This window comes from Nonomuraea longispora (assembly GCF_004348345.1).
GTDB lineage: Bacteria > Actinomycetota > Actinomycetes > Streptosporangiales > Streptosporangiaceae > Nonomuraea > Nonomuraea longispora.
Window position 1 is genome coordinate 1 of sequence record NZ_SMJZ01000012.1, and the last position, 57,212, is coordinate 57,212.

The window sequence follows — 57,212 nt, forward strand, 5'->3', positions numbered from 1 at the left end:
CCCAGGGACCCTCCGGCCGTCCAGGACGCCAGGCCGATCCGGCCGCCCGGCTTGCAGACCCGCAGCAGCTCGGCCGCGGTGCGCTTCTGGTCGGGCGCGAACATGGCGCCGAAGGCCGAGAGGACGACGTCGAAGTCCGCGTCCGGCAGCGGGATGTCCTCGATGTCCGCCTCCATGAGCCGCGCGGACACCCGCTCGGCCGCCATGCGGCGTTGAGCGTCCTCCAGCATCGTGGCGGAGAAGTCCAGCCCGGTGACCTGGGCGAAGCGTCGCGCGCAGGCGATGGTCGCGTTGCCGCTGCCGCAGGCGGCGTCGAGCACGCGCTCGCCGGGCCGCACGTCGAGGCGCTCGGCCAGGAGTTCGCTGGCGATGGTGGTGGTTCCGGCGACCGAGGTGTAGTCCCCGGCCGACCACGCGGAACGCTGGTAGTGCTTGAGTGACGAGGAACGGGCGGTCGTAGGGGAGATGGGCACGTCAATCCTCCAATGGCGCGAAGCGGCGCAGCCAGCCGCTCAACGGAGCCGCACGCTCCCACGCCCCCGTGATCAGGCCGGCGGCACCGGGGTTGCCCAGCCAGAGCGACGCCGGCCAGCGCCAGGTGGCCGCGAGGCCGGTGCGACGAAGCAGGGCGATGTGGGGATGGCTCTGCGGATGGCCGCGGGGAGCCTTCTTCAACGTCTCCCCCGAGACGGTGAAGCCCTCGGCCTCCAGGGCCGAGATGATCGTCAACAGCCGCGCGCCCGCGGGACCGGCCGCCGCCGCGCGAAAGCGGCTCAGCCAGACGCCGCGGGCGCGGACGACACCCACGGAGGCGATCAGCTCCCGGGCCGACACCGACAGGTAGTGGTGCGTTCCGTTTCCGGCGAACTGCACGCCGAGGTGGGTGTGGTACGGGTGCCGGCCGTCCGCGAACCGCGCGTCCTTGCGGAGCCGGAAGATATGCGCCTTCCCGTACTTGTGCTCGAGTTCGGCGGCGAGGGTCCTGGTGGGTTCCAGGACCGCTCGCCGGTACAGGTCGCGACGGGCGTCCAGGTAACCGGGAGAATTGTCTTGTTCCAGGCCGGTGAAGAAAGTGGCGAGTTCCGGGCTCCAGCCGGCGAACGCGGTCACCTGGATCCCCCTTTCTCGCTGGTTCAGATTTCCGCCGGGGCGGTGCGCAGGCTCAGTGGACGCATATCCGTCCACAGCTCCTGGACGCGGGAGAGACAAACCTCTTTCGTGCCCTCGGCGCCAACGGGATGCCAGCCGCCCGGAATATCTTGGTCGGCGGGCCAGATAGAGTACTGCTCCTCGTGGTTTCGCACGACCACAAATGACCTCTCCGGCATGCGGGACTCCTTAGTGAGTGGGCGCGGTAAATGCATGATGCCATTCTGCGGTGCTGTATGCCATTGACGCCGTACTGCCAGCGGTACAGCCGTCAGGGAAGCCGCACGTCAGGGCGGTAGATATCCAGCCACAGCATGACGTCGAGTACGCGTTCCATGCCGAGCCTGGCCAGCTTGTCCACCGCCGATGCCTCCTGCCGGGTGGTCGCCTGCAGCCGGCGCCGGTCGGCCAGGGCGAACACCGGATGGTCGGGCCGCCCGAGCAGTTCCCGGGTCTGCTCCTGCAGCGCTTTGACGTAGGAGGTGGCCTGGGCGGAGGGGTAGGCGCTCTTCACCCGGTCCGCCACGACCGCCGGGAGCCTGTCGCGGACCGCGCTGCGCAGCAGGCTCTTCTCCCTGCCGTCGTGGTTCTTCATGGACCACGGGGCGTTGTAGACGTACTCCACCAGCCTGTGGTCGCAGAACGGCACCCGCACCTCCAGCCCCACCGCCATGCTCAGCCGGTCCTTGCGCTCCAGCAGGAAGCGCACGAAGCGGGTCAGGTGCAGGTGGCTCATGACGCGCATGCGATATTCCAGGTCGCTCTCGCCGTCCAGCCGGTCCACCCCGCGTACGGCGTCGGCGTAGCAGGCACGCCGGTACTCGTCCAGGTCGAGGGCGGCGCGGACCTCCGGTTTCAGCCACACGGCGTCCCGGTCGAGCGGGCCCGCGTTGACGGCGATCCAGGGGAACTCGTCCGCCCACCGGATCCGGTCGTCGTGGAACTGGCGGTAGCCGCCGAAGACCTCGTCGGCCGACTCCCCCGACAGGGCGACCGTGGAGCGCTCGCTGATCGCCTTGAACAGCAGGTACAGGGAGAAGTCCATCTCACCGAACCCCACAGGCAGGTCGCGGGCCTCGAGCGCCCTGCGGCGCACCTCGGGGTCGGCCAGCGCGGCGTGATCCAGCATGATGTCGCGGTGGTCGGCTCCGACGTGGTCGGCCACGGCGCGGACGAACGGCGCGTCGGGTGTGCCGCGCAGGTCGTCGGGCAGGAAGCCGTCTGACTGCCCGACGAAGTCCACGGAGAAGGTGGGCACGGCCTCGGCGCCGAGGTGCCCAGCGGCCAGGACGGTCAGCGCGCTGGAGTCCAGGCCGCCGGACAGCAGCACGCAGCGGGGGACGTCGGCGACCATCTGCCGGCGCACGGTGTCGCCGAGCAGGTCGCCCACGCGGGTGATCGTGGTCTCCAGGTCGTCGGTGTGCGCCCGGGTCTCGAGCCGCCAGTAGACCCGCTCACGCCGGCCCCGGGCGTCCACGGTGACGACGGTCGCCGGCTCGACCTGCCGCATGCCGTGCCAGACCGCCTGCCGGGGCGTCATGACGAAGGCGAGCCACTCGCGCAGCCCCTCGGCGTCGACCACGCGCTCCGCCGCCGGGTGCGCCAGGATCGCCTTCGGCTCCGACCCGAACAGCAGGCCGTCCCGCGTGGGGAGGATGTACAGCGGTTTGACGCCGAGCCGGTCGCGGATCAGCACCAGCCTCTCCTCGCGGGTGTCCCAGATGGCCAGGGCGAACATGCCGTTCAGCCGCTCGGCCACCCGATCGCCCCAGCGCAGGTAGCCGCGCAGGACGACCTCGGTGTCGCTGGAGGTCCGAAACCGCTCGCCGAGCTTCTCCAGCTCGCCGCGCAGCTCGGTGAAGTTGTAGACCTCGCCGCTGAAGACCAGGCACACCTCGCCTCCCGGTACGGAGGCGGTCATCGGCTGGGCGCCTCCCTCCAGGTCGATGACGGCGAGGCGGCGGTGCCCCAGGGCGGCGTGCGGGGCCGTCCACATGCCTTCCGCGTCGGGTCCGCGGCAGGCCATGGTCCGCGTCATCGCCTCAAGCGTCGGCCTCTCATGGCTCAGGTCACGCTCGAAGGAGACCCATCCGGTGATTCCACACATGCCGTTACCTCCCCAGTTCCTGCGGCCACACCGCAGGCAGCACCTTGTCGACCAGCAGCCGGGCCGCCTCGCCGATGTCGGGGCCCAACGGCGAGCCGAGGTAGAAGTCGTCGAAGCCGAGGGACTGGATGAGCTGCGCCAATGCTCCCAGCCGCTCGGCGCACGCCTCGGGCGTTCCCGACACGATGAGCCCGTCCAGCAGGTCGTTGGACACGTACTGCGCGGCTTCCGGCAGGGGTTTGCCGCCGCGCAGCGCCGTGCGCACCATGGCCGCCGACTCCATGTCGAACCCGGCCCGCTCCAGGTCGGGCCAGAGGACCGGGTTGCCGGCGACGATCGCCGCCTGCCTGCGGGCGAACTCCCTGGCCGCGGCGCCGTCGTTCGACACGCAGCAGTTCAAGCCGTACAGCAGGCGGAACGGCCGGACTTCCCGGGTTCGCCGCGCCAGCGCCACCACGTCTCGCACGGTCTCGTGATCGCCGGCTTCCAGGGCCGCGTACGACACCGCCGGATAGGTGCTGGTGCAGATCAGCCCGTCCGCGAGGTCTTCGGCCAGCGCCCTGCTTTTGGGCCCGCCGATGGCCATCAGGATCGGGATCTCCCTGGTCAGGGTGAACGTCAGCTGTGCGATGGCGTCGTCGCGCCAGCCCAGCCGTTCGCTCAGCAACGGGTAGTCGCGCAACAGCACGATCTCGCCCGCCCACAGCCGCCTGATGAGCCCGATGCACTCGCGCAGCAGGGCGAGCACGGAACGTTTGGTGAACATGCTCGACACGAGTGAGCCACCGGTCCCGATGCCCATCTGCACCGTATGGCCGGGCGCCACCAGCTCGGCGATGGTGGCCATCGCGGCGGCGATGTCGATGGGGTTGCGCGACAGTGGGATGGTCACGCCGCTGGCCACGCCCACGTGCCGGCCGGCGGCGATCGCCGACATCAGCACGTGGGAGTTGCGCGCCAGCATCTGGTCGGGCACCCAGATGGTGCTGAACCCGCTGCTCAGCACCGAGCTGGCGGTCAGGATCTCGTCGGCGGAAACCCACGGAGCGATCTGGACCCCCGAAGGGCGGATCCCGGAAAGAGTTGTCATGATCGTCCTCTCGGTCAGGTGAGCCCGCGCCTCGGTTCCGAGGTGCGGGAGAGGGTGGCCACGGTCACCACGCCGGCCAGCACCAGGCCGACCGCCACGTAGACCGGCAGTTGCGCCGGACCGCCGCTCAAGGCGTTGACCACCGCGGGGACCAGGCCCGCCAGGGCGAATCCTCCGTTGATCGACAGGGCCGTCCCCGAGGCGCGGATCGAGGTGGGGAACCGCTCGTTCAGGAAGATGGGCAGCGGCCCGAACGCGGCGATGGTCAGCCCGGAGAGCAGCAGCGCCGGCAGCGCCACCATGACGGGGGACGCCACCTCGGCCAGCCACATGTACAGGCAGGGCAGCGCGACCATGTTGACCGCGGAGGCGCACAGCAGCACGCGACGCCTGCCGTAGCGCTCGCTGAGATGGCCGCTGAGCGGCGCGAAGACGAAGGCACCGAGGTTGACCCAGACCAGGATCACACTCACCGTCGCCACGCTCAGCCCGTTGACCACCTGCAGGAAGCTGGGCAGCAGGCCCAGGGTGAGCAGGAAGAAGGTGGCGACGCCGAAGACCACGGCGATGTTGGCCGCGAGCACCTTCCGGTGCGGTCCCCGGGTGAGCAGCGGAGCCAGCGGGCTCGCCACGCGGTCCGGCTTGGCGCTCCAGAGCGGGGATTCCTCCACGTACTTCATCACGAGCACGCTGACCAGCACAGGCAGGCCGCCGGCCAGGAACATCACCCGCCAGCCCCACTCGTTGAAGGCTTCGCCGGGGAAGATCCTGGTCGTGGCGAACAGGGCCAGCGCGGCGAGCAGGCTGCCCAGCGCGGTTCCGCCCCCGCCGACCACCCCGGAGACCAGCCCGCGCCAGCGAGCCGGCACCGACTCGGTCGCCAGGGTGAGAGTGGATGCGAAGACGCCGCCGACGAACAGGCCCTGGACCAGGCGCAGGAGCAGCAGCAGCAGCGGGGCGGCGACGCCGATGGCCTGCGCGCCGGGCAGCATTCCCATGAGGGCGGTCACGCAGCCCACCCCGAGCAACGCCACGACCATGGCCCGTTTGCGGCCGTGCCGGTCGCCGATGACGCCCATCAGCGCGGCGCCGATGGGCCGCATGATCAGCGTCGCGGCCAGCGCGACATAGCTGCCTGCCAGCGCCAACGCGGTGTTCTCGAGGGGAAAGAACACCGCCGCGATGGCGGGTGCGACGAACACGATCACATAAAGGTCGTACAGGTCAAGGGCAAATCCGATGACGGATGAAACTGTGGCTCTGAATCCATGCGGTGACCTCGTGGTCGCTTCGGCAAGGACAGCGCTCTCTGCTTTCACCGGCAATCTCCTTTCACGTCCGGGACGCTAACCATCGTGCGTGCCGGGTCGGTGGGTTGACAAATATCGGAAGTCGGCCGACCTTAGTCGGAAGTGAGCGCAGGATTTGCGCCTAATCACATGCCCGCTGTTTATCTCGCGCTATTGGCATGCTCAAAAGGAAGTGGTCCCTGATGACGGTCAGCGCCGACATCCGATCCCAGAAGGTGCGGGTCGACATGTTCGGGAAGGATTTCCTGAACAACCCCTATCCCGACTACGTCCGGCTCAGGGAGGAGGAGCCTGTTCATTGGGACAACCGGCTGAACGGATGGGTGATCACCCGGCACAGCGATGTGTACGCCGCCCACCTGGACCCCGAGACGTTCTCCTCCCACCGCCTGGGCGCGATGGTCTCCAACAAGGTCGGCCCCACCTCCTCGGACGAGATGAAGAGGTTCATGGACCTCGCGCCGGAGTGGATGCTCTTCCGCGATCCGCCCGACCACACCCGCATCCGCAGGCTGTTGAACCGCGAGTTCCGCGCGCGGGACATGCGCGCGCTGCGCCCCGCGATCGAGGAGATCGCCACGGAGGTCATCCGGCGGGCGGCCGGCAAGGGTGAGTTCGACCTCGTCAAGGACTTCGCGTATCAGCTTCCCGGACGGGTGCTGGCGACGATGTACGGACTGCCGTCCGCCGAGGGCACCCGCCTGACCGACTGGTGGTACGAGATCCGGCACATGCAGCGGGTCTTCCTCGGAGCCGACCCCACCCAGGTGGCGCCGTCCGGCAGCCCGACCGCCGAGGCGTTCAGCCAGATGACGCCCTACCTGGCCGAGCTCATCGGGGACAGGCGAAGCCGGCCCAAGGACGACCTGGTCACCAGGGTGATCGCCATCGCCGAGCGGGGCGAGGAGGAGGCGCTGGGGCTCAGCGAGCAGGAGATGTTCGCGCACCTGCTGCTGTTGCCGCTGGCGTCCTTCGGCACCACGATGGACCTGATCGGCAACGGGGTCCTCGGCCTGCTCGGCCAGCGTGACCAGTGGGACCTGCTGAAGGACGAGCCCGAGCTGATCCCCTCCGCGGTGGAGGAGGTGCTGCGTTACGACGCCTCCGTGCAGCTCACGCACCGCCTGGTGACCCGTGACATCGAGGTGGCCGGACAGCCGATCGCCGGCGGAGAGCTGGTCTACCTCGTCCGCGGCGCGGCCAACCGCGACCCCGAGCGGTGGCCGGCCCCCGACCGGATCGACGTGCGGCGCCACGACTCGGGACACGTCGGGTTCGGGGTCGGCATCCACCGCTGCCTCGGCGCCGGGCTGGCGCAGGTGATCACGGCCGCGGCGCTCAAGGTGCTGACCCAGTGCGTGCCCGGCCTGTCACCCGTGCCCGACCGGCCGCATCGGTGGAAGGCGGACACCCCGCAGTTCCGTGGCCTGGCCGAATTTCCCGTACGGGGGGAGCGGTAGCCATGGGGCGGTCCGCGCAGGTCTTTCAGTCACAGTGGATCGACGGGGATTGGCGGCGATCCGACGCGACCGACGGCATCGACGTGATCGACCCGAGCGACGAGAGCCTGCTGGCCATCGTTCCCGCGGGCACGCTGGTGGACGCGCGCCGGGCCGCCCAGGGAGCACGGGCGGCCCAGCCCCGATGGGCGGCGACCCAGCTGAAGGAGCGGATCGCGTTCGTCGAGCGGCTCGCCCGCAGGCTCTCCGAGCGGGCGGACGAGCTGGCCGAGGTCATCATCTCGGAGGTCGGCGCGCCCGCGACGGTGGCGCGGCAGGCGCAGGTCGGTCTCGCCGTCACGATGACGGCCTCCTTCGCGGATCTGGCGGCCGGATTCGCCTTCGAGCGGCGGGCGGGAAACTCGCTCGTGCTGCGCGAGCCCGCGGGAGTGGTCGCGGCCATCACCCCGTGGAACGTGCCGCTGCTGCTCACGTTGCAGAAGGTGGTCCCCGCGCTGCTGGCCGGCTGCACCGTCGTCCACAAGCCCAGCGAGCTGACGCCCCTGCACGCCTATCTGCTCGCCGAGATCACCGCCGAGTGCGGTCTGCCGCCGGGCGTCTTCAACGTCGTGGTGGGCACCGGCGAGGGCGCCGGGGCCGACCTCGTGCGCAGTCCGGACGTGGACATGGTCTCGCTGACCGGCTCGGTCCGGGCGGGCCGTCACGTCGCCACGATGGCGGCCAACCGGGTCAAGCGCGTCCATCTGGAGCTGGGCGGCAAGAACGCCAGCGTCTTGCTGGACGACGCCGACCTGCGGCAGGGAGTGGCCGCCACCGTGGACCAGATGTGCTTCAACTCGGGGCAGGCGTGCCTGCAGTGGAGCAGGCTGCTGGTGCCCGCCGACCGGCATGACGAGGCGGCGGAACTGGCGGCCGGTCTGGTCGGCCGGTACCGCGTGGGTGAGCCGCGCGACCCGCGCACCGACCTCGGTCCGCTCATCACCGACCAGGCGCGCGAGCGCGTGCGCGAATACATCAGGGCCGGAGTGGCAGAGGGCGCCCGGCTGCTCGCCGGAGGCGAGGATCCGCCGGAGGGGTACGGGCGCGGGTACTACGTCCGTCCCACCGTGTTCTCCCATGTGCGGGACACCATGACCATCGCCAAGGAGGAGATCTTCGGCCCGGTGCTGTCGGTCATGCCGTACCGGGACGAGGAAGAGGCCGTCCGGATCGCCAACAACACCCCGTACGGCCTGCACGGCGCCGTGTGGTCCGCCGACACCGGCAGGGCGCAGGACTTCGCCAGGCGGATGCGGGTCGGCCAGGTGGACATCAACGGCGGGCCGTTCAACGTCCTGGCGCCCTTCGGCGGAGTCAAGCAGTCGGGCATCGGCCGTGAATGCGGCGTGGAGGGGCTGGAGGAGTTCTGCGAGACCAAGTCGCTCCAGCTCCCGGTGGAAGTGGCGGAGCCGGTCGGGCCACGGCTGCGCGCACACGCATAGACCGATCCAGAAGGAGTTACCACATGTCCCACGACAACCGCGTGCGCAACATTGTCATTCTCGGCGGCGGCACGGCCGGCTGGATGACCGCATCCTACCTGAGTAAGGCATTGCAGCGGACGGTGAAGATCACTGTCCTGGAGGCGCCGACCATCCCGCGCATCGGCGTGGGCGAGGCCACCGTGCCCAATCTGCAGCGTGCCTTCTTCGACTACCTGGGGATCCCTGAAGACGAGTGGATGCGGGAGTGCAACGCCAGCTTCAAGGTGGCGGTCAAGTTCATCAACTGGCGCACCCCGGGGCCCAGCTCGCCGACACCCCAGCCACTGGGCGGGCGTACCGACCAGTTCTTCCACCCCTTCGGCCTGCTTCCGTCCGCCGACCAGATCCCGTTGTCGCACTACTGGGTGGCCAAGACGCTGAAGGGCGAGACCGACGAGCCGTTCGACTACGCGTGCTTCAAAGAGACGGCGATCATGGACGCCAACCGGGCGCCGCGAGCGCTCGACGGCACCCCGGCGACCTATTACGCCTGGCATTTCGACGCCCAGAAGGTCGCGAACTTCCTGCGCACGTTCGCGGTGGAGAAGCAGGGCGCCGAGCACGTCGAGGATCAGATGACCGAGGTGCTGCGGGATGAGCGCGGGTTCATCACCGCGCTGCGCACCGCCGGCGGGCGGCTGCTGGAGGGCGACCTGTTCATCGACTGCTCCGGCTTCCGCGGCCTGCTGATCAACCAGGCGATGGAAGAGCCGTTCATCGACATGAACGACCACCTGCTGTGCGACAGCGCGGTGGCCACCGCGGTCCCGCACGACGACGCCGAACACGGCGTGGAGCCCTACACCTCCGCCATCGCGATGTCGTCGGGGTGGACGTGGCGGATCCCGATGCTCGGCCGCTTCGGCACCGGGTACGTGTACTCCAGCCAGTTCGCCACGAAGGATGAGGCGGCCGAGGAGCTCTGCCGGCTGTGGGGCCTGGACCCGGAGAACGCCCCGCTGAACCACATCCGCTTCCGGGTGGGCCGCAACCGGCGCGCCTGGGTGCGTAACTGCGTGAGCATCGGGCTGGCCTCGTGCTTCCTGGAGCCGCTGGAGTCCACCGGGATCTACTTCGTCTACGCGGCCATCCACCAGCTGGCCAAGCACTTCCCCGACCGTACGTTCGACCCTGTGCTGATCGACAGCTTCAATCGCGAGATCGAGGAGATGTTCGACGACACCAGGGACTTCATCCAGGCGCACTTCTCCCTGTCGCCGCGCACGGACACGCCGTTCTGGCGGGCGAACAAGGAACTGGAGCTGGCAGACGGGATCAAGCAGAAGATCGCCATGTACAAGGCGGGTCTTCCGATCAACCTGCCGATCACCGACGAGCGTGGCTACTACGGCAACTTCGAGGCCGAGTTCCGTAACTTCTGGACCAACGGCAGCTACTACTGCGTCTTCTCCGGCATGGGCCTGCGGCCCGACAAGCCGCTGCCTTCGCTGACGTACAAGCCCGAGGCCATCGAGGCCGCCGAGACGCTCTTCGCCAACGTCAAGCGCCACCAGAAGGAGCTCGCAACCTCGCTGCCCAGCAACTACGAGTTCCTGCGGCACCTGCACGGGGACAGCTGATGACCGCCGACGAGCTGCGGGTTCTCGACGAACCGATCGCGTCGGCGGGCGAACATCGGGCGCTGATGAGCCGGTTCCCCACCGGGGTCGCCGTGGTCACGGCGGCGGACACCGTCGGCCGTCCGCACGGCATGACGTGCTCGTCGGTGGCCAGCGTCACCCTGTGCCCGCCGACGATCCTGGTGTGCCTGCGGGTGGGGAGCGCCACGCTGCGTGCCGTACACGAAGGCGGCGCTTTCGCGGTGAACCTGCTGGACGCGGAGGCCCGTGCCACGGCGGAGCTGTTCTCCGGGCCGGTGCCCGACCGGTTCGCCCGGGTGCGCTGGATCAGGTCGCACGCCGGGCTGCCGTGGTTGGTGGATGACGCGCTGGCGATGGCCGAGTGCCGGCTGAGCAGGGTGATCCCGGACGGTGACCACGAAGTGCTCTTCGGGCGGCTGCTGCGCGTGACCGAGAAGCCGGGGACCCCTCTCCTGTACGGCATGCGGTCCTACTCGGTGTGGCGGCCGTCATCCCTGGCCGGCTCCGCGGGGATGGAGGACATGAGCGCATGACGACCAATACCGATGTTTCCGAGATGTTCGCTGCGCTCGACCGGTGGGCGGCCACCCGTCCGTCCGAAACCGCGGTGCACGCGCCTGACGGGACTCTCACCTTCGCGCAGCTCGCCGACCGTACGCGGACGATCGCGGGAACGCTGGCCGCGCACGGTGCCGGACCCGGCACCCAGGTGGGACTGTGCCTCGGCCGCAGCCACCTGTCGGTCGCCGCGCTGCTGGCCGTCTGGTGGACGGGGGCGACAGCCGTACCGCTGGACGAGCGGCACCCCGCCGACCGGCTCAGCTTCGTGCTGCGCGACTCCGACACCCACCTGATCCTCGGTGACGGCGTGCCCGCGGGGGCCGTCCCGCAGCGGTGCCGGGTGCTGCCGTCCGGCGCGTTGTGCGAGCCGAACCCGGCGCCGCGCCGGGCCGACCCGCACCCCTCCAGCGTGGCGTACGTCATCTACACCTCGGGCACGACCGGCTGGCCGAAGGGAGTCGAGGTGCCCTACCGGGGGCTGGGGGCCTTCGTCGCCGCGCTGGGCGAGTTGGACCTGCCCACGGGCGGCACGGGCGTCAACGCGGTGTCCCCGGCCTTCGACGGCTGGCTGTGGTGCGCGCTGCTGTACCTCCGGTACGGCCAGGGCATGACGATCATCGACACCGACCTGGCCGAGAACGTCGCCGCCGCGGCGCCCGACGTGGTGTGCATGACGCCTTCGCTGCTGCTGGCCTGCGCGGAGGAGGTCGGAGGGGCCGACGTGCTGGTGGCGGCGGGGGAGCCGCTCCCCGCCGCACTGGCTGCCCGGTTCACCGGCAGGATGCTCAACGTCTACGGGCCGACGGAGGCGACCATCGCGGCCACCTGCGCCGACACGGCGAGGGGCGACGACGTCACGACCATCGGGCGGCCCCTTCCCGGCTACACCGTCCACATCCTGGACGCTGATCTGCGGCCCGTTCCCCCCGGCACCCCGGGGGAGCTGTTCATCGGCGGGCCCGGCGTGGCGGCGGGCTACCGCCGCCGTCCGGGGCTGACCGCCGAGCGGTTCCTCCCCGACCCGTTCGCCGCCGACGGCAGCCGGCTGTACCGCACGGGCGACCTCGCGCTGGAACGCCCTGACGGCCTGCTGGAGTACCGCGGGCGCTGCGACGAGCAGGTGAAGATCCGCGGCTTCCGCGTGGAGCTGTCCGAGGTGGAGCGGGTCGCGGTGCAGACCGACGGCGTGCGCGGCGCCGCCGCCTACCTGCTGGCCGGCCGGGACGCGCTCGGGCTCGCCGTGGTGGTGGAGTCGGAGGAGTGCCTGGAGGCGGTGCGTACGGCATGCGCCGGGCGGCTGCCGGCGGCTGTGGTCCCGGCCCAGGTGACGGCGGTCCCGGCGCTGCCCACCACCCCCACGGGCAAGGTGGATCGCGCGGCACTCGCCATGATGACGGCCGCCACGGCGACCGGCGGACGGTCACCGAGCACGCGTAGCGAGCGTGTGGTCTGCGACGCCTGGAACGATCTGCTGCCGCAGCCGGTGCACGACGTCGACGCCGACTTCTTCGAGCTGGGCGGCCACTCGCTGCTGGCTGCGCGCGCCGTGGCGGCTCTGCGCAGGTCGACGGGGGTACGGCTCACGGTCAGGCAACTGCTGGCCAACCCCACGGTGGCGGGTCTCGCCGCCGAGCTGGACCGGCTGGGCTGGGTTCCCGCGGAGGAGGTGTCGTGAGCGGATCCTGGCTCCTGCCGTTCGATGCGGGGCCGCCGCGGCCGGTGACCCTGCTGTGCCTGGCCCCCGCGGGGGCCGGCTGCGGGCAGTACCGTCCGTGGCAGGCCATGGCGGGGCCGGAGGTCTCCGTCGTCGGGGTCCAGCTTCCCGGCCGGGAGACCCGCTGGGCGGAGCCCCCCGCGACCAGCGTGCACGAGGTCGTCACCGGGGTGCTCGACGAGCTGACCGCGCTGCTCAAGCCGGACGACCCGCTGATCGTCTTCGGCCAGAGCTTCGGCGGCCTGCTGGGCTACGAGATCGTCCGCAGGCTGGGGGAGGAGCACGGGCGCCGGCCCCGCGCGCTCGTCGTGGCCGGCTGCCGCCCACCCCACATGTGGGTCGGCGCCGGCCGGGGCCTGGCCGACGACGACGCCGAGCTGGCCCGGCTGCTCGACGTGCGCGCCCTGGACGAGAACGACATCGACGAGGACAGCCGCGAGCTGCTGCTCGACGTCCTGCGGCAGGACGCGCGGCTGTCGCTCACCTACACCCATCACGCGGCGGCCACCCCGGCCACGCTCGAGGCGTGGGGCGGCCAGGCCGACGAGACCGTCACGTCCGGTCATCTCGACGGCTGGCGCGCCTACGCGGGAGGCGGGTTCCGCAAACGGATGTTTCCCGGCGGACACTACTTCTGCCTTGAGCGGGCGGGCGACGTGGTCGCCGCGCTGAGGCGGCACTGGAGCTGACCATGCAGGTGAATCTCAAAGACCCCGAGCTGTTCGGCCGGGGCAGGTTCTGGCCGGTGCTGGCGTGGCTGAGGCAGCACGACCCGGTGCACTGGCACGAGGAGGACGACGGCCCCGGGTTCTGGGCGGTGACCCGCTACCACGACATCGTGGGGGTGTACACCGACCAGAAGTCCTTCAGCTCCCGTTACGGGATGCGCCTGGACAGCGACCCCGGAGCGGTGTCGGCCGTCGCCCAGCGCATGCTGATCGTCTCCGATCCGCCCGATCACACCCATCTGAAGAGCGTGCTGGCCAAGGAGTTCGGCCACGCCGAGGTGCCGCGGCTGCAGGCGCTGGTCGAGCAGGTCGTGCGTGCCGTCGTGCGGGACGCGGTGTCCCGGGGCGAGGTCGAGTTCCTCGACATGGCCAAGCAGATCCCCAACAACGTGGTGTGCGCGTTGATGGGGATCCCGCGCAGCGAATGGGAGTGGGTGGGCGCGGTGACCACCGAGGCGTTCGAGGGAGACGACGAGGCGACGCGCGCGGGAGCCCACAGCGAGATCTTCCTCTTCTTCACCGAACTGCTCGCCGAGCGGAGGCGGAACCCGGGTGCCGACTTCGTCAGCCGCATCGCCGCCGAGCGCCGGACCACCGGCCAGGGCGAGGAGCGGCCGCTCACCGATGAGGAGATCGTGTTCAACTGCAACGGTGTGCTGGCCGGGGCGAACGAGACCACCCGGTACTCGGCCGCCGGCGGCGTACTGGCGCTCATCGAGCGGCCCGACCAGTGGGAGCTGTTGCGTACGGCGGGACCGTCGGGCGTGCCGAGCGCCGTGGAGGAGGTCCTGCGGTGGACGGTGCCCGGTGTGCACGCGCTGCGCACCGCCGTCCGGCCCACCAAGATAGGCAACGTGCGCATCGCGGTCGGGGATCGGGTGACCCTCTGGAACGTCTCGGCCAACAGGGACGAATCAGTGTTCGAGCAGGCCGACCGGTTCCGCGTCGACCGCTCACCCAACCGGCACATCACCTTCGGCGCCGGCCGGCACCTGTGCCTGGGCGCCCGGCTGGCCCGCCTGGAGCTGAAGATCTTCTTCGAGGAGCTGATCGGCCAGGTGAGGCGGATGGAGCTGGCCGGCGAGCCGGTCTACAACGCCTCCAACTTCACCTGGGGCCTGCGGAGCCTGCCGGTACGGCTGGCTCCGTGAGAACACAAGCGCCCGGCGGACGCCGGGCGCTTGTGTTTCCCCTCAACCGGATGGTTCATCTCGACTGATACAGGTCCGCTACGGTAAAGGCGAGATCGAGGCACTGCCGCCTGTTCAGCCGGGGATCACAGGTGGTCTCATAACGCCGGTGCAGATCGCCTTCCGCCAGGTCGTGCTCCCCGCCGACGCATTCGGTCACGTCCTCGCCGGTGAACTCGATGTGCAGACCCCCCGGATGCGTGCCCAGCGCGCGATGAACGGCGAAGAAGCCGTCGATCTCGTCGATGAGGTCGTCGAAGCACCGGGTCCTCAACCCGCTGGGGGAGACGAACGTGTTGTGCATGGGGTCGCACACCCACACGACCGGGGAGCCGTGTGCCGACACCGCCTCCACGATCGGGGGAAGGACGCGCCGGATCGCGTCCGCCCCCATCCTGGTGACGAACATCAGCCGTCCGGGCTCGCGCGCCGGGTTGAGCAGGCGGCTGAGCGTCACCGCGTCGGCGGGCGTGGTCTGCGGCCCCAGCTTGACGCCGATCGGGTTGCGGATGTGCCGCGCCCACTCGACGTGCGCGCCGTCGAGTTGCCGGGTGCGGTCCCCGATCCACAGCAGATGCGCGGACAGGTCGTAGGTTCCGCCGCTGGCGGGGTCCACTCGCGACAGCGCCGCCTCGTAGTCCAACAGCAGCGCCTCGTGGCTGGACCAGAAGTCCACCGTGTGCACCTGCTCGGGATCCACCCCGCAGGCGTGCATGAATGCCAACGCGCGGTCGATCTCGGTGGCGATCCTCTCGAACCGCCTGCCCGCCGGGCTGGTGGCCACGAAATCCATGTTCCAGGCGTGGACCTGCCGCAGGGACGCGTCGCCTCCTCTGGTGAAGGCTCGGCACAGGTTCAAGGTGATCGCGCCGGCGTGGTAGGCCCGCAGGAGCCGGCGGCAGTCCGGCATGCGGGCGTCCGGGCTGAGTTCGAGGCCGTTGACCGCATCGCCGCGATAGGCGGGCAGGGTGACGTCTCCCCTGGTCTCGGTGGGCTGGGAGTGCGGTTCGGCGAACTGACCGGCCAACCTGCCGATCTTGATGACCGGCACCTGCGCCGCGTACGTGAGGACCACCGCCACCTGCAGCAGGCATGTCAGCTTGGTGGTGGTGGTGCTCTCGGTCGCCCCGGCGAACGTCTCCGCGCAGTCTCCGCCCTGCAGCACCACCGCCTCACCCCGCTGCACGGCAGCGAGGCGGTCCTTCAGCTGGTCGCACTCACCCGGAGTCACCAGCGGAGGCAGCGACCGCAGTTCGGCGATCACCGAGTCGAAGGCCACCGGGTCCGGCCAGCCGGGCTGCTGGGCAATGGGAAGGCCCCGCCATGTCTCCGAAGAGCTCATGGCGGGGCGGATGTCGACGGTCATGACATGGAACGCCCGCCGCCGGCCACCAGGAGCGCTTCGCCGGCCTCGGCGGACGCGACGTTGCCGGGTGCGGCGGGCGTCAGGACGATCATCTCGTCGCCGGCGGGAAGGGCGAGGTTCCTCGTGCGCCGCTCGGGCAGCAGCAACAGATCGGCAACCTGGTCCAGGACCATGGTCATCCATTCGTGCAGGGTGCGCTGGGCCTCTCCGGCCGCCTGCTGCCAGCGCTCCTCCCTGGAGTGGTCGATGTGCAGCGTGACCGGGGTCTCCTGCGGGCGCACGCGGGCGCCGACACACTTGTTGCGCAGCTGGTGCCGCAGTTGGTTGCGCGACCACCGGTTCTGCTCCACCCGGTCCAGCCACTCGTCCTGCTCGTCGGGAGCCAGCGACGCCAGCTCCGCGTGGTGCTGGAAGCTGACCCTGTCACGGCGGCGGTTCATCGGGAAGCGACGCGCGACCCACGCGTAGTTCCGCAGCGTCTGGTAGTTGAGCGACGTGCCGGCGATGGCCCGCTGGTAGCGATCGGGGAACGACTTCTCACCGTAGTTGAGCCAGTCGCCGAGCCACCACGTCGACGAGTCGGTGATGAGCGCGATCTGCTTGCCCAGTCGCTCCCAGGAGGCGTACGGCATCGCCTGGGGCAACACCAGCCCGACACGCTTGGTGAGGACCGTGCTCGGCAGGCCGAGCCGGCTCGGGGCGGCCGGGGATCTGCGGGTCGGCATCGCGGCGGTCGTGCCGTTGTGCTCGTTGTGGTGCATGGCGTCCCTCACGCTGTGTTCCCGTGCATGACCTCGCCGGCCACCGGCTCCCAGGGGCCGTAGGCGACGGTTATGGAGCGGGCGACCACCTTGGCGTTGGCTGTGCCCATGGCCGCCATCTCGCGGTGCGCGCACTCGGCCGCTTCCCTGTCCATGCCGAAGTCCTCAACCATGGTCTGCTGCTGGTCGGTGAACATCACGGCGTATTCGAGGTAGCTGCCGATCACTTGATGGGTGGGGTCCAGAGTTTGCGTCATGGTTTCCTCACTTCGTATTGACAAAGGTTTCCGCAGCGTCGGGGCACTGACACTCTCGTCCACCGGCAACCCGGGCCGTACGAGGGCCGGCGGCCCTCGCCGATGACCGCCCTACCAGGGCATCAGCCTGCCGCTCGGGGCGCGCAGGTCCATCTCGGGACGCGCTCGACGCACGCGTGCCCGTGGCCGCCTACGCCGATGGACTCTGGTCATCGCATTTCCTTCCATTTCCGGTTATTTCTCGATCAGAATAGAGTCGCGGCAGCGAGGGATCGACGGAATGGATCACTTGTGCGGCGTGAAGTATTCACGGCGCACTAATGAGCAGCTAACTAGGAATATCGCTCGAAGCGGCCCACGATCTGGCTGTTCAGGTTTCTTCCCCGTTCCCAAGGAGAGGTCATGACCGCTTCGGTACTCCCGCGCCCCGACGTCCGGGCAGGACGCCGCTCCACCACGCTCGCCACGTGGACCAGGACGGACCTGGAGCCGCCCGCAGCCTGGGCGGCCGACCTCGTCATCGATGACCTGGCCGACCCGGCGCGGCCCGCCTGGCCCACCTACTGCTGAGTGAGGCGGCCATGGTGGTCAAGGCAGACCGACTGTTCCTCGGTTTCAAGCGACACCTCCGGGTGGACCCGGGGCCGGGCGGGGCGGTGTACGTGACCTCCGCGCGCGGCACGACCGCCCTGGAAGGAACGCTGGTCCACCGGCTGGCGCCGCTGCTCGACGGCACCCGCACCGTGGCCGAGATCCGCCGGGCGATGGCGCCGTGGGCGTCGGAAGGCAGACTCGGCCACATGCTGGGGCGCCTCGCGCAGGCGAACCTCGTCGGCTTCCAGACGACCTCCAGGACCGCGGCCGACGCCTACTGGGACCTCGCCGGCATCGACGGGGCAGGGGCCGGCGCCACGTCCACGTCGGTCGCGGTCATCGGGCTCGCGGGCGCCCAGGCCGCGGCCGATGCCTGCCGGGCCGCCGGGCTGACCGTCACGCAGGACCAACGACGCGCCGACGCGTTGCTGGTGCTGTGCGCCGACTACCTCGACCCGCGGCTGGCGGAGATCAACGCACAACGGCTGGCCGACGGAAGGCCCTGGCTGCTGGCCACCGCCTGCGGACCCGACGTCTGGGTAGGCCCGGCCTTCGAGCCGGAGAATGGTCCGTGCTGGGAGTGCCTGGCGGCGCGGCTGCGCCGACGCCGCACGGGCACGCCGGGCCCGCCCGAGGCGTCGCTGGCCCCGACCCGCGCCCTCGGCATGCACCTGGCGGTCCTGGAGCTGACGAAATGGCTGGCCGGCGCGGCAAGCGGGCTCCGCGAGCAGGTGTGGACGCTGGACACGGTGAATCTGGCGCTGTCCTGCCATCCGGTCACGAGCCGCCCGCAGTGTCCCGCGTGCGGAGACCGCGACACGACGCGCGTGAGCGTGACCCCCTCGCCCACGGCGGCGACGGGCAGCACGCCGGGCAACAGCCATCGCGCGATGCCGCTGGAAGACGTGTGGGAGCGGTACCGTCACCTGGCCGACCCGGTGACCGGCATCACCGACCCCATCCGGCCCGACCCTCGCAGCCCCCGGTTCGTCCACTGCTACCTGTCGGGCAGGAACCTCGCGCTCGACGGCGAGGAAGGAGCGGGAGTGCGGCAGTGGAGCGGCGGCAAAGGCCGCACCGACCTGGAGGCGCGGGTCAGCGCCCTCGGCGAGGCCGTGGAGCGGTACTGCGGCACCCGGCTCGGCGACGAGCAGGTCGTCCGCGGCAGCTTCCACGAACTGCGCGGAGACGCCGTCCACCCGGACACCTGCCAGCTGTTCCACCCGCGTCAATATGCCGACCGGGTGCGCTGGAACGCGGGCGCCATGCCGTTCCAGCAGATCCCGGAACCCTTCGACGACCGGGCGGTCATCGACTGGACCCCGGTGCGCTCGCTGACGACGGATGCCCAGCGCCTGCTGCCCACCGACCTGCTCTACTTCAACGGCGGCGCCGGCGTGCCCTCCCTCAGGGCCACCTCCAACGGCAACGCCGCGGGCGCGAGCCTCGCGGACGCGACCGTGCAGGGCTTCCTCGAACTGGTGGAACGCGACGCGGTGGCGCTGTGGTGGTACAACATGACCCGGCAACCGGTGATCGACCAGGCGTCGTTCGGGGACCCGTTCATCGCCGAGGTCTTCGACGGCTACGCGGGTCTCAACCGCGCCCTGTGGCTGCTCGATCTCACCTCCGACCTCGGAGTGCCCGTCGTGGCGGCGATCTCGCGCCGCACCGACAAGCCGGCCCAGGACATCATGCTCGGCTTCGGCGCCCACTTCGACGTCCGCATCGCCGTACGGCGGGCGCTCACGGAACTCGGGCAGCTGCTGTCCGCGGTGGTCGACGCCAAGGCCGACGGCACCGGGTACGCACCGGCCGACGAGCACCTCATGGCGTGGTGGCGCAACGCCACCACGGCGGACCAGCCGTACCTGCTCCCGGACCGGGACCGGGCGCCACGACGCCTCACCGACTACCGCGAGGCCGTGCACGGTGACCTGGAAGCCGATCTCGACACCATGCACGCCATCGCCGAGCGGCACGACCTGGACGTTCTCCTGCTCGACCAGACCAGGCCCGACGTCGGCATGCCGGTCGTCAAGGTGACCGTGCCCGGCCTGCGGCACTTCTGGGCCCGCTTCGCCCCGGGCCGGCTGTACGACGTCCCCGTCCGGCTGGGGCGGCTGCGCCGCCCCACCGCCTACCGGGATCTCAACCCCACCCCGCTCTTCCTCTAGTCGCAGGAGTAACCGATCATGGCTGCCGGATTCGGGGACAAGAGACGCGACCTGCACGCGTTGTGGTCCTTTCGCGAGGACGTCCACCTCGAAGCCGCCCCCCACGGCAAGACCCTGGTGCTGCACAGCCGCTGGGACGAGATCGAGGTGCCCCATCCGGGGCCGGCGGTGTTCGACGCGCTCCGGCGGATGAGCCTGGGACCGATTCACCTGGACAACGTCATCAGCGACGAGGCGGACCTGGCCACGCTCCATCGCCTGCTGGACCGCCTCGACCCCCTGGTGGTGCGCTCGTTGGGCGTGGATCGGGAGCAGCCGATGGTGTCGGTGGTGCCGCTCGTCCAGCGGTCGCGCCTGCGGGTGATCCCCGTGGCCGCCGACGTTCCGGTTCGCCTGTCCAGGTTCGCGGTCATCAACACCAACGGCAGGGACTATCGGCTCGAATCACCCCTGGCACTGCATCGGGTGCTCCTGCACACCGCCGAAGCCATGAGCCTGGTCGGTCACCTGAGGCGGCCGACCAGGCCGGACGCGGTCCGTGACGCTCCACCGTACTTCTCCACCCTCGTCGCGTACCTGGCGGCGGCGGGGATGGTCGTGGGGGCGGAACGCGACGAGCCGTTTCGTCCGGTGGAGTTCGCCGAGGACACCGACGACGCGCTGATCTCATGGTCGCCGGTCAACCTGCTCTTCCACAGCCGTTCCACGCTGGGCAGGCACGACCTGGCCTTTGGGGCGACGCATCCGGTGGGGGACAGGCGTGGCATCGAACCCGTGGTCGTGCCGCCCGGAGACACCGGCCTCATCAGGCTGTACCGGCCCACCTGGGAGGCGCTGGTGGCGGTCGATCCGCCGCTCAGTGCGGCGGTGGAGGCGGCGAACGGGGCGCGCCCGGCCGCGGGACCGCTCACCGCACGGGAACTCGGCGAGCTGCTGTACCGCGCGGCCAGGGTGCGCTCGGTGAGCGGCCCACCGGGCTCGCCCGAGGAGACCAGCGATCGCCCGTACCTCAGCGTCGGCTCGCGCTACGAGCTGGAACTGTATGTCGTCGTGGGTGACTGCAACGGAATCTCGCAAGGTGTATACCGCTACGACCCGCTGAGCCACGGGCTGCGAGCTCTGCCGAGCGAAACACGCGCCGTCGTTGCCGCGCTGGAGAACGCGCGGCTGGTCGCCCAGATGCCTGACCTGCCGCCCGCTCTCGTCGTCATCACCGCGCGGTTCCGCCGTCTGTCCTGGAAGTACAACGGGCTCAGTTACGCCATGATCCTGAAAAATGTCGGCATGCTCACCCAGACCCTGTGCCTGGTGGCTGCCGGACTGAGCCTGGGCGTATACCCGCTGGAATGCGTGGACATCGAACGGTGGGCCGACGCCCTGGGCGCGGACTGGCGGATCGAATCCAGCGTGGGCGCTCTCGTCCTCGGCAGGAAGCCGCATCCGGGGGACGACGCGGCCGTGACCGGCTGGCACGAAGTGAATGACGCGCACTGGGCCGATCTGGCGCACCGGTTGATGCCGGATGACGAGACGACCTGAACGGCATTCGACGGCCACCACCGCTCACCGCGCGTCCACGGTGCGCGGTGACCCGGGCGACCTTCGACCCGGTTGAGCGGCCCAATCCGCAGGTCCGGGCCAATGGTGCGACTTTCCTACGGTTGCGTGTTTCGCGAATAATTTTTCGCATGTTCCGGGTGGCGTCGTCGACTGCCCGGAAACGTTCCTCTGTCGTGCAACCATCAATGAGTGACATAGTTTCAGTGAATTTCGGTAGGTATTTGTGCTCGAAATAGGTAAGGATTAGTGCTGCGCTGTCACTCTGCTGAAGCCGACGGTGACCTGCCGGAGGGCCCTCAACGCCACGGATGTGCCACGGATGTGCCACGGACGGCGTCCAAGAAATCGCAGTCGTTCGAACGATTTCGCTGGAATCATCTCACTGTGTATTAAGGCGACCGGTGAGGTGTGGCAAGATGTTCCCGGTGTACCGTCCACGGTTGGCGTGGGGATCGGAGGTGGAACCCGATCACGACGAATGCCGAGCTGCTCACCATGGGGTTCCCGTCGCCGAATGTGCCAGAGCCGGTCATGGCCCAGGTCGGAGCAGCCAGATCGCACGCGGCCATCGTCGTCGGCTCTCAGCACCCGGCCGACCCTTCGTGCCGGCAACTCATTCGCCTGACGAGGGCGGGTCTCGAGGCTCATAGCAGTCTGTCGCCGCCCGCCCGCGGCGCCGTTGACCCGATCAACGTGCCTTCCGCCGCCGCCGACGGGGTCCGGCGGGAGCTCCGGATCGGCGATGTCCCGTGCATCGGCACCGGAACGCGGCCTTGTGCCACGGAGAGGCCGCGACGTCACCTTGGCCGATCTGACGATCAGCAAGCTGGCAGGAAGGCGGTCTAGCCGCGAAGGGGGGCATGGTAGTGGGCCCGCACTTACATGGTCAGGAGCGTGATCGGCTCGCGTCCGCGGAACCGCGGACGCGGCGCGTGGCGTGGGCCGTCACCGCCACCGTCGCAGTTGGCTATGCCACCAATTCGCTGATCACCGTCGTGGCCGGCGGCCTGCGCGGCGCGGGCCTGCTCGCCTTCCTGTGCTGTCTGGGCGTTGTCGTATCTCTGCAGCTCGCGCACTACAGCCAGGGCGCGCTCAGCTGGCCGGGCCGGGTCCGCTTCGTCACGCTTCTGGTGCAAGGGCTCGCCACGTTCGCTCCCGCCGCCTGGGTGGGGCCGCAGTTCGGCGCCGCCGCGGGTTTCCTGGCCGGTTCGATGCTGCTGGTGATCCGAGGCGGCGCGCGGTGGGTGCTCTACCTCGCGGTGGGCGCCGCGGTGCTGGTCGCGGCGCTGTTGCAGGGACAGCCGTGGGAGCCGCTCAACCTGGTCTACGCCGTGCACTTCACGCTGCTGACCGGCCTGATGCTGTACGCCGTCGGGTCGCTGTCGACGATAGCCGCCGAGCTGCGCGACTCCCGCAGCGATCTTGTACGCATGGCGGTCGTGCAGGAACGATTGCGGGTCGCCCGTGACCTGCACGACCTGGTGGGACACGACCTTTCCGCGATCACTCTCCGGTACGAGCTGGCGTACCGCCTGCTGCCCGCCGCTCCCGCGCGGGCCTCCGAGGAGATGCGTCACGTCCTGGATGTGGTACGGCAGGCCACGGTCGGCGCCCAATTCGTTACCGGTGGATACGGCCGGATGTCGCTCGCCGAGGAGAAGACAGACGCCGCCGCCACCCTGTCCGCCGCCCAGATCGAAGCCGGGATCCGCATCCCCGACGTCACGCTCGCAGGACGCCTGGACGAGGTGATGGCGGTCGTACTGCGCGAAGGGATCACCAATGTGCTGCGGCACAGCAAGGCGCAGCAGTGCCAGATCGAGCTGGTCGTCGAGGGCGACACGGTCAGGTTCCAGGTGGCCAACGACGGAGCGGACGCGGTTCCGGACGACCTCACCGCCCGCGGCGACGGATTGGGCAACCTGACCGCACGCCTGGCGGAGGTCGGCGGACGCTTGACAACCAGGAGCGAGGGCGACTGGTTCTACCTGACGGCCGAGGCCCCGGCACGCCACCAGGCCGGGTCGTCCGATCGTCATTCGACGGACGGCTTTTCGCCGACCGGCTGGACGCGCGAGGCCGGGGTGGCACAACGATGGGGGCCGAAGATGGCGTCCGGCATCGTTGTGGTGGTGCTGGCCGGCTACGCCGTCACCATGCTGCTCAACATCGTCTGGATGTACTCCGGGGCGGCAGGGGCGCTGGGCGCCGCGGCCTGCGTGGCGATCATGCTCGTCATGCAGCTGCTGCTCACCTTCGGGCTGCTGCGCAAGCCTTGGATGCGCTGGGCCGCACTGCTGGTGGAAGCCGCCGCCGCCTTCCTGCCGCTGGCCTGGCTGCACGCCCCCTGGGGCGGCATGGGCGGGTTCGTGGCGGCGGCCGTGCTGCTCGTGGTGACCGGCATGGTGCGGTGGGTCCTGTATGCCGCCTTGGGGGGTGCCGTGCTGACGCTGGCGGTGCTGACCGGGACGAGCGTCAGCATGGGCGCCTGGCTCACCATCTCGACGCTGCTCACAGGCCTCGTCGTGTACGGCGTGAGCTGGCTGGTGACCATGGTGGCGGAGACGCACGCCGCGCGCAGCGAACTGGCGCACGCCGCCGTCGAGCGGGAACGGCTGCGTATGGCACGCCAGCTGAACGACGTGCTCGTGGACGGCCTGTCGCAGGTGGCGCTCAAAGGCGTGCTGGCGTGCCGCCTGCTGGGCACGACTCCCTCCCGAGCGCACACGGAGCTGGAGAGAATCCTGGAGCTGCTCAGGCGCATGCTGTCCGACGTGCGCCATGTGGCCAGCGACTACCGGAACATCTCCTTCATCGGCGAGGTCGATTCCGCGCGGGCGATCCTGGCCGCGGCCGGGATCGAGGTCACGGTCGATCTCCGCCTCGGAACCCTGGACAAGAAGACCGACGCCGTGTTGGCGACCGTGCTGCGCGAGGCGGTCACCAACATCCTGCGGCACAGCACCGCCCGCCGGTGTGTCATCGAGGGAGAGGACGGCCGGTTGACCATCAGGAACGACGGGGTGGAGCTTCCTCCGGGTCCGCGTCCGGTGCACAGCCAGCATGGTGTGGGCGATCTGGCGCGGCGCCTGGACGGCGTCGGCGGGCGGCTGGAGGCCCTTGTCGAGGACGGGTGGTTCAAGGTGACCGCTCTCTTGTGAGAGCGGCTGACACGATTGCGATAGTCACTGCAGCTCGGACATGCTGGAAGGTGACGTGCAGGGGGCGGAATGCTGGAGCTGAAGGTCCTGATCGCCGAAGACGTGCACATGGTGCGAGGAGCGCTGGCCGCCCTGCTCGCCCTGGAACCCGACATCTCCGTGGTGGCGGAGGTGGACAGCGGTGACATGATCGTGCCCACGGCGCTCAGGACAGGTCCCGACGTGGCCGTCATCGACATCGACCTGCCGAGAATGGACGGCCTGACCGCCGCGCAGATCCTGCACGAGAAGCTGCCGGCCTGCCGTACGCTCATCCTCACCGGGATGGGCCGGCCGGGCACCCTTCGGCGGGCGCTCGCGGTGTCGGTGTCCGGGTTCCTGCTCAAGGACGCGCCGGCCGACCAGCTCGCCGCCGCCGTCCGGGGAGTCGCGGCCGGGCGCCGCATCGTCGATCCCCAGCTCGCGTTGTCCGCCTGGGACATCGGAGAGAACCCACTGTCCGGACGCGAGATCGAGGTTCTGCACCTGGCGTCCAAGGGGGCGGAGGCCGAGGAGATAGCGGCCACGCTCCACCTGTCGGTGGGAACGGTGCGCAACCACCTGACGAAGATCGTCACGAAGCTGAACGCCCGTAACCGCGTCGACGCCATCAGGATCGCCACCGACGCCGGCTGGATCCACTGACGACACCTGAGCCGCCCTGTGGGTCGTCACAATGAACGGCCCCTCAGCGTTGGTGCGCGGGCCTAAGACACGCGTTGAGCGCTCTGGCAGCCTCGATCTCAGCGGTTGAACGACATTCACCGGCGTCGACGGTGAGCCGTCAGCCAGAGGGAGTTGATCGTGGGCTTCGGCGAGCAGCGTGCGGGCGGTGGCGGTTGGCCTCGCCCTGTAGTTCCCCGGATCGGGGCTCGGCTCAGTTACGGCCTGCACCGTGTCCTCGCCGCCAACCTCCTGTACCGGAGGCTCGCGGCCTGGCTCGAACGCAGGCGGCCGGCCTACCGGTGGTTCACGCGGGTGGAGCGGGTGGCGAAGGAACAGCTGTACGGATGCCGCATGTGCGGCCAGTGCGCGCTGCCCGACACCGGCTACACCTGCCCGATGACCTGCCCGAAGCAGCTGCGCAACGGCCCCTGCGGCGGCGTGGCGGCCGACGGCCGCTGTGAGGTGCATCCCGATCTGGTCTGCGTCTGGGTGACCGCGATCGAGCGGGGGCAGGCCGCGGGGCACGGTGCCGACCTCGATCTGCTGCAGCGCCCGGTCGATCACCGCGAATGGGACCGCAGCTCGTGGGTGAACTACTGGCAGGGGCGTGACGACGGGCTGGGGGTGGCGTACAGCGAGGACGATCCCCGCCCGCTGCTGCGACGCGAGCTGGGGTTGAGTCCGCGATGAGCGGGCTGCGTGCCGCGTTCGAAGCCGGCAGGTTCGCCGTCACCGCCGAGATCGGCCCGCCGGGAGGGGCCGACGCGGAGGCGGTCACGCGTAAGGCGGATCTGCTGCGGGGCTGGGTCGACGCCGCGAACGTCACCGACAACCAGGGGGCGAACGTCCGGATGTCGAGCCTGGCCGGCAGCGTGCTCGTCCAGCGCGCCGGCGTCGAGCCGGTGATGCAGCTGACCTGCCGCGACCGTAACCGCATGGCCCTGCAGTCGGACCTGCTCGCGGCGGGCGCCCTCGGCATCCCGAACGTGCTGCTGCTGACCGGCGACCACCCCCGGTTCGGCGACCATCCCGAGGCCAAGCCGGTCTTCGATCTCGACGGGGTGCAGCTCGTCTGGACCGCGCGCACCCTGCGGGACGACGGCGTGCTCATCTCCGGCAAGGCCGTTTCCGCCCGCCCGGCCTGGTTGGTCGGCACGGTGGAGAACCCGTTCGCGCCGCCGCCGAGGTTCCGGGCCCGCCGGCTGGCCAAGAAGGTGAGCGCGGGCGCGGAGTTCGTCCAGACGCAGTACGTGTTCGACTTCGAGGTGTTCGAGCGCTGGATGGCGGACCTGTGGGATCTCGGCGTGACCGACCACTGCAAGGTCATCGCCGGCGTCGGCCCCATCCGCTCGCTGCGTGCCCTCGAGTACATGCGCACCGCCGTGCCCGGCGTGCACGTTCCCGACGAGGTCGACCGGAGATTGCGCGGGGTCCCCGCCGACCGGGTCGCCGAGGAGGGCATCCGGATGTGCGTGGAGGCCGTGCAGCGGCTCGCCACGATCCCCGGCGTCGCGGGTGTCCACCTCATGGCGCTCGGCTTCGAGCACGGCGTGCCCGACATCCTGCGGCGGGCCGGCATCCCCCGGCCGCCGGCCGCGCTTCCCGATCACAACCGCCATCCCATGGAGGGCATCGGTCATGCTCGTTGACTTCCGGCCCCACGCCAAACTCAGCGGTACGAGTCCCCTGGACCTCATGACCTCGCTGGCGCCTGTCGTCGAGGCGTTGCGAGAGGTCTCCACGGACCTCGGCAAGGTCCGGCTCGTGTGCGACTGGGTCCAGTACAAGTCGAACTTCCGCGAGGTGGTCGACGTCAGGCCGATCCTGCTGTGCCCGCAACTGAGCGCGGGACCCGGTCCCGCCATCGTGCCCCTGGGTGTCCGGGACGACGCCATCGAGATCGCGGTCGACGTACGACGCAGTGCCGGCATGTCCCTTGAGGAGGTCACCGCCGCCCTGCGGCGGCAGCGGGAGAGAGTCCGGGTTCCGCTGGAGGACTGGGGACCGGGCAGCGGCAGTTGCGTCTGGGAGTTCAACGCCCGCTACTGGAAGGATCTGGGCCTCTGGGAGAAGTCCACCGGCCGAGGATACGAGCAGGCGCTGCCGGGCGGGGAGAGCGACGCGCACAACCACGACGCCGCGCGGGACGTGATCCGTGACCTCTTCGAGGTCTGGGACGCGCTGGCCGACGGCGACGCCCTGCCCGAGGAACTCTACGTCGTCGAGCTCGGGGTGGGCAACGGCGGTCAGGCGAAGGTCTTCCTGGACGAGTTCCGCGCCCTCGACGCCGAGCACGGGCGTGACTACTACCGGCGCCTGCACTACATGATGTGCGACTACTCCCAGCATGTGCTCGACCTGGCCCGCGAGGCGGTGGGCGAGCACCGGGCGCGGATCAGCTCGTTCGTGCTGGACGCCACGGCGCCGTGCACCTCGCTCGGCTTCCTGAAGTACAAGGTCTTCCTCGTCTACGTCTCCAACGTCTATGACAACCTGCCGACCGACGAGGTCGTCCAGCTGGGCGGGCGGACCTACTGCGTGCAGGTCCGCGCCTACCTCGACGACGCCGGCGTGGCCGGGCTCGCCGAGTCGGCGGGGGTCACGGTGGACGAGCTGCCGGTCCTGGTGCGCAAGCTGCTGCGGCTCGGGCCGGGGCTGCTGGCCGAGGCTGATCCGGCCCGGTTCGCCGACGTGGACGCCGCCGTCGCCTTCTGGCGGGCGGTGTGGGACCTGGTCAGGCTGGAGGAGAGGTACGTCCCTTTGGCCGGGCTCGACCTCTACGCCCTCGCGCCGGAGATGAGCGGGGAGTTGCTGCGGCCGCTGCTCGAATCCGGCGCCGACATCCGCATGCACGTCAACAATGGGGCGGTGGCGAGCTTCGCCGACAGCCTGAGACTGCTGCATCCGTTCGGCAGGCTCGTCTGCCATGACCTGTTCGTCACCGACGTGCAGGCGTACCGGACCGACTTCCGGGGCCCCGGCAAGTACGAGGGGTCCGTCGTCAACTGGGTGAACGGGCCGCTGCTGGCGCACGTGGGCCGGCGCAACGGCTTCGACGTGCACTACGCGCCCTTCGCGCACCGGGTGGGCGGCAACATCGTCACGATGACGGCGCAGGTGAGGGACTGATGTCCGACCTGATGAGCGGGCTGCCGCTGCTCCCCACCAGTGTCGTCGGCTCCTACCCCGTCCCGGAGTGGATGGAACGGTTGAAAACCGACTACTACCGCGGCAGGATGAGCTACGCGCAGCTCCGGGACCTGCACGACATGGCGATCAAGGCGGCGCTCCGGGACCAGGAGCTGGCCGGCATCGACGTCGTGTCGGACGGCGAGCTGCGCCGCGACAACGACATCGACTACTTCCTCGCCAGGATGCCGGGCATCGACATCCCGCGGACGGCGAAGGACTTCTACTTCGACTACTACGACGCCAGGGTCACCGAGCGGCTGCCGGTCACGGACACGGCGCCGCTGATGCTGGCCGACGACTTCTCCTTCACCGCCGAGCAGACCTCGGACCCGGTCAAGTTCTCCTTCACCGGGCCGTTCTCACTGTCGCGGCGGGTGCGGAACGAGGCGTACGACGACCCCGACGAGCTCGTGACGGCGATCGCGCGCGTGCTCAACGCCGAGGCGCGCGCCCTGGCCGCGCGCGGTGCGCGGCTGCTGCAGATCGACGAACCCTTCCTGGCCGGCTACCCCGGCGAGGTGAAGACGGCGATCAAAGCCGTCAACCTCGTCACCGAGGGCGTCGACGTCACCTGGGCGCTGCACGTCTGTTACGGCAACCGCTACGCGCGCCCCTCGTGGGAGGGACACTACGACTTCCTGTTTCCCGCCGTGCTCGACGCCGAGGTGGACCAGCTCGTCCTGGAGTTCGCGCGCAAGGGCTACGCGGATCTGCCGGTGATCGACAAGTTCGGCTGGGACCGCACGATCGGGCTCGGCGTCATCGACGTCAAGTCCTCCGACGTGGAAACCCCGGAGGCGGTGGCGTCCAGGATTCGCAGCGCGCTCGGCCTGGTCCCGGCCGAACGGCTGGTCATCAACCCCGACTGCGGGCTGCGTAACATCTCCGCGCCTGTCGCCAGGGCCAAGCTCGCGGCCATGGTCGCCGGAGCGGCCGCCGTGCGGTCCGAGCTGACCGGCGCCCACCCCCTGAGCCCGCTCAACCCATCGCACGAGGAGCCTGCGCAATGACCGACGACGACTACGTGTTCACCTCCGAGTCCGTGACCGAGGGCCATCCGGACAAGATCGCCGACGCGATCTCCGACGCCGTGCTGGACGCGGCCCTGACTCTCGACCCCTACTCCCGGGTCGCCTGCGAGACCCTGATCACCACCGGCATGGTCGTCCTGGCAGGGGAGATCACCACGCCGAAGCTGCTCGACTACACGCAGATCGTCCGGGACACCGTCAACAGGATCGGCTACGACGACGGCGCCTACGGTTTCGACGGTCACTCGTGTGCCGTCCTCGTGGCGCTCGACAAGCAGTCACCCGACATCGCGCAGGGCGTCGACCTGGCGCACGAGCATCGCAGCGACCGCTTGGGCGACGAGTTCGACCGCGCGGGGGCAGGGGACCAGGGCATGATGTTCGGCTACGCCACCGAAGAGACGCCCGAGCTCATGCCGATGCCGATCGCGCTGGCGCACCGCCTGTCGCGCAGGATGGCCGCCGTGCGCAGGGACGGGACGCTCGGCTACCTGCGCCCGGACGGCAAGACCCAGGTTTCGGTCCGCTACCAGGGTGACATCCCGGTCGCCGTGGAGCAGGTGCTGATCTCGACCCAGCACGCCGAGGAGGCCACGCTGGAGCGGATCCGCGAGGACCTCTGGCGGCACGTCGTCATCCCGGAGCTGCCGGCCGAGCTGTACGACGCCGACGCGCTCCACCGCAGCCTGCTGGTCAACCCCACCGGCAGGTTCGTGATCGGCGGCCCGATGGGTGACGCCGGCCTCACCGGACGCAAGATCATCGTGGACACCTATGGGGGATTCGCCCGGCACGGCGGTGGCGCCTTCTCCGGCAAGGACCCCTCCAAGGTCGACAGGTCCGCCGCCTACGCGGCGCGTCACGTCGCCAAGAACGTGGTCGCCGCCGGCCTCGCCCGCCGGGTGGAGGTGCAGGTCGCGTACGCCATCGGCGTGGCCAGGCCGGTCTCGGTGCTCGTCGAGACGTTCGGCACCGAGCGGGTGAGCCGGTCGCTGATCCGAACCCTGGTGGCCGAGCACTTCGACCTGCGCCCCGCCGCGTTCCGCGAGTATCTCGGGCTGCACAGCCCCATCTACGGTCCGACCGCCGCCTACGGACACTTCGGGCGTACGGACCTCGACCTGCCGTGGGAGCGCACCGATCTGGCCGACGCGCTCCGCCGGGAGGCCGCGCTGTCCGCCGACACCGTCCCCGCCACGCTGTGACCGGAACGGCGCCCGACGTCGGCCGGCTGGTCGTGTCCTGCACCGACCGGCCGGGCATCGTCGCCTGCGTCTCGTCGTTCCTGTACCGGCGTGGAGCCAACATCGTGCAGTCCGACCAGGACTCCACCGGGCCCGCGGGCGGCCGGTTCTTCCTGCGCGTCGTGTTCCACCTGCCCGGACTGGACAAGGAGCTGCCCCGGCTGGAGCGCGAGTTCCGGGAGGAGGTCGCGGCCCGGCTCGGCGCGGACTTCCGTTTCCGCGTCGCCTCCGCGCCGACCCGGGTGGCGCTCTTCGTGTCGCGGTACGACCACTGCCTGCTGGATCTGCTCTGGCGGGCCCGCCGGGGTGAGCTGCCCATCGAGGTGTGCCAGGTGGTCTCCAACCATCCGGACCTCGCCGGCGAGGTGGCCTCTTTCGGGGTGCCGTTCGAGCACGTCCCGGTGACCAGGGCGACCAAACCGGAGGCCGAGCGGCGCCAGCTCGACCTCCTGCGGGACCGGGTCGACCTGCTCGTGCTGGCCCGCTACATGCAGGTCCTCTCGGGCGACTTCCTGGACCGGATCGGCGTACCGGTGATCAACATCCACCATTCCTTCCTGCCCGCGTTCGCCGGCGCCGGGCCGTACGAACGGGCGAAGGAACGCGGCGTGAAGCTCATCGGGGCGAGCGCGCACTACGCCACCGAGGAGCTCGACGAGGGACCGATCATCGAGCAGGACGTCGTACGGGTGTCGCACCGCGCGAGCGTGCGGGAGCTGACGCGGCGCGGCGCGGACATCGAGCGGACCGTGCTGGCGCGAGCCGTGGCCTGGCACTGCGAGGACCGCGTCCTGGTGAACGGCCGCACCACGATCGTCTTCTGACCACATCACAGAGGAGTAACCGTGCCCGCAGGGACGACCGCGGTGATCGGATCGATCGCCACCGACCACCTGATGCACTTTCCCGGCCGCTTCGCGGACCATCTCGTGGCCGACCGGCTGAACCGGGTGTCACTGAGCTTCCTGGTGGACGATCTCGTCGTCCACCGGGGCGGGGTCGGCGCGAACATCGCCTTCGGCATGGGAGTCCTGGGACAACGCCCGGTGCTCGTGGGAGCGGTCGGCGCCGACTTCGCCGGCTATCGGGCGTTCCTTGAACGGCACGGCGTCGACTGCGGCGGGGTCCTCACCGTGGAGTCGGCCCACACCCCGCGCTTCACCTGCACGACCGATGACGACCAGTGCCAGCTCGCGTCCTTCTACCCGGGGGCGATGACGGAGACCAAGAACATCGCACTCGCCCCCATCGTGGAGCGGTACGGCACCGAGCTGGTCATGGTGTGCGCCAGCGATCCGGACGCGATGGTCGCGCAGACCGAGGAGGCCAGGTCGCTGGGCGTGCCGTTCGCCGCGGACCCGTCGCAGCAGCTGCCCCGCCTCGACGGCGACCGGTGCCGCTCTCTGGTCGACGGCGCCACCTACCTGTTCACCAACGAGTACGAACTGGAACTGCTGATCCGCAAGACCGGCTGGGACGCCGACGAGATCACCGGCCGGGTCGGCCTGCGGGTGACCACTCTGTCCGACCGAGGCGTCGACATCGTCGGCCGCGACGGCACCGCGCTGCACGTCGGGGTGGTGCCGGCCCGGACGATCGCCGACCCGACCGGCGTCGGCGACGGCTTCCGGGCCGGATTCCTGGCCGGCGGGAACGGCGGGTTGGGGCTGGAGCGGGCCGCCCAGCTCGGGGCGCTCGTCGCCACGCTCGTGCTGGAGACGAACGGTGCCCAGGAGTGGGCCATCGACGCCGGCACCGACGTGGCCCGGCTGCGTGAGGCGTACGGGGAGGAGGCGGCGGCGGACATCGAGCCGGTGCTGCGCGCCGCCCTGACCTGAGCGGCGGTGCCGCGTTTCCCCGGCCGCGTATTCTTGTCGTGGCGCACCCTGTGTGCGCGAAGTGCGAGGAGATGCGGCATGCGAAGCATCGGATACATCGGCGTGCGGTCCGCGTCGGGGGAGGATTGGCTGGGCTTCGGCCCGCGCGTCTTCGGCTTCGAGGCCTACCGGCTGCCGGACGGCACGGTCCGGGTGCGCTGGTGCGACCGGTCCCACCGCCTCGCGATCCACCCGGGCGACTCCGACCGGCTGCTCTACCTCGGCTGGGAGATCGGCGCCGAGGAGTCATTGGAGGGCGTCGCGGCCCACCTGACCGCCGCCGGGTTCGAGGTGACGGAGGGCTCGGCGCGGCTGGCGGCCGAGCGCTCCGTGGAGCGGCTCGTCTTCTTCGACGACCCCTTCGGCCTGCGGCACGAGTTCTTCGTCGGCCAGGAGGAGACGGCGGGCTCCTACCAGGGCTGGCGGCCGACGTCGCGGACGGTCACCGGCGCGCTCGGTCTGGGCTTCGTCGTGCTGCGGCTGCCGGACCTCCAGCGGGGGCTCGACTTCTACGCCGGCGTGATGGGCATGAAGGTGTCCGACGCGATCAACCTCGGCGCGCATCTCGGCGAGATGTGGTTCCTCCGGTGCAATCCTCGCCACCACAGCATCGCCCTGCTCGAAGGGGGCGACGACCTCCGGCTCGAACACCTGATGATCGAGGTGACGACGCTGGAGGAGGTGGAGATCGCCTGGGATCTGGCCAGGAGGGAGATGGACGCCTTCGTCAGCCCCGGACGCCGGCTGTCGGACAACATGTTCCTGTTCCGGGTCCACACCTCGACCGGCTTCAATGTCTGTTACGGGTGGGGTGCGACCCCGGTCGACGACGACGAGAGCTGGATCCCGCGTTACATCGACTCGTCGACCGGCGCCGGCATCGTCTACTCCGCCGCAGCCGTCGTGACGGCGGGCGATCCTTCCCCCGAGGTCAAGCACTGACGTCGAGGGCGTCGATGATCTCCAGAGCCACCTGCGCGGCGAGGCGGTCGCGATAGCTGTTCAGGTCCAGTCCGGTGATCTCCTCGATCCGGTGGATGCGGTAGGTGACCGTGTTGGGATGCACGTGCAGCAGCTTCGACGCCCGTTGCGGGCTGTTGTTCTCCCGGAAGTAGCACATCAGCGTGGCGATGAACTCCGAGTGGTGCTTCCTCTCGTGGCGCAGCACCTCGCCGAGGATGTCCGTGGCGAACTCGCGCAGGGTCTCGATGTCGGGCACCTGGAGCAGCAGGCGGCCGATGCCCAGCTTGTCGAAGGCGACCACGGCGCCGCGCTGGCCAAGCCGCCGGATCACCTCGGTGGTCCGGCGCGCCTCCTCGTACGAGCGGGCGATGTGCGCCGGTTCGCGGAACGCGCCGCCGACGCCGATGGACACGCCGACATCGGGGAACAGCGCTCCGAGGCGTTGCACGCACAGGGTGCCGAGCTGCTCGGCCCTGGTGGTCGAGCCCGGGGTGGTGTTCTCGGTCAGCACCACGACCACCTCGTCCGTTCGGACGGAGGTGATCGCGTCAGGGGACTGGGCGACGAACAGGCGCGCGGTCGCGCCCGCGGCGCGTTCGGCGACCAGGGCGCTGCGCTGGGTGTCGCCCGCGGGCGGTTCGAGGATGATCGACAGGACGCGGTGGTCGCGCTCGGTGTCGTAGCCGAGATGCTGCGCCCAGCGGACGACCTCGTCGTTGTCCCGGCCGGACCCGGACAGCAGCCCTTCGACGAGGTCGTCACGGACCTGGCTGGCCGCTGAGAAGATGACGCGCTCGCGGGCCAGGATCACCCCGCAGATCGTCGCGGCATGCTCGGCGATCATCAGGTCGATGTCCTCGCCCTGGTCAGGGGCCGCCCCGACGAGCGAGACGAGATAGGCGGGCACGGTGCCGCCGACCAGGATCGGGGCCACGACGCGGGCCCGGCCGCGCGCCGGGTCCGGCAGCCGGAGCGGGTGGCGGGACTTGCCGGCGTTGGCGAGCATGTGCGCCAGCCGTGGATGGATCAGATGGTCGTGGACGTACTGGATGGCGCTTTCGTAGCTCTCGCCGGGCGAGGCCGCGGCGAGGATGCCCATCTTCTGGCTGATGACGGCCACCGTCACGTCGGTCCGGTGGGCGACGAGATGGGCGACCGTGCCGATGTCGGCGTCCTGGAGAGCCAGGCCGGACAGGTGGCGGTAGATCTCCACCAGGTCGCGGAGCGTCCGGTTTTCCTGGCTGATCGCGGTGGAACCGCTGGTGACACTGGTCAGGCCGGTGAACTGTGACTCTGCGGCCATGAGCGAATCCTAAGGTCGAACGCCGGGGTTGCCATGTGTGTGACGACAAAGAGTACGTGCCCATGCTGTGTTGTGGCCCACAGTGCTACCTCCTCCTGTCGGCTATACGTGATAACTGGCCTGTGCCCGCCGCCATCCGAGCGTGACGGCATTTCGGGTGGTCACCGCCTTGTGACGGTGTCCGGTAACGATCCCGAAACCGCCCATTTACGCAAGGGCTCCCTCTTGACGCCCACGTAGCCGCAGGGCAGCATTGCGTTTACAACTATTGCACATTTTGTCCCATTATCGGACAACGGCGCGGTGAATGCATGTGACAAGAACGGACCCTGCGAGTGTCTCGCCCGGCTCCAGCACAGTCTTCGTTCCGCGCAGTGCTGGACGGAGGTGGCGGTGAGCGCAGGCATGGTAGTGCGCCGGCTCGGCGGCGGTCTGCTGGTCTTGTGGCTGGTTTCGATACTCACCTTCCTGCTGGTGCAGCTGATTCCCGGCGACGTCGCCGAGGTGATCGCGGGTGAGAACGCCACGGTGGCCGAAGTGGCCAGGATCCGCGCCGAGCTCGGCCTGGACAAGCCCGTCCTGGAGCAGTACGTCAGCTGGTTCTCCGGCGTGCTGCAAGGAGATCTCGGCAACTCGCTGTTCAGCAACCGGCCGGTCTCCTCGACGATCATCGAGGCGGCGCCGCCGACCGTGATCATCACCCTGATGGCGATGGCTGTCGCGGTCGTGATCGGCGTGACGGCCGGGATCATCGCGGGCCTGACCCAGGGCAGCTGGATCGACCGGGCCGTGTCGGCCCTGGCCACGCTCGGCATCGCGATGCCCAGCTTCTGGCTGGCGATGGTGCTCGTATCGCTGTTCGCCCTGGCCAACCCCTGGCTACCGGCGACCGGATACGTCGACATCAGGGAGGGCTTCGGGGTGTGGCTCTCCCACGTGATCCTCCCGGCCACGTCACTCGGCCTGGCCACCTCGGCGGAACTCGCCAGACACACCCGCGGCTGCGTCGCCGACGTGCTCACCCGCCCGTACGTACGCACGGCACGGGCCCGGGGCGCGTCGGGACCCTGGCTGGTCCGCAGGCACATCCTGCGCAACGCGGCCATCCCTGTCGTGACAGTACTCGGCCTGCAGACCGGACGACTGCTCGGGGGCGTCATCGTGGTGGAGGCCGTGTTCGGCATCTCCGGCCTCGGCTCCTTGGCCATCAACTCGGTGCTGCAACGGAACTACCCGATGATCCAGGGCTACGTCCTGTTCAGCGCCGTGGTCGTGGTGGCGATCAACCTCATCGTGGACCTGGCCTACGGCTGGATCAACCCGAAGGTGCGCACGGCATGACCACCACGACTCCCACCGCCGCCGCCCCCAAGAGCTCGCGCCCCGCGCGGCACGTCGTCCTGACGATTCTGCGCCGGCCGGCCAGCGCGATCGCCGTCGCCTTCATCGTCCTCCTCGTCTTCCTGGCGATCGCCGGTCCCTTCGTCTCCCCGCATGACCCGGAGGCGCAGAACCTCGGCAACAGGTTCGCCGAGCTCAGCTGGACGCACCTGCTCGGCACCGACGAGTTCGGGCGCGATGTCGCGAGCCGGATCATCCAGGCCTCGCGCATCGCCGTCATCGCCCCGCTCATCTCGGTGGGCGTGGCGCTGCTCATCGGCCTGCCGCTCGGGCTGTGGGCCGGCCTGCGCCGCGGTGTCGTCGACGCCGTCGCGGGCCGGCTGGCCGACACGATCCTCAGCCTCCCGGCGCTGGTCGGGGCGCTGGCCATCGTCGCGGTGCTCGGCCCGGGGCTGGTCAACGCCATGCTCGCGGTCGGCATCATTTTCGCGCCCGGCCTGTTCAGAGTCGTACGCGGCGCGACGCTGGCCGTCGCGGAGGAGACCTTCGTCGACTCGGCGGTGGCCATCGGCTCGTCCACCCGGCGCACCCTGTGGGTGCACATCCTGCCCAACATCGCCGCTCCGCTGCTGGTTCAGGTCACGATCCTGATGGGCGTCGCGCTCCTGGCCGAGGCCAGCCTGAGCTTCATCGGCCTGGGCGTCCAGCCGCCCGACGCCAGCTGGGGCTCGATGCTCAAATCCGCGTACACCAACCAGTTCCACTCGCCCTTCTCGGTGGTGCCGCCCGGAATCGCGATGGTGCTGACCGTGCTCGCGTTCAACACGATCGGTGACTCGATCCGTGACGCCGTCGGAGTCAGGAGGCGGACATGACAGCAGGACCGGGACAGCGAAGCGACGCCGCCGAGCCGTTGCTGTCCGTCGAGGGCCTCACCATCGATCTGCCCGGCGGCGTCGGGCAGCCGGGGCTGGTCGAGGACGTCACCTTCGAGGTACGCAGAGGGCAGGCGGTCGCGCTGATCGGCGAGTCCGGCTGCGGAAAGTCGCTGACCTCCATGGCGATCCTGGGCCTGCTGCCCGCGGCCGTCCGGGTCGCGGCGGGCTCGATCCGCTTCGACGGGGTCGACCTGCTCACCTGCAGGCGGCGGGAGCTCCGCCGGATCCGGGGCGGGCCGGTCGGCATGGTGTTCCAGGAGCCGATGAGCAGCCTCAACCCGACGATGACCGTCGGCGACCAGATCGCCGAGGTGCGCCGGCTGCATCTGGGCGAGCGGCGGTCGGTGGCGCTCAAGCAGGCAGGACAGCTGCTGAGCCGGGTGGGCATCCCGAACGCCGAACGCAGGCTCGGGTCCTACCCGCACGAGATGAGCGGCGGCATGCAGCAACGCGTCATGATCGCGGCCGCCATCGCCTGTGACCCGAAGCTGCTGATCGCCGACGAGCCGACCACCGCCCTGGACGTCACGATCCAGGCCGAGATCCTGGAGCTGCTGCGCGATCTGCGGCGCGACCTCGATCTGGCCGTCCTGCTGGTCACCCACGATCTCGGCGTGGTCGCGGACTTCTGCGACGACGTGGTCGTCATGTACGCCGGTCACATGGCCGAACGGACCCCCGTCGACCGGCTCTTCTACGAGCCGCGGCACCCGTACTCCAGCGCGCTGCTCGCCGCCGTGCCGCAGGCGGGCCGGGCCAGGACCAGCCTGACGGTCATCCCGGGCAGGGTCCCGTCCGCGGGGCAGTTCCCCGGCGGCTGCCGGTTCGAGCCCCGCTGCGAGCACAGCGTCGACGACGTCTGCCGGCGACCACAGGCCGACACGACCATCGGCGACGGTCGCCGCACCCGCTGCGGGCGCGTCGCCTCCGGTGACCTGACTCTGAAGGGGACCGTCCGTGGCTGAGGATCATGTGGTCTTGCGCGTGCGCGGCCTGACCAAGTCGTTCCCGCTGCGCCGCAGCATGCTGGGCCGTACGCTGGAGAGCGTCCGCGCCGTCGACGGAGTCGACCTGGAGGTACGGGCCGGCACCACGGTCGGCATCGTGGGCGAGTCCGGATCGGGCAAGACGACGGTGGGCCGGCTGATGGCCCGGCTGCTCAAGCCCGACCAGGGCACGGTCGAGGTGGAGGGCAAGGACGTCAGCAGGGCACGCGGCAGCGAGCTCAAGGAGATGCGCGGCCGGCTCCAGGTCATCTTCCAGGATCCGTACGGCGCGCTCGACCCGACCAAGACGATCGGCCACGCCGTTGCCGAGCCACTCCTGGTCCACGGCAAGATCGGCCGGGGCGAGATGCGCGAGCGCGCCGCCCAACTGCTCGGCCGGGCCACCCTCGATCCGGCGTTCGTCGACAGGTATCCGGACGAGTTGTCGGGCGGGCAGCGGCAGCGGGTCTGCATCGCCCGCGCGCTGGCGCTCTCCCCGAGCGTCCTCGTCGCCGACGAGCCGACCTCCGCGCTGGACCTGTCCACCCGCTCGGAGATCCTCAACCTGCTGCTGTCGATCCAGCAGGACACCGGGCAGGCGATGGTCCTCGTGTCCCACGACTTCGCCACGGTCAGGCACCTGTCGCACCGGATCGCGGTGATGTACCTGGGCCGGATCGTCGAGGAAGGCACCGCGGAGCAGGTCGCGACCGACCCGCGACACCCGTACACCAAGGCGCTGCTGTCGGCGGTGCCCGTGCCCGACCCGGAGGCGCAGCGGTCGCGGCGCCGCACCGTGCTCAGCGGCGAGCTGCCCGATCCGGCGAACCCCCCGACGGGCTGCCGCTTCCGCACCCGCTGCCCGGTCGCCCAGGACGACTGCGCGCACCAGGATCCGCCGCTGCTGCGGATCGGCGCCCAGCACAGCGCGGCCTGTGTCCTGCACCAGCCGGCCGTCGCGCCGGTCACCGAGCCCCAGGAGACATCGCGATGAGCACCTCCGAGCAACGGCCGGGAACTCTCCAAGGGATCCGCGTCGTCGACTTCGGTCACCACGTCGCCGGGCCGCTGGCCGCGGTCATGCTCGCCGACCAGGGAGCCGACGTCGTGCACGTCGACCGTCCTGGCGTCACACCCCCGGCCAACGACGCGTTCTTCAACCGGGGCAAGCGGCGCATCAGCCTTGACCTGAAGGACGCGGCGGACCTCGGCGTCGCCCGCGAGCTCGTCCGGCGGGCCGACGTCCTCATCGAGAACTTCCGGCCAGGGGTGATGGACCGGCTCGGGCTCGGCTGGGGGGAGCTGCGCGCCGCCAACCCCCGGCTCGTCTACTGCTCGCTGCCGGGTTTCGCGGCCGACGATCCGCGCGCCGGAGTCCCCGGCTGGGAGGGCGTCATCGCGGCCGCCACCGGCAACTGCCGGATCCGGGCCGGTCACGCGCCGGACGGCTGGGACGACACCCGGCCGACCTACACCGCGATTCCCGTGGCGTCCAACTTCGCGGCGTTCTGCGGCGCCTTCGCGATCGTGGCGAGCCTGACCTCCCGGCAGCGCACCGGGCGTGGCGACCGGGTCGAGGTCCCGCTGTTCGACGCGATGTTCGAGGCCATCGGGGGGAGCGGCGCCTACCCGGTCGCGCAGGGGCTGCCGCCGGAGCGGGCGATCAGCTCCAACGGCAGCGGCACGTACCGCTGCGCCGACGGCAGGTACGTGCAGTTCAACCCGATCGGCGCGACGCCCCGCTTCCTCGCCTGGTTCCTCGACGCGGCCGGGGTGACGGCCTGGGTGGGTGAGGGCCTGACCGACCGCGCCAGGCTGGATCGCGACCCGGAGCTGCGCCGGCTGCTGCACGACCGGCTCACCGCGCTGTTCCTGACCCGCCCGGCGGGGGAGTGGGAGGAGCTCGCCGGCGTGGCGGGCGTCCCGCTCGCCGCCGTCCGGACGCTCGCCGAATGGCTGGAGAACGACCACGCGCTCGCCTCCGGACAGGTCGTCGTGGTCGACGATCCTGAGCTGGGCGCGACGGCGATGCCCGGCTCGGCGGTGTGGCTGTCCGCCACCTCCGCGCTGCCCGGCAGGCCCCGGCACCTGCCCGACGCGGACCGTGCCGAGATCCTCGCCGAGCTCGCGTCGCCCGCCGACGTGTCCCCCGCTCGCCCGCCGCGCGTCGAGGCTGATCCGGTCGCGCTGCCCTACGCGGGGCGGCGGGTCGTCGACCTCACCCAGATCCTGGCCGGGCCGAGCGCGGGACGGATCCTGGTCGAGTTCGGGGCCGACGTCGTGAAGATCAACTCGCCGCAGCGGCGCGTCGGCGCGCACGGTTTCGTCAACCGCGGCAAGCGGACGGTCCTCGTGGACGTGAAGTCCAGCCAGGGCCAGCAGGTCCTCTGGCGGCTCATCGACGAAGCCGACGTCCTGACCCACAACTTCCCCGAGCGGACCGCCGAACGCTACGGCCTGGGCTACGAGCACGTACGGGCCCGCCGCCCGGACATCGTCTACGTCTCCGTCAGCTGTTACGGCTACGGCGGGCCATGGGCGGACCGCCGGGGGTACGAGACCCAGGGCCAGGCGGCGACCGGGATCATGACGCGGGCGGGCGGCGACGGCCGACCGGCCGTGCTGGGCCCGTACAACCTTCTGGACTACGGCACCGGCGCCATGGCCGCCTTCGCCGCGGCGGTGGGCATCTATCACCGCGAGCTGACCGGGGCCGGCCAGCAGGTGCGCACCTCACTCACCCAGACGGGCGGCTACCAGCAGGCGAGTTTCGCGGTGCGCCCGCTTCCGGCCGTCACACCAGGCGGGAACGTTCCCAGGGATGATCGCGCGGCCGAGCCGAGCGGGCCGGCGGCTCTCGGGCTCGGCGCGTGGCACCGGTTCTACCAGGCGGCCGATCGATGGTTCTTCCTCGGGGCGGCCCGGCGGTCCCTGCCGGTGCTCCGCGAGGTTCCCGGCCTGGAGGAGGCGCTGTCCGGCCTCGACGGGTCCGATGACGACGCGGTGGCAGCGGCCCTGGAAACCGCCTTCCGTACCGCCACCGCCCGCGAGTGGACCGGCCGCCTCACCGAGGCGGGGCTGGGCGCGCATCCGGTCACGACCCTCGCGGAGTTGATGACCGACCCGTGGGCCCGGTCCAAGGGGCTCACCGTCACCCAGATCTCCGAGGAGGTCGGCGAGGTGGTGATGCCGGGCATCGCCATCCGGGTGCACGGCAACCCGCCACGCCTGGGCCATCCGGTACGCCGGCCCGGCGCCGACGCCTACGAGGTGCTGGACCGGATCGGGCTCGCCGGCTCGGCCGAGACGCTGGAACAGGCCTGGGCCGTGCAGATGTCCGCGTTGCCCGCGGGCTGGGACCACTTCTGACGCAGGACATCTCCACCGTGACGAGCAAGCAACAGCACATCCCCGGCCCGCTGAGCGGGACCCGCCGCGATCAGCGGCACTGACAGGAGGACTGATGAGCGACGACCAGGCCACCCGGTGCGACCTGTTGATCAAGGGCGGCCGGGTCCTGGACCCCGGGCAGGGGCTTGACGGCGTCATGGACATCGCCGTGACCGGCGGCCGGGTCACGGCGGTGCTGGAGGACATCCCAGCGGACTCGGCGCGCCGGGTGATCGACGCGAGCGGCTCCGGGCGCTACGTCGTCCCCGGCCTGATCGACATCCACACCCACGTCGCCCGCGGGGCGATCACCCCCGGCGTGGGCATGGAAGGCTGCGACCCCGACGACATCGGCGTGCGGTCGGGAGTCACCACGCTGGTCGACGCCGGATCCGTCGGTGTCGCCAACATCGGCGTCTTCTCCGCCTACATCCAGCCGAACGCCAGGACGCGGGTCATCCCGTACCTGAACATCGGCAGCTACGCGCACACCATGCCCACCATGATCGACGTCAACGACCTGGCCGAGATCGACACGGTCGCGATCGCCAGGTGCGTCGCCGCCAATCCTGGGCTGGTCCAGGGGATCAAGCTGCGGCTGGTCGGACCGCTGGTCGCCACGCACGGCAAGGACATCGTGTCCGCGACCAAGGCGGTGGCCAGGGAGCACGGGGTCCCGCTGATGGTGCACATCGGCGACCTGTCCGCGCGGCGGCGGCCTGATCCCCACCTGCTCGAACCGGCCACCCGCTTCGCCATCGAACAGCTCGACGCGGGCGACATCCTCACCCATCTGTGCACGCCGAACCACGGTGGCGTGATGGACGCGACGGACCGGATGATGCCCGCCCTGCTCGCCGCCCGGGAGCGCGGCATCACCCTGGACTCGGCGCTGGGCAGGGGGAACTTCGGCTACCGGGTCGCGAGCGAGCAACGCGCGCTCGGTCTCCTCCCCGACACCATCAGCAGTGACCTGACGGCGGCGGGCGAGACCTTTCACTCCCTGCTGGAGTGCATGGCGAAGTTCATGGCCGTGGGCTACACCCTGTCCGAGGTGGTCCGGATGACCACGGCGAACGCGGCGCGGGCGATCCGCGCCGAGCATGAGCTCGGCGCGGTCGCGGTCGGCCGGGAAGCCGACCTGACGGTGCTCGACCTGGTCGAGGGCGACTTCGAGTTCGTCGACACCGAGCAGGAGGTCTTCCACGGCGGCTTCGGCCTGCGGCCGGTGCAGACCGTACGGGCCGGCGCGCTGATCGCGCCCGGCTGGGGGACGCACCCGTGGGGCTGGCTGCCGGCGCCGCGTTCCGGGGCGGCGTCATGACGGCGGTGGTGCGCGGGCGCGGGCGCCGGTTCGAGGTCGACGGTGACTGGGAGCGGCTGCCGGACGGCCTCCACCATGCGGACGTGGCCGCGGTGGACGTCGACGCCGCCGACCGCGTCTACCTGTTCACCCGCTTCGACGGCCAGGTCATCGTGTACGAGCGCGACGGCGCCTTCGTCCGCAGCTGGGGAAAAGGCCTGTTCACCACGCCGCACGGGCTGACCGTCGGGCCGGACGGCGGCGTCTACTGCGTCGACGCGGGCGACCACACGGTCCGCAAGTTCACCCCCGAGGGCGACCTGCTCATGACGCTGGGCACGGCCGGCGTGGCGTCGGACACCGGGTTCGCATCCGGCCGTCCGGTGCGCGTGCACAGCGTCGAGGGCGTCCGGTACGCGGGCGGGCCGTTCAACCGGCCCACCAACCTGGCCGTCGCCCCGGACGGCGACCTTTACGTGAGCGACGGGTACGGGAACAGCCGGGTGCACAGGTTCACCGCGTCCGGTGACCTGGTCGGCTCCTGGGGCGAGCCCGGCACCGGCCCCGGGCAGTTCCATCTGCCGCACTGCCTGGACATCGCGGCGGACGGGCGGGTGTTCGTCGGCGACCGGGAGAACGACCGGATCCAGATCTTCGCCCCCGACGGCCGCTTCATCGAGGAGTGGACGGACGTCCGGCGCCCGTGCGACCTCACCATCGCCCCGGACGGCTCGGTGTACGTCGTCGAACTGTGGCGGCCGGAGGGCAAGCGGTCCTTCGTGCACGGCGAGGCGGAGCAGGACCAGCCCGCCCGGCTGACCGTGCTGGACCCGCACGGCCGCGTTTCCGAGCGGTGGGGGGACTCCACGACGGATCGGACGGCGGCCGGAAATTTCATCGCACCGCACGGGATCGCCCTGGACTCCCACGGTGACCTGTACGTCGCGGAGGTGACGTACAGCTTCGCCATCAGGCCCGGCTGGGTCGCGCAGTCGAGCGCCCGGCACCAACTGCAGAAGTTCCTGCGCGTCGGCGCGGGAGAAGACATCGTGGCTAGGAGACTCGCATGAGGCGCGAAAACCGGATCCTCACCTCGCACGGCGGCAACCTGCCGCGTCCCAGGGACCTGGACGAGCTGATCGCCCAGGGCGACCGGGAGGCCGTCGACGCGCGCCTGCCGGGCGCGGTGGCCGAGGTCGTCGCCCGTCAGATCGAGTGCGGCATCGACACGGTCAACGACGGCGAGTACGTCAAGGCCGCGAACATGGCCGGCTACAGCGGCTACATCCACGCCCGGGTGACCGGCTGGGAGACGCTGCCCATCGACCCGAGTGTCCCGCCGAAGCGCGAGTACGTCGCTGCGCGTGACAAGGCGGACTTCCCGGGCACCTACGCCTCCGGCCTGTGGCTGTCGGGATCCGGTGGGCCGGTCAGGCCCGGCTTCGCGACCCCCGGCGCCGTACCGAAGATGCCGACGTCGGCCCGGGTGTGCACCTCGCCGATCACGTACGTCGGCCAGGACGCCATCGCCGCCGACATCGCGGCGATGAAGACGGCCGTCGAGGGCAAGGAGGTGGACGGCTTCATCGCCGCGCTGGGGCCGCTCAGCCTGGGCGCGGGCGCGCGGAACGAGCACTACGCGAGCGAGGGAGAGTACATGTTCGCCGTCGCCGAGGCGCTGCGCGAGGAGTATCGGGCGGTCACCGATGCCGGACTGGTGCTGCAGATCGACGAGCCCGAGTTCGCGACCACCTGGCAGTTCCACCCTTCGTGGACGGTCGAGGAACTGCGCCGCTACCTCGAGTTCGCGGTCGAGGTGATCAACCACAGCATCGACGGGCTGCCCGCCGAGCAGATCCGGATGCACACCTGCTGGGGCAGCGGTCACCGGCCGCACACGCACGACATCGGCCTCGAACACATCGCGGATCTGCTGATCAAGGTCAACACACAGGCTTACGCCATCGAGTCCGGAAATGTTCGGCACGCACATGAGTGGCGGGTGTGGGAGGACGTCAAACTGCCCGAAGGCAAGATCCTGGTGCCCGGCGTGGTCAGCCACGCCACCGACCTGGTCGAGCATCCGGAACTGGTCGCCGAACGGCTGACGAACTTCGCCAGTGTGGTGGGCAAGGAGAACCTGCAGGCGGGGACCGACTGCGGAATCGGATCGCGTGTGGGCCATGAGGAGATCGTGTGGGCGAAGCTCGCCGCGCTGTCCGAAGGCGCCGCGATCGCCGGCAGGCGCTTGTGGGCCGCCTAGCCCGCGGCTCAAAACGGAGGACCTGGTGGGGGCGGGTCACCAGTCAAACCAGCCAAGCTCGCTTCTGAAATATGGAGGCAAAAGCCGTGAAACGAGCAGCAGTCAAATCGGCCAGCGTGGTCCTCGCCACCGGTCTCGCCCTGTCCGGCTGTGGCGCCGGGACGACCGACCAGCCGTCGTCTGCCGGCGCTCCCGACGGTGCGGCCGTCCTGCGCTGGGCCGTGCCGGGCAATCCCACCTCCTTCGACCCCCGTAAGGCCGCCCCGCTTGACCCTGTGTTCCTCGACGTGGTCTACGAGAGCCTGATCGGCCGGAGCATGGCCGGTGAGATCGAGCCAGGTCTGGCGACGGAGTGGACGTTCTCGGACGACAACAAGGTGATCACGCTCCAGCTGCGCGAGGGGGTGAAGTTCCACAACGGTGAGGACTTCAACGCCGAGGCCGCCAAGGCGTCGCTGGAGGCGTTCAGGAAGAGCGGCAACCTCGCGTCGGCGCTGTCGATCCTCGACAAGGTGGAAGCGGTCAGCCCGACCGAGCTGAAACTGACGTTCTCCGAGCCTGCCGGTTACATGATCAGCGTGCTCGCCGGTGAGGCCGGCATCGTGGTCGCGCCCGGTGCGCTCGACGATCCGGGTCTCCCGTCCAAGCCGGTCGGCACCGGAGCGTTCGAGCTCAGCTCGCTGGAGGAGGGAAAGGTCTCCTTCAAGAAGTTCGAGGACTACTGGAACGCCGCCGAGACGGCCATCGGTGGCGTGGAGATGACCGCCTACTCCGACGAGACGACCCGGCTGCGTGCGGTGAAGTCGGGGCAGGCCGACGGCACCTCGATCAAGCCGGACCAGATCGAGGAGTCCGAGGCGGCGGGCATGACGGTGGTCAAGGCCCCCAACACCACCTTCAACGGGATCCTGCTGAACACCAGTAAGCCGGAGCTCAAGAACCCGAAGGTCAGGCAGGCGCTGCTGTACGCCATCGATCGTGAGTCGCTCAACAAGAACCTGTTCGAGAACACCTGTGTCGGCGTGGTGCAGCCGTTCCAGGAGGGCTTCTGGGCGAACGTGCCCGAGCTGAACGACGTGTCCTCCTATTACGACCCGGAGAAGGCCAAGCAGCTCCTGGCCGAGGCCGGCTTCCCGGACGGCATGGGGCTGACGCTGGAGGTCGGCCCCAACACGTCGTACCAGGTGCTGGCCCAGGCGCTGCAGGCACAGCTGAAGGAGGTGGGCATCAAGGCCACGATCAAGGTGCTGGAGTTCCAGCAGATGATCAGCGTCCGCCGGACCGGCAAGTTCACCGCCACAGTGGCGCTGGTGCAGGCCGGGCGGCCCGACCCGACCCAGTTCGTCCAGGACTTCTACATGAAGGGCGGCTCGTACAACCCGGGCGCCTTCTCGCTTGACGGCGTCGGCGAGCTGCTGGCGAAGGCGCGGGCCAGCGAGGACGTCGAGGAACGTAAGGCGCCGATGCAGGAGATCATCAAGAAGGTCGTGGAGGCCGGGCCGCCGGTGATTCCGGTGTGCGGCGTGACCTACGTGGCGGCCTACCGCAAGGGAGTGACCGGACTCGACGTGCCGGTGATCGGCGACTATGACTTCGCCTCGGTGAAGATCAGCAAATAACGCAGAAAGGAAGCCCATGCGGCTCAACGACAAGGTGGCCATCGTCACCGGATCAGGGCGTGGCCTCGGCCGCGCGTACGCCGAGGCGCTGGGCGCGGCCGGTGCCGCCGTGGTGGTCAACGACATCGACGCCGACGTCGCCAAGGAGACCGTCGAGGCGATCACCGCGGCCGGAGGTCGTGCCGTCGCCGAGGTGTGCGCGGTCGGCCCCACGGAGTCGGCCGACGCGCTGGTGCGGCGGGCGGTCTCCGAGTTCGGCCGCCTGGACGTGATGTGCACGAACGCCGGCGCGTTGCGTGACCGGACCCTGGCCAAGGTCACGGACGAGGAGTTCGACCTCGTGGTGGACAGCCACGTACGTGGCACCTTCACCTGCGGTCGCGCCGCGGTGCGCCAGTTCCGGGAGCAGGGCGGCGGTGGCCGGCTGATCCTGGTCGGCTCACCGGCCGGTCAGTACGGCAGCTTCGGGCAGACGGCGTACGCCGCGTCCAAGGCCGCCATCATCAGCATGGTCCGGGTGTGGTCGATCGAGACGGCGAAGCTGGGCGTGACCGTGAACGCGATCGTGCCCACCGCGCTGACCAGGATGGCCGCGACCATCCCGGCGCTGACCGAGGTCGTCGCCTCGGTCGAGGCCGGCGGGCCGGTCCCGGCCGACCTGCGCCGGCGCGGCATCGGCAAGGTCGAGGACGTGGCGCCGCTCGTCGTCTACCTGGCCTCGGACGAGTCGGCCGGCGTCACCGGGCAGTACATCGGGTTCGGTGGCGACCGGTTCGCGATCTGGGCGCATCCCAAGGAGGCGTTCGTCACGCATCGCGACGGTGGGTGGAGCGCGGAGCAACTCGCCGCCGACTTCGCCGGGTTCTCGGAGCATCTGCAGAGCCACACCCCGCCGCCGAAGTGACCGGCGAGGGCCGCCCCGGCCGGTGCTGGGGTGGCTCGGCTCGGTCAGCGCGGACGCCGTACGCGCTCAGCCGAAGTAGAACGCGTGCGCGGCCAGTGAGATCCGGCGGCGCAGTTCGGCGTCGGGCACGAGGTGGGCGAAGGAGTCCACGGCGTCGCGGTAGGTGACCTGGCGGCGGGCGCCGACGAACGGGGCGTCGCTGCCCCAGAAGACGTGCTCCGGCCCGGCGGCCTCGATCAGGGTCGCCGCGTGGCCGGCCAGGGTGTCCGGGCCGACGCCGAAGCGGTAGCCCGCGGACAGCTTCACCCACACCCTGCCGGTGCCGAGGGCCCGCAGCAGCGCCGCGCCGCCGGCTCCGGCGTAGCCGGATTCCCGGTCCGGATCGCCGAAGTGGTCGACGACGACCTTCACCCCGGAGGCGGTCAGCCGGTCGAGCACCGGCGGCAACCGGTCGCCCTCGATGTTCACCTCGACGTGCCAGTCGAGGTCCGCGATCCGGAACAGCAGCCGCCGGTACGCCGGGTCGGTGAGATCCGGCAGGTCCGCGAGCCGCCGCCACTGGAACCGGACGCCCACCACGCCGTCCGCCTTCATCCGTTCCAGGACGTACCGATCGGTGGTGGGGTCGACGATGACGGTCCCGCGCAGCCGCCCGTGCTCGCGCAACGCGTCGATCGTGTAGTCGTTCAGGTCCCCGAGCAGGCTCATCGCGGAGACCACGCCGTAGCCGACGCCGTGCTCATCCATCATCGACAGGAACGTCTCCGCCGCCAGCTCGCCCTCGGGCCGGGTCCACGCCCGCGCCGCGAGAGGCAGCGCGCGGGTGAACAGGTGGACGTGAGTGTCCACGAGAGGCACGCGGCCGCCTGTCATGGTGTTCCGACGCGGTAGAGCGAGGCCGACGTGCCGCCCAGGACCAGGGCGGCGTCCCGGTCGGACAGGCCGGAGACCGACTCGCGGGCCATCCGGACCATGTCCGCGTACGCGCCGGGGGTCTGGGTGACGTCCGACCCCCACAGCACCCGCTCGGCGCCGAACCGGGAGACCAGCCATTCGACCACGACCGACGGCTTGATCCCCGCCGTGACGATCCGGGCGAAGTTGAGCGTCGTCACCTTGACCAGGACCTGCGGCCGGTCGGCCAGCGCGAGCAGCCCGTCGGCCCCCGGGTAGGGGGCGGCGCGGTCCGTCTCGACGCTCGCGATGTGATCGACGACGACCGGCGTGCCGGGGAACTCGCGGGTCACCGCGGCGAGCGCCCGCAGGCTCTCGTCGCGGTTCCAGCGGTAGATGTGCAGGCACATCGACAGCCCGAGCTCGCTCGCCTGCCGCCACACCCGGCGGGCCTCCGCGCCGGCGAACCACTCGGTGCCGGGCGTGCCGCCGTGCTGGTTCCCGCCCGGCGAGGTGAGGCGGACGGCCACGGCACCGCGCCTCGCCCAGTGGCGCACTCTCTCCGCCGCGTCCGGCGCCCGCGCGTCGAGCACGCACATGGCGGCGAGCCGGTCAGGGTACCGAGCCGCCGAGTCCACCACGTAGCTGTTGTCGTAGCCGTACACGTGCGCGCGCTGGACGGCGATCGCGCCCGACAGCCCGTGCTCCCGCAGCGCGGCGAGCAGCCGCTCCGCGGTCATCGGGTCGTTCCGTACGGCCTCGCTGACCGTGCCGCCGGGCGGGTCGAACGGGTAGGCCGGGTCGTCGGTCACCAGGTGCGCGTGGGCGTCGATCAGGGTCATCGGATGCGTTCCCAGGTGAGGATGGGGGTGGGCGGCCGGCCGGGGGTTCGCTCGGCGCGCAGGATCAGCCGGTCCCCGTCCACGACGGCGAGGCGGACCAGCTCGGCGCCGATCCAGTTGGGGTAGATGGCGGCCTCCACCTGGTGGGTGACGCGGTCGCCGGCCCATTCGTAGCGTCCGGCGTACGCGCCGTAGGTCCGTACGGCGGCGAGCTTCTCCGCGTCGGTGGCCCAGCGCCAGTTGTCCGACCTCAGGGGCGGACGGTCGCCGGCCATGTACTGCACCGACATGTGGCCGTCGGGCCCGTAGATGAGCAGGCCGAGCGGCTTGTCCCCGAGGGGGCGCGCGCCGTCGTCGGGCTCCCCCTCCATCACGTAGTCGACCAGCCGCCAGCTACCGACGATCATGAATTGCCGCCGATCTGGTCCCGGAACGCCTGCGCCATCGAATGGGCCGTGCGGGCGAGCATGGTGGCGTCGTTGCCCATGATGAGGAACTGGTGGCCGAGGGCCGCGGTCCGGACGGCCGAAGGAGCGTCCACGCAGGCCGCGCCGCAGGGCTTGCCCGCAGCCGCGGCGGCGGTCCGCGCCCGGTCGAGCGACTCCTTGACCACGAAGTCGTTCACGCGGACCCCGAGGGAGACGGACAGGTCGCCGGCGCCCAGGAACACCGCGTCGATCCCCGGCACCGCGAGGATGCCGGCGGCGGCGTCTATGGCGTCCGGGCTCTCCAACTGGGGGATGCAGACGACGTCCTCGTTGCCGACCCGGACGTACTCGTCCCGGGGCGTCAGCCCCCATCGGCCCGCGCGGCTGGTTCCGCCCGCGCCCCGCCGGCCGAGGGGCGGGAAGCGGGTGGCCGCGACCACCCGTTCGGCGTCGGCCACCGAGTCGACGTGGGGGACCAGGATGCCCCGCGCGCCGGCGTCGAGGACCCGCTGGATGGTCGAGCCCTGGTGATCGGGCACGCGGACCAGGGGGTCGACGCCGTAGGCCGTGGCGAGGCTGATCATCCGGGCCGCGAGGGTGAGATCGAGCGGGGAGTGTTCGAGATCGATGACCACGAAGTCGAATCCGGCGCCGGCCATGATGTCGACGCTCTCGGTGGTCGCCAGCTTGATCCAGGTGCCCAGCCGTGGCGCCCGCGCGGAGGCGTTCGCGAAGAAGGTCATGCCGTCGTGATGTGCTCGGGGGCGGGGTACTCATCGGCGTTGAGCACCCATCCGGCCTTGGCGGAGAAGTCCGCGCGCGGTGGGCTGAAGATGTCGATGAGCAGGTGGTCGCCCTCGCCGACCGCCTGACTGGTGTGCACGGTGGGCGGTGGGATGATCGCGACGGCGGGGCTGCCGACGGCCGCGTGCTCGTCGGCGTGCCACTGCGAGCGCTTCGACGTCCAGGGCGTCCGGACGTGATGGATGTAGTCGCCGGCGACGGTCAGCGAGCACTGCTCGAAGTCGTCGTGGTGATGGGGGGAGAGCCGGTCGGGATTGCGAGGGCCGTTCCTGGGGTCGCCGAAGTTGACCATGAACGCGCTGGACCGGAAGATACGGCCGAACCGGCCGCGCTCCAGCGGGAAGTCGGCGTTCCGGTAGACGCGCAGGCGGTGTCCGGCGGGCGGGTCGGGCCACGGCTCCAGCAGGGCCACGCGCGGATGGGGCTCTGCGTACGCCGAGGCGTTGCCGCAGCGCGCGAGGAGGTCGGTGGTCCTGACGTCGAACAGGCGGACCAGGTCGGCGTCGCCGTGGGCGCTGAGGTGGCTGTCGCCGGGCGGCACGATGACCACGCCGCGCCCGGTCACCTCCTGGCTCTCGTTGCCGGCCGTCACGTCGATCGTGGTGTCGTCGTGGGGCAGGACGATGACGTACTCCTCCCGCTGCGCGCTCGCGTCGCGGCGCAGCGTGTCACCGGCGACCAGGCGGGTGAAGGCGAGCACGAAGTTCTGGGCGCGCACGTACCAGGTCCTGCTGCCGAGGTCCGTGACCTCGTCCGGCGGCAGCGTCAGGAACTCGTAGGTGGCGAGCGCCGCGATGGGGGCGTTCGGATCCGTCGTGGTCGTGGTCGTGGTCGTCGTCGTGGTCGTCGTCGTGGTCGCGGTCGTGCTGAGGGCCGCACGAGGATCGTCGGGGCTGTACATGTGATTCGTCCTTACGGTCAGTCGTCCAGGCCGAGCAGGTACGACGGGTTGACGCGGACCATCTGCCGCAGGTCCTTCTCGGGTAGCCCGAGATCCAGCAGGGCGGACCCGACCCGGACGAAGGAGTCGACGGGCATCGGGCGGCCGACCTGGCCCAGGTCGGAGGCGAGCACGGTGTGCTCAGGCCCGATCCGTTCGATCCAGTCCATCAGCATTTCCGGGCCGCCGCGCGCCTGGGCGACCTCGGAGTCGTACATGCTGGTCTCGTGCTCGATGTAGGCGCCGAGTTCGATGAAGTCCCTGCACTGTGCGGGGTCGGAGCCGATCACGAAGTTCGGATGGCTGACCACCAGTCTCCGGACTCCCGTGTCGCGCGCGGCGGTGAAGACCTCCCGGATGTCGTCGGGGGCCATGTGCCCGGCGGAGAGCAGCGCCCCCGACTCGGCGATGACCTCGATGACCTGGCCGACCTCGGGGATGAGCGCGCCGTCCGGGCCGCGGACGTCGACCTGGGTCGTGGTCAGCGGGATCGTCGGCTTGGGGAAGCCACCGCCGGACTTGTGGTGTGCGACGTGCGCGCTGGAAGAGATGGTGGGGAACCAGACGCATCGTCCGCCCATCCGCAGGCACATCTCCACCGCGTGCGGGTTGATGCCGCCGACCTGGTTGTTCAGCGCGATGCCGCCGTAGACGGCGGTGCTCACGCCGGCCAGGCGGTCGCCCATCGCGAGGAGGTCCATCACCGTGTTGTGGTGATGCGACTTCGCCAGGAAGGCGCGCATGCCCAGCCGCTCGCCGTCCTTGGCGGCCTGGACGTGGTCGAACGCGCGTGGCAGCGGGTTGGGCCCGGAGTGGCAGTGCAGGTCGACGAGGCCGTGCAGGACTCGCTCGACAGCGGGTCGGGTCATCGTTGTTCCTCCTGCGCGGTAGCCACCGGCCAGGGCGCGATGACCCTTGACAGAAACACCGCCACGATAGCATTGTTACAAATTACGGACTTACTGTACGATAAATGCGACTCGCTGCTCTGACAAGTACTTGTCGCGGCGAGATGTCCAGAGCGACGAGCTGCGCTGTCGCTCGAACCCGATTGGGGGCCACGTGCCGGAGGCGACCTACACCTGGGCGGAGATGATGGCGATCTCCATCTCGCACGAGATGGCCGACGGTGCCTTCGGCTCCGTGGGCGCCGCATCGCACATTCCCGCCGCCGGGCTGCGCCTGGCGCAGCTCACGCACGCGCCCAACCTGTCCTTCTTCTGTGGGGGCAGCGGCGCGATGAACCCGAAGATCCAGAGGTTGACCGAGTCCTCGGCCGACTACCGCAACCTCGTGACCAGCGAATACCACTTCAGCCTCGACGACGTCGTGGACTTCGAGACCGCGATGCGCTTCGACTTCGCGTTCCTCGGCGGCATGCAGATCGACAAGCACGGCAACCTGAACATGGCCATGATCGGCGACTGGCACAAGCCGAAGGTGCGCGGCCCTGGCACCATCGGCCTGATCTTCCTCGGCGGCTTCAGGACCAGCTACATCTACACCCAGCACCACACACCGAAGATCTTCGTCGACAAGGTCGACTTCGTCAGTGGCGGCGGCTGGCTCGACGGCGGCGACGCCCGCTCCAAGGTCTTCCGCCCCGAGTCCGACGGCCCCCGGCGGGTGTTCACCCCCTTGGGCGTGTTCGACTTCGAGCCGGAGAGCAAGCGGATGCGCCTGATCAAGGTCCACCCGTGGAGCAGCGTCGAGAAGATCCAGGCGGCGACCGGATTCGAGCTGCTGGTCGCCGACGACGTGCAGACCGTCGGCGCCCCCGGCGACGAGGAGCTCACCCTGCTCCGGACCCAGGTCGATCGGGATGGTGTGCTGCGCCGCTACCCCGCCGTGGTTTGAGCGCTCATGAGCTTTCACGATCGGTTCGTCGTCGCCGACGGCTGCACCACCCACTATCTGGAAGCCGGGGACGGTCCTCCGCTGATCCTCCTGCACGGCGGCGAGTACGGCGCCTCCGCCCGGCTCGCCTGGGAGAACTGCGTCCCGGCGCTGGCCGAGCACCATCGCGTGCTGGCGCTCGACTTCGTCGGCTTCGGGCACAGCGACAAGCTCCGCGACTTCGGCGGCCAGCGCCGGCTCATGCTGCGGCAGGTCGCCGGCGTGCTGCGCACCCTGCGCATCGACTCGGCCGACTTCATCGGCACCTCGCTCAGCGGGCGGATGCTGCTCGACGTCGCCAACCGGCCGTCACCCCAGTGGCCGATCCGCTCGATGGTCGTGGTGGGCACCGGACTGGCCGCCCCGGTGGCGGAGGCCCGCGCCGTACTGGAGGACTTCGACGGCACACTCGACGGCCTGCGCCCGTCGATGGACGTGCTCTTCCACGACCCGCGCTGGAAGCACAGCGAGGACTACCTGCGCCGCCGCCATGAGTACTGCATGGTCCCGGGCGCGTGGGAGACCGCCGCGGCGGGCAGCCTGCGCGCGCCGGGACGTGACAGCGGCGAACGACGGCCGCATGTGCGCCCGCCCGCCCGCGACTACGGGCGCGTCGCCGTGCCCACCCTCCTCGTCCGCGGCCGGTACGACCGGCTGGTGCCGCCGCTGACCTGGCAGGAACTGGCGGCACAGATCCCTGACGTGCGGACCGAGACGATCGACGGCAGCGGTCACTATCCGCAGATCGAGCGCTCGGCCGAGTTCGTCGAGGTGGCGCTCGGGTTCCTCGCGCGAACGAAGAAGGCGGAGGCGTGATGGGCGACGTATACCTGGAGTCCGGCGGCGAGGACGGCCCCGCGGTGCTCTTCCTGCACGGCTCCGGCGCGTCCGGAGCCGTCTGGAGACCGGCGCTGGACCGGCTCCGCGAGCGCGGCACCCGATGCCGGTGGCTGGTCACCGACCTGCCGGGGCACGGCCGCTCCGGCCATCGTCAGGACTACTCGCCCGAGGGCTACGCCGACCCGGTGGCCGACGCGGTGGCCGCCGCACTGACCGGCGTCCAGGGCCCGGTGACCGTCGTGGGCCACTCGCTCGGCGGGATGATCGGGATGACCCTCGCGGACCGGACTCGCGGCATCACGGTCGGCTCCCTGGCGGTGGTCGCGATGAAGGTCGCCTGGACGGGGGAGGAGCTGGCCCGGCGGGCCGCGACGGCCGAGCGGCCGGTCCGGGTCTTCCCCGGCGAGGAGCAGGCGCGCGAGCTGTTCGGGCGGGTGTCCGGGATGACCGGGCCCGCGTTCACCGACGAGGATCGCGCCACCGGGGTCACGGCCCGCGACGGCGGCTACGGGCTCTCCGGCGATCCGGGCATCGCCAAGGCCGGCCCGGCCACCGGTCCTGAGCTGGCCGCCCGCATGGGCCGGGTGACCTGCCCGGTCGAGCTGGCCTGCGGTGACCGCGATCCCGGCATCGACCCGGCGGACATGGCCGAGGTGCTCGGGCACCCGGTGACAGTGCTGCCCGGCGTGGGGCACAACGTCCACATCGAGCGCCCCGACCTCATCGCCGACCTGGTCGAGCGGGCACTCGGCCGCTGACGACCGACGAACGGACACGCATGCGAATCGAGAACCTGCTGCGGCAGAACGCGGTACGACGAGGCCCGCTGCCCGCAGTCATCTGCGACCAGGCCCAGCTGTCCTGGGCCGAGCTGGACATCGAGACCAACCGGCTGGCCAACGCGCTGATCGGGCTCGGATACCGCGCGCAGGAGAGGATCGCGCTGGTGATGTCCAACTGCCATCACATCGTGACGGCCTTCCACGGCGCGTGGAAGGCCAACCTCGTCACCGTGGGGATCAACACCCGGCTGACCGCCCCCGAGATCGCCCGTATCCTCACCCACTCGGGCGCGTCCGCGATCATCTGTGACACCCCCGCCGCGGTCGAGGCGGCCAGGCAGGTGCCGGGCATCCGCGGCATCCACACCGTCGGCCTGGGCGACGACGAGCAAGGATCGTTCACGCACCTGGTCGCCTCCGGTGACCCGGGCGAGGTGCCGGAGAAGGGCACGGGCGACGAGCTGCGCTCGCTGCGCTACACCAGCGGCACCACCGGCGCGTCCAAGGGCTGCATGGCCACGCACGACCAGCAGCTCGCCAGCACGGCCAACTACCTGTGCGAGGTCAACGTGCCGCGCGGCGGCCCGACCTGGATCTCGGTGCCGCTGACGCTGGGGGTCGGCGCGTCCTTCGTGACGACCACCGCCTACCTCGGCGTCCCGCTGCTGCTGCGCAGGCGCTTCGACCCGGCCGCGTTCGTCGACGACATCGACAGGTTCGGGGTCGAGCACGCCTTCCTGGTGCCGACCATGCTGGTCGACCTGGTGCGGGCGCTGCCCGAGCTCGACCTCACGCGCGCGAGCGCGCTCGAACTGGTCGGGTACGGCGGCGCGTCGGTGTCGTGGAGCCTGATCCGGTCCCTGGCCGAGGCGCTGGACCTGGAGTTCTACCACGCGTTCGGGGCGACGGAGGCGGGGGGTTTCGTGGCGTTGCTCACCCCGGACGACCACCGTAACTTCCTGCGCACCGATGCCACCTCCATCGTCCCGGTGGGCCGGCCGGCCGCGTTCGCCGAGGTCAAGATCTTCGACGCCGAGGATCGCGAGGTGGCCGTACGGGAGACCGGGGAGATGCGGATCCGGGCGGCCAGCGTGTTCTCCGGCTACTGGAGCCAGCCGGAGGTGACCCGAGCGGTGCTCAAGGACGGCTGGCTCCGGCTCGGCGACATGGCCTGGCGGGACGAGCGCGGCTACATCTACCTGGCCGACCGGGCGCAGGGCGTCATCCGGTCGGGGGCGCAGAACGTGTATGCCGGTGAGGTCGAGGCGGTGCTGCAGGCCTGCCCCGGCGTGGCCCGCGCCGCGGTGATCGGCGTGCCGCACGAGCGGTTCGGCGAGTCGGTCAAGGCGCTGGTGCGGCGGGCGCCGGATGCGGCGCTGACGGAGCAGCAGGTCCTCGACTACTGCGCCGAACGGCTGGCCGGATACAAGCGGCCACGCGAGGTGGAGTTCGTGACCGACCTGCCGGTCGACGAGGGCGGCAAGATCAGGAGGGCCGAGCTGAAGCGCGTCACCGGGACGCGGCTGCTCGGCGAGGTGACGACCGGCGGCGACGCCGCGGCGAAGGAGTTCAGGCGATGAGCGCGAACAAGGTGACGACCCCCGAGGAGGCGGTCGCCGGCATCCCCGACGGAGCCACGATCGCGCTGGGCGGCGTGCACTCCCACAACGGCCCGATGGCGCTGGTGAACGCGCTGATCCGGCGCGGGGTCAGGGACCTGGAGCTGATCCCGACGCCGAGCGCGGGTGCGCCCGTGGACATGCTCATCGCCGCCGGCTGTGTCAAACGGCTGCACGTGTCCTATGTCGGGCTGGAGTTCCTCGGCATGGCGCCGAACTACCGCCGGGCCGCGGAGAGCCAGTCGATCGAGATCGTCGAGGGGGATGAGGCGTACATCGTCTACGGCTTCCGCGCCGGCGCCAGCATGCTGCCGTTCCTGCCGCTTCCCCCGCTGTACGAGGGCACCGACCTGCCCAAGGTCAACAAGAACGTCCGGACGACGACCGATCCGTACACCGGACGTACCGTGACCACGATTCCCGCGCTGCGGGCGGACTACGGGCTGTTCCACGCGCAGGTCACCGACCGGAAGGGCAACGCGCAGATCTTCGGCCAGCGGCGGTTCGAGGACGTGATGGCGAAGGCGAGCGACCACGTCATCATCAGCTCGGACGAGATCCTGGACGAGTACGCTCCGGCCCCCGACCCGCGCCTGGTGTCCATCCCCGGCGCGATCGTGGACATCGTCGCCCACGCGCCCTACGGTTCCCATCCGCTGTCCTCCCCGGGACACTACGCCTACGACCGGCAGCGGCTGGTGGAGTACCGGGATCTCGCCGCCCAGGACCGGACCAAGGAGTACCTGGACGAGCACGTGTTCGGGGTCGAGGACCACCAGGAATATCTGGACAAAGTGGG

51 protein-coding genes (1 of these 51 running past the window's edge) are annotated in these 57,212 nt (G+C 70.4%); 35 read left to right on the plus strand and 16 right to left on the minus strand.

Translation table 11 applies throughout. From position 1 onward, the window contains the following. The 6 genes from E1267_RS05375 to E1267_RS05400 form a co-directional block, all read right to left on the minus strand. Positions 1–473, minus strand: a 473-nt coding sequence (locus tag E1267_RS05375) for a class I SAM-dependent methyltransferase (RefSeq protein ID WP_220449349.1), incomplete at its 3' end; no start/stop codon positions are given. Between the two features lies 1 nt (position 474). Further along, complete coding sequence (locus E1267_RS05380) at positions 475–1,110, minus strand: DUF2461 family protein (protein WP_165959466.1); 636 nt, start codon at positions 1,108–1,110, stop codon at positions 475–477. A gap of 23 nt (positions 1,111–1,133) precedes the next feature. Further along, positions 1,134–1,328: an MbtH family protein gene (locus E1267_RS05385; protein ID WP_132330379.1), complete on the minus strand. Its 195-nt coding sequence runs from the start codon at positions 1,326–1,328 to the stop codon at positions 1,134–1,136. Positions 1,329–1,420: 92 nt separating this feature from the next. Beyond that, the gene (gene asnB / locus E1267_RS05390) at positions 1,421–3,256 is read right to left on the minus strand and encodes an asparagine synthase (glutamine-hydrolyzing) (RefSeq protein ID WP_132330381.1); all 1,836 of its coding nucleotides are present in this window, start codon (positions 3,254–3,256) and stop codon (positions 1,421–1,423) included. Positions 3,257–3,260: 4 nt separating this feature from the next. Further along, positions 3,261–4,346 carry an LLM class flavin-dependent oxidoreductase gene (locus E1267_RS05395; RefSeq protein WP_132330383.1) on the minus strand — a complete coding sequence of 362 codons (1,086 nt, stop codon included), beginning with the start codon at positions 4,344–4,346 and terminating at the stop codon, positions 3,261–3,263. Between the two features lie 14 nt (positions 4,347–4,360). After that, the gene (locus E1267_RS05400; RefSeq protein WP_281283590.1) at positions 4,361–5,665 is read right to left on the minus strand and encodes an MFS transporter; all 1,305 of its coding nucleotides are present in this window, start codon (positions 5,663–5,665) and stop codon (positions 4,361–4,363) included. A gap of 149 nt (positions 5,666–5,814) precedes the next feature. Here E1267_RS05400 and E1267_RS05405 point away from each other — a divergent pair, with 149 nt between their 5' ends. The 7 genes from E1267_RS05405 to E1267_RS05435 are packed head-to-tail and all read left to right on the plus strand — an operon-like array spanning position 5,815 to position 14,394. Continuing rightward, on the plus strand, positions 5,815–7,116 hold the full coding sequence (locus E1267_RS05405; protein WP_132330386.1) for a cytochrome P450: 1,302 nt from the start codon (positions 5,815–5,817) through the stop codon (positions 7,114–7,116). Between the two features lie 2 nt (positions 7,117–7,118). Continuing rightward, complete coding sequence (locus tag E1267_RS05410; RefSeq protein ID WP_132330388.1) at positions 7,119–8,597, plus strand: aldehyde dehydrogenase family protein; 1,479 nt, start codon at positions 7,119–7,121, stop codon at positions 8,595–8,597. 23 nt (positions 8,598–8,620) lie between these two features. Next, positions 8,621–10,219 (plus strand): tryptophan halogenase family protein, encoded by a 1,599-nt coding sequence (locus E1267_RS05415; protein ID WP_132330390.1) that lies wholly within the window; start codon positions 8,621–8,623, stop codon positions 10,217–10,219. After that, positions 10,219–10,773 carry a flavin reductase family protein gene (locus E1267_RS05420; RefSeq protein ID WP_132330392.1) on the plus strand — a complete coding sequence of 185 codons (555 nt, stop codon included), beginning with the start codon at positions 10,219–10,221 and terminating at the stop codon, positions 10,771–10,773. The genes E1267_RS05415 and E1267_RS05420 overlap by 1 nt, the downstream gene beginning before the upstream one ends. Then, the gene (locus tag E1267_RS05425; protein WP_201760365.1) at positions 10,770–12,476 is read left to right on the plus strand and encodes a non-ribosomal peptide synthetase; all 1,707 of its coding nucleotides are present in this window, start codon (positions 10,770–10,772) and stop codon (positions 12,474–12,476) included. The genes E1267_RS05420 and E1267_RS05425 overlap by 4 nt, the downstream gene beginning before the upstream one ends. After that, entirely contained in the window at positions 12,473–13,204 is a 732-nt protein-coding gene (locus E1267_RS05430; RefSeq protein ID WP_165959468.1) for a thioesterase II family protein, read from the plus strand. Before E1267_RS05425 ends, E1267_RS05430 begins: the two co-directional genes overlap by 4 nt. A gap of 2 nt (positions 13,205–13,206) precedes the next feature. Beyond that, positions 13,207–14,394, plus strand: a complete 1,188-nt coding sequence (locus E1267_RS05435; protein ID WP_132330396.1) for a cytochrome P450 — start codon at positions 13,207–13,209, stop codon at positions 14,392–14,394. 55 nt (positions 14,395–14,449) lie between these two features. On the opposite strand, the gene E1267_RS05440 is transcribed toward E1267_RS05435, so the two are convergent. The 3 genes from E1267_RS05440 to E1267_RS05450 are packed head-to-tail and all read right to left on the minus strand — an operon-like array spanning position 14,450 to position 16,817. After that, positions 14,450–15,799: a class II 3-deoxy-7-phosphoheptulonate synthase gene (locus tag E1267_RS05440; RefSeq protein ID WP_165959469.1), complete on the minus strand. Its 1,350-nt coding sequence runs from the start codon at positions 15,797–15,799 to the stop codon at positions 14,450–14,452. Then, positions 15,796–16,572, minus strand: a complete 777-nt coding sequence (locus E1267_RS05445; protein WP_132330398.1) for an LmbU family transcriptional regulator — start codon at positions 16,570–16,572, stop codon at positions 15,796–15,798. The genes E1267_RS05440 and E1267_RS05445 overlap by 4 nt, the downstream gene beginning before the upstream one ends. Continuing rightward, positions 16,569–16,817, minus strand: coding sequence for a hypothetical protein (locus E1267_RS05450; RefSeq protein ID WP_132330400.1), 249 nt, complete (start codon positions 16,815–16,817; stop codon positions 16,569–16,571). Before E1267_RS05450 ends, E1267_RS05445 begins: the two co-directional genes overlap by 4 nt. A gap of 402 nt (positions 16,818–17,219) precedes the next feature. Here E1267_RS05450 and E1267_RS44085 point away from each other — a divergent pair, with 402 nt between their 5' ends. The 13 genes from E1267_RS44085 (at position 17,220) to E1267_RS05510 (ending at position 33,300) form a co-directional block, all read left to right on the plus strand. After that, positions 17,220–17,387: a hypothetical protein gene (locus E1267_RS44085; protein WP_161714317.1), complete on the plus strand. Its 168-nt coding sequence runs from the start codon at positions 17,220–17,222 to the stop codon at positions 17,385–17,387. Between the two features lie 11 nt (positions 17,388–17,398). Continuing rightward, entirely contained in the window at positions 17,399–19,588 is a 2,190-nt protein-coding gene (locus tag E1267_RS05455; protein ID WP_132330402.1) for a TOMM precursor leader peptide-binding protein, read from the plus strand. An 18-nt stretch (positions 19,589–19,606) separates the two neighbouring features. Continuing rightward, the gene (locus tag E1267_RS05460; RefSeq protein ID WP_132330404.1) at positions 19,607–21,127 is read left to right on the plus strand and encodes a SagB family peptide dehydrogenase; all 1,521 of its coding nucleotides are present in this window, start codon (positions 19,607–19,609) and stop codon (positions 21,125–21,127) included. Between the two features lie 953 nt (positions 21,128–22,080). Further along, positions 22,081–24,309 (plus strand): sensor histidine kinase, encoded by a 2,229-nt coding sequence (locus E1267_RS05465; RefSeq protein ID WP_165959470.1) that lies wholly within the window; start codon positions 22,081–22,083, stop codon positions 24,307–24,309. Positions 24,310–24,378: 69 nt separating this feature from the next. Beyond that, positions 24,379–24,993 (plus strand): response regulator transcription factor, encoded by a 615-nt coding sequence (locus E1267_RS05470; RefSeq protein WP_132330408.1) that lies wholly within the window; start codon positions 24,379–24,381, stop codon positions 24,991–24,993. 159 nt (positions 24,994–25,152) lie between these two features. After that, positions 25,153–25,704 (plus strand): methylenetetrahydrofolate reductase C-terminal domain-containing protein, encoded by a 552-nt coding sequence (locus E1267_RS05475; RefSeq protein WP_246063489.1) that lies wholly within the window; start codon positions 25,153–25,155, stop codon positions 25,702–25,704. After that, the gene (locus tag E1267_RS05480; RefSeq protein ID WP_132330410.1) at positions 25,701–26,663 is read left to right on the plus strand and encodes a methylenetetrahydrofolate reductase; all 963 of its coding nucleotides are present in this window, start codon (positions 25,701–25,703) and stop codon (positions 26,661–26,663) included. The genes E1267_RS05475 and E1267_RS05480 overlap by 4 nt, the downstream gene beginning before the upstream one ends. Continuing rightward, on the plus strand, positions 26,653–28,143 hold the full coding sequence (locus E1267_RS05485; RefSeq protein WP_132330412.1) for a class I SAM-dependent methyltransferase: 1,491 nt from the start codon (positions 26,653–26,655) through the stop codon (positions 28,141–28,143). Before E1267_RS05480 ends, E1267_RS05485 begins: the two co-directional genes overlap by 11 nt. Continuing rightward, positions 28,143–29,216 carry a uroporphyrinogen decarboxylase/cobalamine-independent methonine synthase family protein gene (locus E1267_RS05490; RefSeq protein ID WP_132330414.1) on the plus strand — a complete coding sequence of 358 codons (1,074 nt, stop codon included), beginning with the start codon at positions 28,143–28,145 and terminating at the stop codon, positions 29,214–29,216. Before E1267_RS05485 ends, E1267_RS05490 begins: the two co-directional genes overlap by 1 nt. Next, the gene (metK, locus tag E1267_RS05495) at positions 29,213–30,442 is read left to right on the plus strand and encodes a methionine adenosyltransferase (protein WP_132330416.1); all 1,230 of its coding nucleotides are present in this window, start codon (positions 29,213–29,215) and stop codon (positions 30,440–30,442) included. Before E1267_RS05490 ends, metK begins: the two co-directional genes overlap by 4 nt. Continuing rightward, positions 30,439–31,305, plus strand: coding sequence for a formyltetrahydrofolate deformylase (gene purU, locus E1267_RS05500; RefSeq protein WP_132330418.1), 867 nt, complete (start codon positions 30,439–30,441; stop codon positions 31,303–31,305). Before metK ends, purU begins: the two co-directional genes overlap by 4 nt. Positions 31,306–31,326: 21 nt before the next feature. Continuing rightward, positions 31,327–32,319 (plus strand): PfkB family carbohydrate kinase, encoded by a 993-nt coding sequence (locus tag E1267_RS05505; protein ID WP_342774771.1) that lies wholly within the window; start codon positions 31,327–31,329, stop codon positions 32,317–32,319. A 78-nt stretch (positions 32,320–32,397) separates the two neighbouring features. Next, positions 32,398–33,300, plus strand: coding sequence for a VOC family protein (locus E1267_RS05510; RefSeq protein ID WP_132330420.1), 903 nt, complete (start codon positions 32,398–32,400; stop codon positions 33,298–33,300). Here E1267_RS05510 and E1267_RS05515 read toward each other — a convergent pair. Next, positions 33,290–34,624 (minus strand): PucR family transcriptional regulator, encoded by a 1,335-nt coding sequence (locus E1267_RS05515; protein ID WP_132330422.1) that lies wholly within the window; start codon positions 34,622–34,624, stop codon positions 33,290–33,292. The two genes, E1267_RS05510 and E1267_RS05515, sit on opposite strands and share 11 nt — an antisense overlap. A gap of 393 nt (positions 34,625–35,017) precedes the next feature. Between E1267_RS05515 and E1267_RS05520 the strand changes: the two genes are divergently transcribed. The 10 genes from E1267_RS05520 (at position 35,018) to E1267_RS05565 (ending at position 47,368) form a co-directional block, all read left to right on the plus strand. Beyond that, a complete protein-coding gene (locus tag E1267_RS05520; RefSeq protein ID WP_220449350.1) occupies positions 35,018–35,965 on the plus strand; it encodes an ABC transporter permease in 948 nt (315 codons plus the stop codon). Beyond that, on the plus strand, positions 35,962–36,840 hold the full coding sequence (locus E1267_RS05525) for an ABC transporter permease (protein ID WP_132330424.1): 879 nt from the start codon (positions 35,962–35,964) through the stop codon (positions 36,838–36,840). Before E1267_RS05520 ends, E1267_RS05525 begins: the two co-directional genes overlap by 4 nt. Further along, positions 36,837–37,868 (plus strand): ABC transporter ATP-binding protein, encoded by a 1,032-nt coding sequence (locus E1267_RS05530; RefSeq protein ID WP_132330426.1) that lies wholly within the window; start codon positions 36,837–36,839, stop codon positions 37,866–37,868. The genes E1267_RS05525 and E1267_RS05530 overlap by 4 nt, the downstream gene beginning before the upstream one ends. Further along, complete coding sequence (locus E1267_RS05535) at positions 37,861–38,883, plus strand: ABC transporter ATP-binding protein (protein WP_201760367.1); 1,023 nt, start codon at positions 37,861–37,863, stop codon at positions 38,881–38,883. The genes E1267_RS05530 and E1267_RS05535 overlap by 8 nt, the downstream gene beginning before the upstream one ends. Continuing rightward, positions 38,880–41,258 carry a CaiB/BaiF CoA transferase family protein gene (locus E1267_RS05540; RefSeq protein ID WP_132330428.1) on the plus strand — a complete coding sequence of 793 codons (2,379 nt, stop codon included), beginning with the start codon at positions 38,880–38,882 and terminating at the stop codon, positions 41,256–41,258. The genes E1267_RS05535 and E1267_RS05540 overlap by 4 nt, the downstream gene beginning before the upstream one ends. A gap of 94 nt (positions 41,259–41,352) precedes the next feature. After that, positions 41,353–42,603: an amidohydrolase family protein gene (locus E1267_RS05545; RefSeq protein ID WP_132330430.1), complete on the plus strand. Its 1,251-nt coding sequence runs from the start codon at positions 41,353–41,355 to the stop codon at positions 42,601–42,603. Continuing rightward, positions 42,561–43,652, plus strand: a complete 1,092-nt coding sequence (locus E1267_RS05550; RefSeq protein ID WP_132330432.1) for a peptidyl-alpha-hydroxyglycine alpha-amidating lyase family protein — start codon at positions 42,561–42,563, stop codon at positions 43,650–43,652. Before E1267_RS05545 ends, E1267_RS05550 begins: the two co-directional genes overlap by 43 nt. Further along, positions 43,649–44,845, plus strand: coding sequence for a cobalamin-independent methionine synthase II family protein (locus E1267_RS05555; RefSeq protein ID WP_132330434.1), 1,197 nt, complete (start codon positions 43,649–43,651; stop codon positions 44,843–44,845). Before E1267_RS05550 ends, E1267_RS05555 begins: the two co-directional genes overlap by 4 nt. A gap of 86 nt (positions 44,846–44,931) precedes the next feature. Continuing rightward, positions 44,932–46,464 carry an ABC transporter substrate-binding protein gene (locus tag E1267_RS05560; protein ID WP_165959471.1) on the plus strand — a complete coding sequence of 511 codons (1,533 nt, stop codon included), beginning with the start codon at positions 44,932–44,934 and terminating at the stop codon, positions 46,462–46,464. 16 nt (positions 46,465–46,480) lie between these two features. Continuing rightward, positions 46,481–47,368 (plus strand): SDR family NAD(P)-dependent oxidoreductase, encoded by an 888-nt coding sequence (locus E1267_RS05565; protein ID WP_132330438.1) that lies wholly within the window; start codon positions 46,481–46,483, stop codon positions 47,366–47,368. Between the two features lie 66 nt (positions 47,369–47,434). On the opposite strand, the gene E1267_RS05570 is transcribed toward E1267_RS05565, so the two are convergent. The 6 genes from E1267_RS05570 to E1267_RS05595 are packed head-to-tail and all read right to left on the minus strand — an operon-like array spanning position 47,435 to position 52,145. After that, positions 47,435–48,217 (minus strand): amidohydrolase family protein, encoded by a 783-nt coding sequence (locus E1267_RS05570; RefSeq protein ID WP_220449351.1) that lies wholly within the window; start codon positions 48,215–48,217, stop codon positions 47,435–47,437. A 20-nt stretch (positions 48,218–48,237) separates the two neighbouring features. Beyond that, a complete protein-coding gene (locus tag E1267_RS05575; protein WP_132330441.1) occupies positions 48,238–49,104 on the minus strand; it encodes an amidohydrolase family protein in 867 nt (288 codons plus the stop codon). Then, a complete protein-coding gene (locus E1267_RS05580; RefSeq protein ID WP_132330443.1) occupies positions 49,101–49,511 on the minus strand; it encodes a lipocalin-like domain-containing protein in 411 nt (136 codons plus the stop codon). The genes E1267_RS05575 and E1267_RS05580 overlap by 4 nt, the downstream gene beginning before the upstream one ends. Beyond that, positions 49,508–50,275 (minus strand): HpcH/HpaI aldolase family protein, encoded by a 768-nt coding sequence (locus E1267_RS05585; RefSeq protein ID WP_132330445.1) that lies wholly within the window; start codon positions 50,273–50,275, stop codon positions 49,508–49,510. Before E1267_RS05585 ends, E1267_RS05580 begins: the two co-directional genes overlap by 4 nt. After that, positions 50,272–51,237: a cupin domain-containing protein gene (locus tag E1267_RS05590; protein ID WP_181957747.1), complete on the minus strand. Its 966-nt coding sequence runs from the start codon at positions 51,235–51,237 to the stop codon at positions 50,272–50,274. Before E1267_RS05590 ends, E1267_RS05585 begins: the two co-directional genes overlap by 4 nt. 17 nt (positions 51,238–51,254) lie before the next feature. Continuing rightward, a complete protein-coding gene (locus E1267_RS05595) occupies positions 51,255–52,145 on the minus strand; it encodes a DUF6282 family protein (protein ID WP_132330448.1) in 891 nt (296 codons plus the stop codon). A gap of 193 nt (positions 52,146–52,338) precedes the next feature. Between E1267_RS05595 and E1267_RS05600 the strand changes: the two genes are divergently transcribed. The 5 genes in view from E1267_RS05600 to E1267_RS05620 are tightly spaced (at most 20 nt apart) and all read left to right on the plus strand, a layout consistent with a single transcriptional unit that may run on beyond the window. After that, entirely contained in the window at positions 52,339–53,133 is a 795-nt protein-coding gene (locus E1267_RS05600) for a CoA-transferase subunit beta (protein WP_132330450.1), read from the plus strand. A gap of 6 nt (positions 53,134–53,139) precedes the next feature. Beyond that, a complete protein-coding gene (locus E1267_RS05605) occupies positions 53,140–53,988 on the plus strand; it encodes an alpha/beta fold hydrolase (protein WP_132330451.1) in 849 nt (282 codons plus the stop codon). After that, entirely contained in the window at positions 53,988–54,770 is a 783-nt protein-coding gene (locus tag E1267_RS05610) for an alpha/beta fold hydrolase (RefSeq protein ID WP_246063494.1), read from the plus strand. Before E1267_RS05605 ends, E1267_RS05610 begins: the two co-directional genes overlap by 1 nt. A 20-nt stretch (positions 54,771–54,790) precedes the next feature. Continuing rightward, positions 54,791–56,374, plus strand: a complete 1,584-nt coding sequence (locus E1267_RS05615; protein ID WP_132330455.1) for a class I adenylate-forming enzyme family protein — start codon at positions 54,791–54,793, stop codon at positions 56,372–56,374. Further along, positions 56,371–57,212: the 5' portion of a CoA transferase subunit A gene (locus E1267_RS05620; protein ID WP_132330457.1), read on the plus strand. It continues 40 nt past the right edge of the window; only the first 842 of its 882 coding nucleotides appear in the window; its start codon is at positions 56,371–56,373; the stop codon falls past the right edge of the window. The genes E1267_RS05615 and E1267_RS05620 overlap by 4 nt, the downstream gene beginning before the upstream one ends.

What these genes read in the sequence shown, in the direction of transcription:
- E1267_RS05385 (WP_132330379.1), bottom strand. Translation starts at nt 1,328, where the DNA reads ATGCCGGAGAGGTCATTTGTGGTCGTGCGAAACCACGAGGAGCAGTAC.
- asnB (WP_132330381.1), bottom strand. Translation starts at nt 3,256, where the DNA reads ATGTGTGGAATCACCGGATGGGTCTCCTTCGAGCGTGACCTGAGCCAT.
- E1267_RS05395 (WP_132330383.1), bottom strand. Translation starts at nt 4,346, where the DNA reads ATGACAACTCTTTCCGGGATCCGCCCTTCGGGGGTCCAGATCGCTCCG.
- E1267_RS05405 (WP_132330386.1), top strand. Translation starts at nt 5,815, where the DNA reads ATGCTCAAAAGGAAGTGGTCCCTGATGACGGTCAGCGCCGACATCCGA.
- E1267_RS05410 (WP_132330388.1), top strand. Translation starts at nt 7,119, where the DNA reads ATGGGGCGGTCCGCGCAGGTCTTTCAGTCACAGTGGATCGACGGGGAT.
- E1267_RS05415 (WP_132330390.1), top strand. Translation starts at nt 8,621, where the DNA reads ATGTCCCACGACAACCGCGTGCGCAACATTGTCATTCTCGGCGGCGGC.
- E1267_RS05420 (WP_132330392.1), top strand. Translation starts at nt 10,219, where the DNA reads ATGACCGCCGACGAGCTGCGGGTTCTCGACGAACCGATCGCGTCGGCG.
- E1267_RS05425 (WP_201760365.1), top strand. Translation starts at nt 10,770, where the DNA reads ATGACGACCAATACCGATGTTTCCGAGATGTTCGCTGCGCTCGACCGG.
- E1267_RS05435 (WP_132330396.1), top strand. Translation starts at nt 13,207, where the DNA reads ATGCAGGTGAATCTCAAAGACCCCGAGCTGTTCGGCCGGGGCAGGTTC.
- E1267_RS05440 (WP_165959469.1), bottom strand. Translation starts at nt 15,799, where the DNA reads ATGACCGTCGACATCCGCCCCGCCATGAGCTCTTCGGAGACATGGCGG.
- E1267_RS05450 (WP_132330400.1), bottom strand. Translation starts at nt 16,817, where the DNA reads ATGACGCAAACTCTGGACCCCACCCATCAAGTGATCGGCAGCTACCTC.
- E1267_RS44085 (WP_161714317.1), top strand. Translation starts at nt 17,220, where the DNA reads ATGACCGCTTCGGTACTCCCGCGCCCCGACGTCCGGGCAGGACGCCGC.
- E1267_RS05455 (WP_132330402.1), top strand. Translation starts at nt 17,399, where the DNA reads ATGGTGGTCAAGGCAGACCGACTGTTCCTCGGTTTCAAGCGACACCTC.
- E1267_RS05460 (WP_132330404.1), top strand. Translation starts at nt 19,607, where the DNA reads ATGGCTGCCGGATTCGGGGACAAGAGACGCGACCTGCACGCGTTGTGG.
- E1267_RS05470 (WP_132330408.1), top strand. Translation starts at nt 24,379, where the DNA reads ATGCTGGAGCTGAAGGTCCTGATCGCCGAAGACGTGCACATGGTGCGA.
- E1267_RS05480 (WP_132330410.1), top strand. Translation starts at nt 25,701, where the DNA reads ATGAGCGGGCTGCGTGCCGCGTTCGAAGCCGGCAGGTTCGCCGTCACC.
- E1267_RS05485 (WP_132330412.1), top strand. Translation starts at nt 26,653, where the DNA reads ATGCTCGTTGACTTCCGGCCCCACGCCAAACTCAGCGGTACGAGTCCC.
- E1267_RS05490 (WP_132330414.1), top strand. Translation starts at nt 28,143, where the DNA reads ATGTCCGACCTGATGAGCGGGCTGCCGCTGCTCCCCACCAGTGTCGTC.
- metK (WP_132330416.1), top strand. Translation starts at nt 29,213, where the DNA reads ATGACCGACGACGACTACGTGTTCACCTCCGAGTCCGTGACCGAGGGC.
- E1267_RS05510 (WP_132330420.1), top strand. Translation starts at nt 32,398, where the DNA reads ATGCGAAGCATCGGATACATCGGCGTGCGGTCCGCGTCGGGGGAGGAT.
- E1267_RS05515 (WP_132330422.1), bottom strand. Translation starts at nt 34,624, where the DNA reads ATGGCCGCAGAGTCACAGTTCACCGGCCTGACCAGTGTCACCAGCGGT.
- E1267_RS05525 (WP_132330424.1), top strand. Translation starts at nt 35,962, where the DNA reads ATGACCACCACGACTCCCACCGCCGCCGCCCCCAAGAGCTCGCGCCCC.
- E1267_RS05530 (WP_132330426.1), top strand. Translation starts at nt 36,837, where the DNA reads ATGACAGCAGGACCGGGACAGCGAAGCGACGCCGCCGAGCCGTTGCTG.
- E1267_RS05540 (WP_132330428.1), top strand. Translation starts at nt 38,880, where the DNA reads ATGAGCACCTCCGAGCAACGGCCGGGAACTCTCCAAGGGATCCGCGTC.
- E1267_RS05545 (WP_132330430.1), top strand. Translation starts at nt 41,353, where the DNA reads ATGAGCGACGACCAGGCCACCCGGTGCGACCTGTTGATCAAGGGCGGC.
- E1267_RS05555 (WP_132330434.1), top strand. Translation starts at nt 43,649, where the DNA reads ATGAGGCGCGAAAACCGGATCCTCACCTCGCACGGCGGCAACCTGCCG.
- E1267_RS05565 (WP_132330438.1), top strand. Translation starts at nt 46,481, where the DNA reads ATGCGGCTCAACGACAAGGTGGCCATCGTCACCGGATCAGGGCGTGGC.
- E1267_RS05575 (WP_132330441.1), bottom strand. Translation starts at nt 49,104, where the DNA reads ATGACCCTGATCGACGCCCACGCGCACCTGGTGACCGACGACCCGGCC.
- E1267_RS05580 (WP_132330443.1), bottom strand. Translation starts at nt 49,511, where the DNA reads ATGATCGTCGGTAGCTGGCGGCTGGTCGACTACGTGATGGAGGGGGAG.
- E1267_RS05585 (WP_132330445.1), bottom strand. Translation starts at nt 50,275, where the DNA reads ATGACCTTCTTCGCGAACGCCTCCGCGCGGGCGCCACGGCTGGGCACC.
- E1267_RS05590 (WP_181957747.1), bottom strand. Translation starts at nt 51,237, where the DNA reads ATGTACAGCCCCGACGATCCTCGTGCGGCCCTCAGCACGACCGCGACC.
- E1267_RS05595 (WP_132330448.1), bottom strand. Translation starts at nt 52,145, where the DNA reads ATGACCCGACCCGCTGTCGAGCGAGTCCTGCACGGCCTCGTCGACCTG.
- E1267_RS05605 (WP_132330451.1), top strand. Translation starts at nt 53,140, where the DNA reads ATGAGCTTTCACGATCGGTTCGTCGTCGCCGACGGCTGCACCACCCAC.
- E1267_RS05610 (WP_246063494.1), top strand. Translation starts at nt 53,988, where the DNA reads ATGGGCGACGTATACCTGGAGTCCGGCGGCGAGGACGGCCCCGCGGTG.
- E1267_RS05615 (WP_132330455.1), top strand. Translation starts at nt 54,791, where the DNA reads ATGCGAATCGAGAACCTGCTGCGGCAGAACGCGGTACGACGAGGCCCG.